The 56,260-nt window shown below is 56.5% G+C and carries 57 protein-coding genes (2 of these 57 running past the window's edge); 19 read left to right on the top strand and 38 right to left on the bottom strand.

The genetic code is table 11. The annotated features are described in order from the left end of the window. The 3 genes from acs to actP all read left to right on the top strand — a co-directional run. A protein-coding gene (gene acs, locus FOY96_RS01580) for an acetate--CoA ligase (RefSeq protein ID WP_048976116.1) crosses the window boundary here: on the top strand, positions 1-1,671 show its 3' portion. The gene continues 288 nt to the left of window position 1, outside the view; 1,671 of the gene's 1,959 nt are visible here — the last part of the coding sequence; its start codon lies off the left edge, out of view; the stop codon is at positions 1,669-1,671. A gap of 135 nt (positions 1,672-1,806) precedes the next feature. Further along, a complete protein-coding gene (locus tag FOY96_RS01575; protein WP_023310065.1) occupies positions 1,807-2,121 on the top strand; it encodes a DUF485 domain-containing protein in 315 nt (104 codons plus the stop codon). Then, a complete protein-coding gene (gene actP / locus FOY96_RS01570; RefSeq protein WP_033144419.1) occupies positions 2,118-3,767 on the top strand; it encodes a cation/acetate symporter ActP in 1,650 nt (549 codons plus the stop codon). Before FOY96_RS01575 ends, actP begins: the two co-directional genes overlap by 4 nt. Positions 3,768-3,799: 32 nt before the next feature. Here the strand turns inward: actP and FOY96_RS01565 are convergent, their stop codons facing one another. Continuing rightward, the gene (locus tag FOY96_RS01565; RefSeq protein ID WP_023310063.1) at positions 3,800-4,489 is read right to left on the bottom strand and encodes an LrgB family protein; all 690 of its coding nucleotides are present in this window, start codon (positions 4,487-4,489) and stop codon (positions 3,800-3,802) included. Continuing rightward, entirely contained in the window at positions 4,482-4,892 is a 411-nt protein-coding gene (locus tag FOY96_RS01560; protein ID WP_021242769.1) for a CidA/LrgA family protein, read from the bottom strand. Before FOY96_RS01560 ends, FOY96_RS01565 begins: the two co-directional genes overlap by 8 nt. 102 nt (positions 4,893-4,994) lie before the next feature. On the opposite strand from FOY96_RS01560, the gene FOY96_RS01555 reads away from it, so the two are divergent. Continuing rightward, positions 4,995-5,882, top strand: coding sequence for a LysR family transcriptional regulator (locus tag FOY96_RS01555; protein ID WP_023310061.1), 888 nt, complete (start codon positions 4,995-4,997; stop codon positions 5,880-5,882). 508 nt (positions 5,883-6,390) lie between these two features. Here the strand turns inward: FOY96_RS01555 and FOY96_RS01550 are convergent. The 4 genes from FOY96_RS01550 to soxR form a co-directional block, all read right to left on the bottom strand. Further along, the gene (locus FOY96_RS01550; protein WP_033144417.1) at positions 6,391-8,037 is read right to left on the bottom strand and encodes a Na+/H+ antiporter; all 1,647 of its coding nucleotides are present in this window, start codon (positions 8,035-8,037) and stop codon (positions 6,391-6,393) included. Positions 8,038-8,187: 150 nt separating this feature from the next. Further along, positions 8,188-9,537 (bottom strand): guanine/hypoxanthine transporter GhxP, encoded by a 1,350-nt coding sequence (gene ghxP, locus FOY96_RS01545; protein WP_023310059.1) that lies wholly within the window; start codon positions 9,535-9,537, stop codon positions 8,188-8,190. Between the two features lie 294 nt (positions 9,538-9,831). Further along, positions 9,832-10,503: a glutathione S-transferase family protein gene (locus FOY96_RS01540; protein WP_047646882.1), complete on the bottom strand. Its 672-nt coding sequence runs from the start codon at positions 10,501-10,503 to the stop codon at positions 9,832-9,834. A 368-nt stretch (positions 10,504-10,871) separates the two neighbouring features. Next, positions 10,872-11,330: a redox-sensitive transcriptional activator SoxR gene (gene soxR, locus FOY96_RS01535; RefSeq protein WP_023331806.1), complete on the bottom strand. Its 459-nt coding sequence runs from the start codon at positions 11,328-11,330 to the stop codon at positions 10,872-10,874. Between the two features lie 98 nt (positions 11,331-11,428). Between soxR and soxS the strand changes: the two genes are divergently transcribed. Further along, positions 11,429-11,755: a superoxide response transcriptional regulator SoxS gene (soxS, locus tag FOY96_RS01530; RefSeq protein WP_013095071.1), complete on the top strand. Its 327-nt coding sequence runs from the start codon at positions 11,429-11,431 to the stop codon at positions 11,753-11,755. A 6-nt stretch (positions 11,756-11,761) separates the two neighbouring features. Here soxS and FOY96_RS01525 read toward each other — a convergent pair whose 3' ends face one another. Then, entirely contained in the window at positions 11,762-13,327 is a 1,566-nt protein-coding gene (locus FOY96_RS01525) for an EAL domain-containing protein (protein WP_143346405.1), read from the bottom strand. Positions 13,328-13,972: 645 nt separating this feature from the next. On the opposite strand from FOY96_RS01525, the gene FOY96_RS01520 reads away from it, so the two are divergent. Continuing rightward, positions 13,973-14,254 (top strand): YjcB family protein, encoded by a 282-nt coding sequence (locus FOY96_RS01520; protein WP_008503385.1) that lies wholly within the window; start codon positions 13,973-13,975, stop codon positions 14,252-14,254. A gap of 62 nt (positions 14,255-14,316) precedes the next feature. On the opposite strand, the gene ssb1 is transcribed toward FOY96_RS01520, so the two are convergent. Beyond that, entirely contained in the window at positions 14,317-14,847 is a 531-nt protein-coding gene (gene ssb1 / locus FOY96_RS01515; protein ID WP_029740211.1) for a single-stranded DNA-binding protein SSB1, read from the bottom strand. Positions 14,848-15,097: 250 nt separating this feature from the next. On the opposite strand from ssb1, the gene uvrA reads away from it, so the two are divergent. After that, positions 15,098-17,920, top strand: a complete 2,823-nt coding sequence (gene uvrA / locus FOY96_RS01510) for an excinuclease ABC subunit UvrA (protein WP_042718374.1) — start codon at positions 15,098-15,100, stop codon at positions 17,918-17,920. Positions 17,921-17,923: 3 nt separating this feature from the next. Here the strand turns inward: uvrA and FOY96_RS01505 are convergent, their stop codons facing one another. From FOY96_RS01505 to tyrB, 4 genes are all read right to left on the bottom strand, one after another. Further along, a complete protein-coding gene (locus tag FOY96_RS01505) occupies positions 17,924-18,277 on the bottom strand; it encodes an MmcQ/YjbR family DNA-binding protein (RefSeq protein WP_023310053.1) in 354 nt (117 codons plus the stop codon). A 2-nt stretch (positions 18,278-18,279) separates the two neighbouring features. Continuing rightward, complete coding sequence (locus FOY96_RS01500) at positions 18,280-18,696, bottom strand: secondary thiamine-phosphate synthase enzyme YjbQ (RefSeq protein WP_143346404.1); 417 nt, start codon at positions 18,694-18,696, stop codon at positions 18,280-18,282. A gap of 113 nt (positions 18,697-18,809) precedes the next feature. Beyond that, the gene (aphA, locus tag FOY96_RS01495; RefSeq protein ID WP_032662578.1) at positions 18,810-19,523 is read right to left on the bottom strand and encodes an acid phosphatase AphA; all 714 of its coding nucleotides are present in this window, start codon (positions 19,521-19,523) and stop codon (positions 18,810-18,812) included. A 217-nt stretch (positions 19,524-19,740) separates the two neighbouring features. Continuing rightward, positions 19,741-20,934: an aromatic amino acid transaminase gene (gene tyrB, locus FOY96_RS01490; protein ID WP_143346403.1), complete on the bottom strand. Its 1,194-nt coding sequence runs from the start codon at positions 20,932-20,934 to the stop codon at positions 19,741-19,743. Between the two features lie 206 nt (positions 20,935-21,140). Between tyrB and FOY96_RS01485 the strand changes: the two genes are divergently transcribed. The 6 genes from FOY96_RS01485 (at position 21,141) to FOY96_RS01460 (ending at position 24,090) form a co-directional block, all read left to right on the top strand. Further along, on the top strand, positions 21,141-21,698 hold the full coding sequence (locus FOY96_RS01485; protein WP_023334176.1) for a DUF2589 domain-containing protein: 558 nt from the start codon (positions 21,141-21,143) through the stop codon (positions 21,696-21,698). 75 nt (positions 21,699-21,773) lie between these two features. Next, on the top strand, positions 21,774-22,376 hold the full coding sequence (locus tag FOY96_RS01480) for a DUF2589 domain-containing protein (protein WP_143346402.1): 603 nt from the start codon (positions 21,774-21,776) through the stop codon (positions 22,374-22,376). Next, positions 22,376-22,825: a lysozyme gene (locus FOY96_RS01475; protein ID WP_048976345.1), complete on the top strand. Its 450-nt coding sequence runs from the start codon at positions 22,376-22,378 to the stop codon at positions 22,823-22,825. Before FOY96_RS01480 ends, FOY96_RS01475 begins: the two co-directional genes overlap by 1 nt. Before the next feature lie 18 nt (positions 22,826-22,843). Continuing rightward, positions 22,844-23,326 carry a ribonuclease domain-containing protein gene (locus FOY96_RS01470; RefSeq protein ID WP_094935055.1) on the top strand — a complete coding sequence of 161 codons (483 nt, stop codon included), beginning with the start codon at positions 22,844-22,846 and terminating at the stop codon, positions 23,324-23,326. 65 nt (positions 23,327-23,391) lie between these two features. Beyond that, complete coding sequence (locus FOY96_RS01465) at positions 23,392-23,799, top strand: hypothetical protein (RefSeq protein ID WP_033144411.1); 408 nt, start codon at positions 23,392-23,394, stop codon at positions 23,797-23,799. Further along, entirely contained in the window at positions 23,800-24,090 is a 291-nt protein-coding gene (locus FOY96_RS01460) for a hypothetical protein (protein ID WP_032662594.1), read from the top strand. A gap of 85 nt (positions 24,091-24,175) precedes the next feature. Here the strand turns inward: FOY96_RS01460 and FOY96_RS01455 are convergent, their stop codons facing one another. Continuing rightward, the gene (locus FOY96_RS01455) at positions 24,176-24,769 is read right to left on the bottom strand and encodes a response regulator transcription factor (protein WP_223862650.1); all 594 of its coding nucleotides are present in this window, start codon (positions 24,767-24,769) and stop codon (positions 24,176-24,178) included. A 317-nt stretch (positions 24,770-25,086) separates the two neighbouring features. On the opposite strand from FOY96_RS01455, the gene FOY96_RS01450 reads away from it, so the two are divergent. Beyond that, entirely contained in the window at positions 25,087-26,217 is a 1,131-nt protein-coding gene (locus FOY96_RS01450) for an ENY2 family protein (protein ID WP_032662597.1), read from the top strand. Between the two features lie 51 nt (positions 26,218-26,268). Here the strand turns inward: FOY96_RS01450 and alr are convergent, their stop codons facing one another. Further along, the gene (alr, locus tag FOY96_RS01445; protein WP_143346401.1) at positions 26,269-27,348 is read right to left on the bottom strand and encodes an alanine racemase; all 1,080 of its coding nucleotides are present in this window, start codon (positions 27,346-27,348) and stop codon (positions 26,269-26,271) included. 16 nt (positions 27,349-27,364) lie between these two features. Continuing rightward, positions 27,365-28,777, bottom strand: a complete 1,413-nt coding sequence (gene dnaB / locus FOY96_RS01440) for a replicative DNA helicase (protein WP_143346400.1) — start codon at positions 28,775-28,777, stop codon at positions 27,365-27,367. A 66-nt stretch (positions 28,778-28,843) separates the two neighbouring features. Here dnaB and FOY96_RS01435 point away from each other — a divergent pair, with 66 nt between their 5' ends. Then, entirely contained in the window at positions 28,844-29,827 is a 984-nt protein-coding gene (locus tag FOY96_RS01435; protein WP_039264131.1) for a quinone oxidoreductase, read from the top strand. Between the two features lie 184 nt (positions 29,828-30,011). Here FOY96_RS01435 and pspG read toward each other — a convergent pair whose 3' ends face one another. The 4 genes from pspG to FOY96_RS01415 all read right to left on the bottom strand — a co-directional run bounded on the left by pspG (position 30,012) and on the right by FOY96_RS01415 (position 33,440). Beyond that, the gene (pspG, locus tag FOY96_RS01430; protein WP_023310044.1) at positions 30,012-30,254 is read right to left on the bottom strand and encodes an envelope stress response protein PspG; all 243 of its coding nucleotides are present in this window, start codon (positions 30,252-30,254) and stop codon (positions 30,012-30,014) included. Between the two features lie 136 nt (positions 30,255-30,390). Further along, positions 30,391-31,386, bottom strand: coding sequence for a tRNA dihydrouridine(20/20a) synthase DusA (dusA, locus tag FOY96_RS01425; protein WP_045355242.1), 996 nt, complete (start codon positions 31,384-31,386; stop codon positions 30,391-30,393). An 82-nt stretch (positions 31,387-31,468) separates the two neighbouring features. Then, entirely contained in the window at positions 31,469-32,779 is a 1,311-nt protein-coding gene (locus tag FOY96_RS01420) for a conjugal transfer protein TraF (protein ID WP_033144404.1), read from the bottom strand. Positions 32,780-32,951: 172 nt separating this feature from the next. Further along, positions 32,952-33,440, bottom strand: coding sequence for a cupin domain-containing protein (locus FOY96_RS01415; protein ID WP_023310041.1), 489 nt, complete (start codon positions 33,438-33,440; stop codon positions 32,952-32,954). A 114-nt stretch (positions 33,441-33,554) separates the two neighbouring features. Here FOY96_RS01415 and zur point away from each other — a divergent pair, with 114 nt between their 5' ends. Beyond that, the gene (gene zur, locus FOY96_RS01410) at positions 33,555-34,067 is read left to right on the top strand and encodes a zinc uptake transcriptional repressor Zur (protein WP_143346399.1); all 513 of its coding nucleotides are present in this window, start codon (positions 33,555-33,557) and stop codon (positions 34,065-34,067) included. A gap of 72 nt (positions 34,068-34,139) precedes the next feature. Here zur and FOY96_RS01405 read toward each other — a convergent pair whose 3' ends face one another. The 4 genes from FOY96_RS01405 to FOY96_RS01390 form a co-directional block, all read right to left on the bottom strand. Continuing rightward, positions 34,140-34,349, bottom strand: coding sequence for a CsbD family protein (locus tag FOY96_RS01405; RefSeq protein ID WP_014830284.1), 210 nt, complete (start codon positions 34,347-34,349; stop codon positions 34,140-34,142). A gap of 120 nt (positions 34,350-34,469) precedes the next feature. Continuing rightward, on the bottom strand, positions 34,470-35,807 hold the full coding sequence (gene dinF / locus FOY96_RS01400; protein WP_143346398.1) for an MATE family efflux transporter DinF: 1,338 nt from the start codon (positions 35,805-35,807) through the stop codon (positions 34,470-34,472). Between the two features lie 63 nt (positions 35,808-35,870). Then, positions 35,871-36,479, bottom strand: coding sequence for a transcriptional repressor LexA (gene lexA / locus FOY96_RS01395; protein ID WP_023310039.1), 609 nt, complete (start codon positions 36,477-36,479; stop codon positions 35,871-35,873). 108 nt (positions 36,480-36,587) lie between these two features. After that, positions 36,588-36,956, bottom strand: a complete 369-nt coding sequence (locus FOY96_RS01390) for a diacylglycerol kinase (RefSeq protein WP_048980859.1) — start codon at positions 36,954-36,956, stop codon at positions 36,588-36,590. Positions 36,957-37,110: 154 nt separating this feature from the next. Between FOY96_RS01390 and plsB the strand changes: the two genes are divergently transcribed. Then, complete coding sequence (gene plsB / locus FOY96_RS01385) at positions 37,111-39,531, top strand: glycerol-3-phosphate 1-O-acyltransferase PlsB (protein ID WP_143346397.1); 2,421 nt, start codon at positions 37,111-37,113, stop codon at positions 39,529-39,531. A 119-nt stretch (positions 39,532-39,650) separates the two neighbouring features. Here plsB and gntU read toward each other — a convergent pair whose 3' ends face one another. The 5 genes from gntU to FOY96_RS01360 form a co-directional block, all read right to left on the bottom strand. Then, positions 39,651-40,991: a gluconate transporter gene (gntU, locus tag FOY96_RS01380; RefSeq protein WP_023310036.1), complete on the bottom strand. Its 1,341-nt coding sequence runs from the start codon at positions 40,989-40,991 to the stop codon at positions 39,651-39,653. A gap of 3 nt (positions 40,992-40,994) precedes the next feature. After that, entirely contained in the window at positions 40,995-41,522 is a 528-nt protein-coding gene (gene gntK / locus FOY96_RS01375) for a gluconokinase (protein WP_008503362.1), read from the bottom strand. Between the two features lie 126 nt (positions 41,523-41,648). Next, on the bottom strand, positions 41,649-42,644 hold the full coding sequence (gene gntR, locus FOY96_RS01370) for a gluconate operon transcriptional repressor GntR (protein ID WP_021242747.1): 996 nt from the start codon (positions 42,642-42,644) through the stop codon (positions 41,649-41,651). A 101-nt stretch (positions 42,645-42,745) separates the two neighbouring features. Next, positions 42,746-43,441: a pirin family protein gene (locus FOY96_RS01365; protein WP_003861565.1), complete on the bottom strand. Its 696-nt coding sequence runs from the start codon at positions 43,439-43,441 to the stop codon at positions 42,746-42,748. A 122-nt stretch (positions 43,442-43,563) separates the two neighbouring features. Beyond that, entirely contained in the window at positions 43,564-44,601 is a 1,038-nt protein-coding gene (locus FOY96_RS01360) for an oxidoreductase (RefSeq protein WP_143346396.1), read from the bottom strand. A 256-nt stretch (positions 44,602-44,857) separates the two neighbouring features. Here FOY96_RS01360 and yhhY point away from each other — a divergent pair, with 256 nt between their 5' ends. Further along, entirely contained in the window at positions 44,858-45,346 is a 489-nt protein-coding gene (gene yhhY / locus FOY96_RS01355; RefSeq protein WP_045143059.1) for an N-acetyltransferase, read from the top strand. Positions 45,347-45,452: 106 nt separating this feature from the next. On the opposite strand, the gene ggt is transcribed toward yhhY, so the two are convergent. Then, complete coding sequence (gene ggt, locus FOY96_RS01350) at positions 45,453-47,198, bottom strand: gamma-glutamyltransferase (RefSeq protein ID WP_172620499.1); 1,746 nt, start codon at positions 47,196-47,198, stop codon at positions 45,453-45,455. A gap of 123 nt (positions 47,199-47,321) precedes the next feature. Here ggt and FOY96_RS01345 point away from each other — a divergent pair, with 123 nt between their 5' ends. Beyond that, entirely contained in the window at positions 47,322-47,699 is a 378-nt protein-coding gene (locus tag FOY96_RS01345) for a DUF2756 family protein (protein WP_045888353.1), read from the top strand. Here FOY96_RS01345 and ugpQ read toward each other — a convergent pair. The 9 genes from ugpQ to livH form a co-directional block, all read right to left on the bottom strand. After that, positions 47,683-48,429, bottom strand: a complete 747-nt coding sequence (gene ugpQ / locus FOY96_RS01340) for a glycerophosphodiester phosphodiesterase (protein ID WP_143346395.1) — start codon at positions 48,427-48,429, stop codon at positions 47,683-47,685. The genes FOY96_RS01345 and ugpQ overlap by 17 nt on opposite strands. After that, positions 48,426-49,496: a sn-glycerol-3-phosphate import ATP-binding protein UgpC gene (locus FOY96_RS01335; protein ID WP_029742187.1), complete on the bottom strand. Its 1,071-nt coding sequence runs from the start codon at positions 49,494-49,496 to the stop codon at positions 48,426-48,428. Before FOY96_RS01335 ends, ugpQ begins: the two co-directional genes overlap by 4 nt. A gap of 1 nt (position 49,497) precedes the next feature. Beyond that, a complete protein-coding gene (ugpE, locus tag FOY96_RS01330; RefSeq protein WP_028015153.1) occupies positions 49,498-50,343 on the bottom strand; it encodes a sn-glycerol-3-phosphate ABC transporter permease UgpE in 846 nt (281 codons plus the stop codon). Then, positions 50,340-51,227, bottom strand: coding sequence for a sn-glycerol-3-phosphate ABC transporter permease UgpA (gene ugpA / locus FOY96_RS01325; protein ID WP_033144396.1), 888 nt, complete (start codon positions 51,225-51,227; stop codon positions 50,340-50,342). Before ugpA ends, ugpE begins: the two co-directional genes overlap by 4 nt. A gap of 125 nt (positions 51,228-51,352) precedes the next feature. Then, positions 51,353-52,669: a sn-glycerol-3-phosphate ABC transporter substrate-binding protein UgpB gene (gene ugpB / locus FOY96_RS01320; protein WP_143346394.1), complete on the bottom strand. Its 1,317-nt coding sequence runs from the start codon at positions 52,667-52,669 to the stop codon at positions 51,353-51,355. A gap of 444 nt (positions 52,670-53,113) precedes the next feature. Further along, the gene (gene livF / locus FOY96_RS01315; protein WP_008500102.1) at positions 53,114-53,827 is read right to left on the bottom strand and encodes a high-affinity branched-chain amino acid ABC transporter ATP-binding protein LivF; all 714 of its coding nucleotides are present in this window, start codon (positions 53,825-53,827) and stop codon (positions 53,114-53,116) included. Between the two features lies 1 nt (position 53,828). Next, positions 53,829-54,596: a high-affinity branched-chain amino acid ABC transporter ATP-binding protein LivG gene (gene livG, locus FOY96_RS01310; RefSeq protein ID WP_023310024.1), complete on the bottom strand. Its 768-nt coding sequence runs from the start codon at positions 54,594-54,596 to the stop codon at positions 53,829-53,831. Beyond that, positions 54,593-55,870 carry a branched chain amino acid ABC transporter permease LivM gene (livM, locus tag FOY96_RS01305; protein ID WP_023310023.1) on the bottom strand — a complete coding sequence of 426 codons (1,278 nt, stop codon included), beginning with the start codon at positions 55,868-55,870 and terminating at the stop codon, positions 54,593-54,595. The genes livG and livM overlap by 4 nt, the downstream gene beginning before the upstream one ends. Then, on the bottom strand, positions 55,867-56,260 hold the final stretch of the coding sequence (livH, locus tag FOY96_RS01300) for a high-affinity branched-chain amino acid ABC transporter permease LivH (RefSeq protein WP_008500099.1). The gene runs 533 nt beyond the window's last position; the window shows 394 of its 927 coding nt (coding positions 534-927); its start codon lies beyond the right edge, outside the window — the gene reads right to left on this strand; the stop codon is at positions 55,867-55,869. Before livH ends, livM begins: the two co-directional genes overlap by 4 nt.

Here is a 56,260-nt window from a genome sequence, read left to right as displayed (position 1 = left end):
TGGGAAGGCGATGATGCCTCGCAAAGCAAACACATTACCTACAAAGAGCTGCACCGCGACGTGTGCCGCTTCGCCAACGTCCTGCTGGAAAAGGGCATTAAAAAAGGCGATGTAGTCGCTATTTATATGCCGATGGTGCCGGAAGCTGCGGTGGCCATGCTGGCCTGCGCGCGTATCGGCGCGATCCACTCGGTCATTTTCGGCGGGTTCTCGCCAGAGGCGGTTGCGGGCCGTATTGTCGATTCCAGTTCAAAACTGGTGATCACCGCCGATGAAGGCGTGCGCGCCGGACGCGGTATCCCACTGAAGAAAAACGTCGACGAAGCGCTGAAAAACCCGAACGTCAAAACGGTCAGTAACGTCATCGTCCTTAAGCGTACCGGCGGCAAAATCGACTGGACCGAGGGGCGCGACCTGTGGTGGAGCGACCTGATTGAGAACGCGAGCGACCAGCATCAGCCGGAAGAGATGAACGCAGAAGATCCGCTGTTCATTCTTTACACCTCCGGCTCCACCGGTAAGCCGAAAGGCGTGCTGCACACCACCGGCGGCTATCTGGTCTATGCGGCCACCACCTTCAAATACGTCTTCGACTACCATCCGGGCGACATCTACTGGTGTACCGCCGACGTGGGCTGGGTTACCGGACACAGCTACCTGCTGTACGGCCCGCTGGCCTGTGGCGCAACAACGCTGATGTTTGAGGGCGTACCAAACTGGCCGACCCCGGCGCGTATGTGTCAGGTGGTCGACAAACACCAGGTCAACATTCTCTACACCGCGCCAACGGCGATCCGCGCACTGATGGCGGAAGGCGATAAAGCCATCGAAGGCACTGACCGCTCTTCATTGCGCATCCTCGGTTCCGTGGGTGAGCCAATCAACCCGGAAGCCTGGGAGTGGTACTGGAAGAAAATCGGCAACGAGAAATGCCCGGTGATGGACACCTGGTGGCAGACCGAAACCGGCGGCTTCATGATCACTCCGATGCCGGGCGCCACGCAGCTGAAGGCCGGTTCCGCAACCCGTCCGTTCTTCGGCGTGCAGCCTGCGCTGGTGGATAACGAAGGCAACCCGCTGGAAGGCGCCACCGAAGGCAACCTGGTGATCACAGATTCCTGGCCGGGTCAGGCGCGTACCCTGTTCGGCGATCACGATCGCTTCGAGCAGACCTACTTCTCGACCTTTAAAAACATGTACTTCAGCGGCGACGGCGCGCGTCGTGACGAAGATGGCTATTACTGGATAACCGGGCGCGTGGACGACGTGCTGAACGTCTCCGGCCACCGTCTGGGCACTGCTGAGATTGAATCGGCGCTGGTCTCGCATCCGAAGATTGCCGAAGCGGCGGTTGTGGGCATTCCGCACAACATCAAAGGCCAGGCGATTTACGCCTATGTCACTCTGAACCACGGCGAAGAGCCGTCGCCTGAGCTCTACGCTGAGGTGCGCAACTGGGTGCGTAAAGAGATTGGCCCGCTGGCGACGCCGGACGTGCTGCACTGGACCGACTCGCTGCCGAAAACCCGTTCCGGCAAAATTATGCGTCGTATCTTGCGCAAAATCGCGGCTGGAGACACCAGCAACCTCGGTGATACCTCAACGCTCGCGGATCCTGGCGTGGTGGAAAAACTGCTCGAAGAGAAGCAGGCCATCGCGATGCCTTCCTAGTGTTTTCTCCCTCTCCCTGTGGGAGAGGGCTGGGGTGAGGGCATCAGACCGCACCTTCCTCCCCTCACCCTAACCCTCTCCCCAAAAGGGAGAGGGGACTAAAAACAAACCTACCTTACCTTTGGAGACTCTGTGATGAATAACGATATTTGTCAGCAGATAGAGAATAGTGCGCACTACAGGGAGCTCGTCGATAAGCGGCAACGGTTTGCCTTCATCCTTTCCATCATCATGCTGGTTATCTACGTCGGCTTTATTCTGCTGATCGCCTTTGCCCCGCACTGGCTGGGCACCCCGCTGCACGAGGGGACCAGCGTGACGCGCGGTATTCCGATTGGCATTGGCGTGATTGTGATTTCATTCCTGCTGACCGGCGTCTACGTCTGGCGCGCGAACGGTGAATTCGATCGACTTAATAAAGCGGTACTGCAAGAGGTGAAAGCATCATGAAGAGAGTTCTGACGGCGCTCGCCGCCACGCTTCCCTTTGCCGCCCACGCGGCGGATGCCATTACCGGCGAGGTCCAGCGCCAGCCAACCAACTGGCAGGCCATTGTGATGTTCCTGATTTTCGTCCTGCTGACGCTGTACATCACCTACTGGGCGTCGAAACGCGTGCGCTCCCGTAACGATTACTACACCGCTGGCGGCAACATTACCGGCTTCCAGAACGGGCTGGCGATTGCGGGTGACTTTATGTCCGCCGCCTCGTTCCTCGGGATCTCCGCGCTGGTGTATACCTCCGGCTATGACGGCCTGATTTATTCCCTCGGCTTCCTCGTCGGCTGGCCGATCATCCTGTTCCTGATTGCCGAACGCCTGCGTAACCTGGGCCGCTATACCTTCGCTGACGTGGCCTCCTATCGCCTGAAGCAGGGGCCGATTCGCACCCTCTCCGCCTGCGGTTCGCTGGTGGTGGTGGCGCTGTACCTGATTGCGCAGATGGTCGGCGCGGGTAAATTGATCGAACTGCTGTTCGGCCTGAACTACCACGTCGCGGTGGTGCTGGTTGGCGTGCTGATGGTGATGTACGTGCTGTTCGGCGGCATGCTGGCAACCACCTGGGTGCAGATCATCAAAGCCGTCCTGCTGCTGTTCGGCGCCAGCTTTATGGCCTTTATGGTGATGAAGCACGTCGGGTTCAGCTTCAATAACCTGTTCACCGAAGCGATGGCGGTCCACCCGAAAGGGGAAGCGATCATGAGCCCGGGCGGGCTGGTGAAAGACCCGATATCCGCGCTCTCGCTTGGTCTTGGCCTGATGTTCGGTACCGCTGGCCTGCCGCATATCCTGATGCGTTTCTTTACCGTGAGCGACGCGCGTGAAGCGCGCAAGAGCGTCTTCTACGCCACCGGTTTCATGGGTTACTTCTATATCCTCACCTTTATCATCGGCTTTGGCGCGATCATGCTGGTGGGGGCGAACCCGGCGTTTAAAGACGCGGCGGGCGCGCTGATTGGCGGTAACAACATGGCGGCGGTGCATCTGGCGGACGCGGTGGGCGGTAACCTGTTCCTCGGCTTTATCTCCGCTGTGGCCTTCGCCACCATTCTTGCGGTGGTTGCAGGACTGACGCTCGCCGGCGCGTCTGCGGTGTCGCATGACCTCTACGCCAACGTTATCCGCAAAGGTGCGAGCGAGCGCGACGAGCTGAAGGTCTCGAAAATCACCGTGCTGGTGCTGGGCGTGGTCGCGATTCTGTTAGGCATTCTGTTCGAGAAGCAGAACATCGCGTTTATGGTGGGGCTTGCCTTCTCGATTGCGGCAAGCTGTAACTTCCCGATCATCCTGCTCTCCATGTACTGGTCGAAGCTGACCACGCGCGGCGCGATGATTGGCGGCTGGCTGGGGCTGCTTACGGCGGTGATCCTGATGATTCTGGGCCCGACCATCTGGGTGCAGATCCTCGGTCACGCAAGCGCTATCTTCCCGTATGAATACCCGGCGCTGTTCTCGATCGCCGTGGCGTTTATCGGCATCTGGTTCTTCTCGGCCACCGACAATTCGCCGGAGGGTAACCTGGAGCGTGAGAAATTCCGCGCCCAGTTCATCCGCTCACAAACCGGCCTGGGCGTTGAGCAGGGCCGCGCGCACTAAGCCTTTCTCCCCGGTCATTCTGGCCGGGGAGTTTAAAACATCACCCACGCCACCAGCGGCGCAATCAGCACCATCACTACGCCTGAGAGCATCATTACCAGGCTTGCGACAACGCCCTCCTGCTGCCCCAGCTCATACGAACGTGCCGTGCCAGCCCCGTGCGATGCCGCGCCAAACCCCGCGCCTTTCGCCATCCCTTCCCGGATCGACAAGCGCAGGAACAACATATCGCCGACCGCCATACCGAACACACCCGTCACGACAACAAACAGCGCCACCAGGTCCGGCTGCCCGCCGAGCGGTTTAGCGGCCGCCAGCGCAAACGGCGTGGTCACCGAACGCACCGCCAGGCTGCGCTGAATTTCATCGGGCAGCGTAAACAGCCGCGCCAGCCAGACGGAGCTACACACCGCGACCACCGTGGCGGTGATCACGCCCGCGCTGAGCGACATCCAGTGGCGTTTGATAATCGCCAGGTTGTCGTAAACGGGGACGGCAAAAGCGATGGTCGCCGGGCCGAGCAGCCACAGCAGCCAGTGGGATTCGCCAATGTAGTTCTGCCAGGAGATGTGGCCGAAGACCAGCATCAGCACCAGCAGGATCGGCGTGAAGACCAGCGGCATCAGCGGCAGGGCATGAAAGCGGCGATACAGCCGCTTGTTGGCAAAGTAGATCGCCAGCGTCGCAATCAGGCACAAGACGCTGATCTGAAAATTAGTCATGTTTGTGCCTGCTGATTTCAAAGCGATACACTTTATCCACCACCCAGGCGGTTGCCCCCAGCACCATCAGCGTACTCAGCGCGATAACCGCAAAGATTCGCCAGCCGTCCACCATCAGCAGCTGCGCATAGTTCACCACCGCCACCACCGCCGGAACAAAGAACAGCAGCATCTCCGCCAGCAGCCAGCGCGCCCCGGCGCGTACCCAGTTAAGGGGGATCACGCGGCACAGAATAAGCGTCAGCATCAGCAGCATCCCGACAAGATTGGCGGGCAGCGGCAGATGCAGCCAGCCGACAAGATATTCCGCGAAAACAAACAGTCCCGCGTAGAGCAGTACCTGCACCGGGACCTGGAGTCGTTGCACAACGGCAGGCGTAACACGGCTTAACGCCACGGCCATGGGGGTTTTCCTCAAAAATGAGACGAGGCGCCAGTATAGAGAGCGCACGGTATGGACTGAAATGAATTAAAATCATCAAAGGTATAGTTTCGAGGAATAATCATGGACATAAGAACGCTGCGCTATTTTGTCGAAGTGGTTCGTCAGCAAAGTTTTACCCGCGCAGCGGAGAAGTTGTTTGTTACCCAGCCCACCATCAGCAAAATGCTGAAAAACCTCGAAGATGAACTGAACTGTACCCTGCTGATCCGCGACGGGCGCAAGCTGTTGCTGACCGACACCGGACGCGTAGTATTCGAACGCGGTCTGGCGATTCTGGCGGAGTTTCGCCAGCTGGAAGCAGAGCTGGGCGATATCAATCATCTGAAGAAAGGAGTGCTTCGCCTCGGCATTCCGCCCATGGTGGGGATGATGATGGCCGGGCCGATTAGCCTGTTTCGCCAGCGTTATCCCGGCGTTGAGCTGAAGATTTCGGAGTTTGGTGGGTTAACCGTCCAGCAGGCCGTCACCAACGGCGAGCTCGACGTGGCAATGACCGCCCTCCCCGTTGAGGAAGAGAGCGGTCTGGCGACGCTTCCGCTCTTTAGCCACCCGCTGTGCGTGCTGGTTCCCCGCTCCGGCGACTGGCTGAAGTTAGACTCGGTGAGACCTGAACTGCTCGGCGAGCACCCTCTGCTGATCTACAACGAAGACTTCGCCCTCAGCCGCCAGCTGATGACGCTGTTTAACCAGCATAACGTCAAGCCGCGCATAGCGGTGCGCAGCGGACAGTGGGATTTCCTGGCGGCGATGGTACAGGCCGGCGTGGGGATTGCCATTCTGCCGCAGCCAATTTGCGAGCGGCTGGATAAAAACACGCTGCGCTGGATCCCGCTGGAGAGCGACCTGCACTGGCAGCTGGGGATGATCTGGCGCGAAGGGGTGTATTTATCGCAGAGCGCGCAGGCGTGGCTGCAGTGTTGTGAGGGGTTTTGGGTGCCCTCACCCTAACCCTCTCCCACAAGGCTGAGGAATCCCCAGTAATTTTTCACCTGAAGCGATGAAAACTTCTTCTGCAAAATTAATGACTTAAAGCGACACCCTGGTCCGGCTGTAAATCGCCGAAGCGTTTCCGTAAGGCCGGGGCGAGGCGCAGGGATGCGCCGAGAGGGCGTGGCCTGCAGGGATGCAGGCTCATGCCCGACCCGATAGCCTGAAGGAATAAGCTGAGGGCACCGCGAAGCGGCGATTTACCGCCGGGAGCCCGGGTCGCCAGGGTGGTGGCGATTGAGCCACCCTGGCACGTTCACCGGTCATGTCGTTACAGAGTAGCAAGGAACATAAAGTGAACGGAATGACCTCCACAGCCGTATGTTCCCCCTCACCCCAGCCCTCTCCCTCAAGGGAGAGGGGGTCGTCCGTGCAGGCATTATTTTGTGGGAAACCCGCAGCCCACAAGGAGAGGGAACCGATCGAGCACGCAGGCCCGATAAGCGCAGCGCCACCGGGCAAAAGCGCGCTATTGATTCTCTATCAACAGCGCTTCCAGCAGGTCCAGATCGTGCAGCAGCTTTTGCAGCGTTTCGTTGCTGATCTGGCGCGTGGCGCGCAGATGGTACAGCTCGGCGCGCTCTGAGCGCAGCGCCGCCAGGCGGAACCGGCGCTCCAGGTTTTCCTCCTGCAGCGAGCTTTCCACATCGTTACGCCCGTCCGCGCGGCGGCGCAGGTTACCAATCACGCGGGAACTGACCTCCGTCAGCAGCTGATTATCGATGTTCTCTTCCGCATCCGCGGCCAGACGCTCTTCCATCTTCTGAATCGCGACAATTGCTACTTCGGCGGTGGCCGCCCGGGCAATACGCTCCTCTTTATGCTGCTGAGTCGAATCACCGGCATCAATATGCTGGAGTAAAATCGGCAGCATAATCACGCCGACAAACAGGGAGAACAGAATCACGCCCGCCGCCAGGAAGACCAGCTCGTAGCGCGCCGGGAAGACGTCGCCCGTGGGCAGCAGCAGCGGAATGGAGAGCACACCGGCAAGGGTGATCGCCCCGCGTACGCCCGCAAAAGAGGCGATCAGCAGCTCACGCGTTGTCCACGAGCCGAACTCCATCGGCTTTTTCTTCAGGAAACGTACGCTGAAGTTTTTCATCGTCCACAGCCAGCCGAAACGCACCAGCATCAGCGCCATGTAGATCAGCACGATGTCGGTAAACAGCATCCAGACCTCAACGTTCGGATCGGCCTCCGCCGCCACCAGCGAGGATTCCATAATGCCCGGCAGCTGCAGGCCCAACAGCAGGAACACCATGCCGTTAAAGACAAATTCCAGCATGGCCCAGGTGCTGTTTGCACGCAGGCGCATGGCCAGCGGCGCGCGGCGCATTACGCCGGAACGGGTAATGGTCATCCCCGCCGCAACCGCTGCCAGAATGCCCGACACGCCGATATGTTCGGCAATCAGATAAGAGGCAAACGGCAGCAGGAACAGCAGTACGATCTGCGTTGCGGGTTCATCGCCGCCCCAGCGGCTGAGGAAGCGCAATGAGCGGCCGTACAGCCAGCTCACCACGAAGCCTGCGAGAATACCGCCAATCGCCACCTTGAAGAATTCCAGGGTTGCGCCGCCGATGGTAAAGACCATCGTGCCCATCGCAACGGCCACGGCAAACTTCAGGGCGACCAGGCCGGAGGCGTCGTTCATCAGCGCCTCACCCTGTAAAATCCCCATGATTTTCTTCGGAATACGGCCTTCACCCACAATGCCGGACAGCGCCACGGCATCGGTTGGCGACAGCACGGCGGCCAGCGCAAAAGCCGGTATTAATGGAATACCCGGTACCGCCCAGTAGATCAGAAAACCAATCCCGACGACGGTGACCACCACCAGCGCCAGCGCCAGGCCGAAGATCTCGCGCCCGTGCTCAAGGAATTCGCGGGTGGGCGTTTTCCAGCCATCGGCAAACAGCAGCGGCGGGATAAACAGCACGAGGAACAGTTCGGGGTCAAATTCCACGTGCAGGCCAAACGTCGGCCACGCCAGCAGCGCGCCGATGGCAATTTGCATTAATGGCAGGGGGACCTGAAAGGGCAGTACGCGTGTAACCACCCCGGATAGCGAGACCACAAGGGTCATGATGAGTATTGTGAAGAAGATTTCCATGCGTTCCCTGTTTGCTGTGTTGCTTATGTACTCCGGAAGGCGTCGTGCCTTTTATTCTATCTTCTCCAGAGTAACGCAAAAGGCAACAGGATGAGTCCTGAAAATAAAAACGGGCGGCCTGAGCCACCCGTTTTCGCATCAATGGACAACTTAGATTGCCCAGCCGCCCGCGTAGAACGCTACCAGCGCAACGGCGATAATCACGGTGCCGACGTTCAGCTTGCGCCATTCACCGGAGACCAGACGACCAATCACCAGCGACGCGAAGCCGATCATAATGCCGGTCACGATGTTACAGGTCAGGACGATAAAGACCGCGGTAATCAGGCCAGACATCGCGTCCACGAAGTCCGCAAAGTCGATTTTCGCCACGTTGCTCAGCATCAGCAGGCCAACGTACATCAGCGCTGGCGCGGTCGCATACGCCGGAACCAGATAGGAGAGCGGAGAGAGGAACAGGATCAGCATGAACAGCACGCCGACGGTGATCGCCGTCAGGCCGGTTTTACCGCCTGCCGCCGTACCCGCTGCGGATTCGATGTACACCGCCGCAGGCGCCGCGCCCACCAGGCCGGAGAAGACGCTGCTCAGGGAGTCAGTGGTCAGCGCTTTGCCGCCATCAATAATCTGACCGTCTTTATCCAGCAGGTTCGCCTGACCGGCCACCGCACGAATGGTACCGGTCGCGTCAAACACGGCGGTCATGACCAGCGCCAGCACGCTTGGCAGGATCACCGGGTTCAGCGCGCCAACGATATCCAGGCTGCCAATCAGAGAGTTGCCTTTGTCATCGCTCAGCGACGGCATGGCGAAGATACCGGAGAAGTGTACGGTTGGATCGAAAATCAGGCCGACAATAGAAACGCCGATAATAGTCAGCAGAATGCCGCCAGGCACCTTCAGTTTTTCCAGACCGATAATCACCGCCAGACCGATCAGCGACATGATCACCGGGAAGCTGGCGAAGTGGCCCAGCGCTACAGGCAGACCGTCCAGCGGGTTCTTAATGACCAGACCGACACCGTTGGCGGCGATCAGCAACAGGAACAGGCCGATACCGATGCCGGTACCGTGCGCCACGCCCTGCGGCAGGTTGCGCAAAATCCAGCTACGGATGCCGGTCGCTGAAATCACGGTAAACAGCACACCCATCAGGAACACGGCACCCAGCGCAACCGGTACGCTGATGTGCTGACCCAGCACCAGGCTGAACGCGGTAAACGCGGTCAGAGAGATGGCGCAACCAATCGCCAGCGGCAGGTTCGCCCACAGACCCATCACGATGGAGCCCACGCCGGCCACAAGACAGGTCGCCACAAAGACAGCCGCTGGCGGGAAGCCTGCTTTGCCCAGCATGCCCGGCACAACGATGACGGAATAAACCATCGCCAGAAACGTTGTCAAACCGGCAACAATTTCCTGGCGCACGGTGCTGCCGCGGGCCGAAATTTTAAACATGGCGTCAAGTGAACCGCCAGTACGCGCAGATGGCGTAGACATAGAAAACATCCCCTGAGAGTTTTTTAGGAAGTCCGTAAGCGAGGTGGAGACGCCACTGCCAGCTGAACGTCAAATCCTTGTGTTGCGTTTGTGACGAAAGGGCGTCACAAAAAAAGCAAACGTTTAGCTCCGCGCTTACAAACGGGTGGTCAAATTAAGGCAAACGATTATCTAGCGTAATCCCCGCCCTTTTCAACTGAACTTTCTCGTTTTTCACTAAAATTCACTTATGACGCTGAAGAAATAAACAGAGGATGCGCAAACGTTATCGTCTATGCGCAATTTGTTTACATTTCAGTCCTCACCGGGAATAGATAACGGTCCCCCCTGTTCCAGGGTTCTTTGCCAGCCAGGGCTGTTCTCAACTTTTGTTTTCCATGCCTGAATATGCGGCAGATTAGCGATACCGCCGCGCGCCAGCAGCGCAAAGATCGGGAAGCTCATCTGGATATCGGCCATGCTGAGCGAATCCCCGGCAAACCAGCTGTTTTCGGCAAGATGTGACTCAATAAAGCGCGCATGGGTTTCCAGCTGACGGTTGAGATACGCTTTCTGCACCCCCTGCCCCAGCGCTTTGCCCAGGGTTCTGATACCAAACGGCACCGGCGGCTTGCCGAGGCTGTTGAAGACCAGCTTCATTAGCAGCAGCGGCATCAGGGATCCTTCGGCGTAATGCAGCCAGAAGCGGTATTGCACCTTATGCGCCGGATCTAAAGGCTTAAGGCGTGACTCGGCATCGTACGTCTCCTGCAGGTACTCCAGGATGGCGCCCGACTCTGCAAGGATCAGTCCGTTATCTTCGATAACCGGCGATTTGCCCAACGGATGCACCTTTTTAAGAGCCTCCGGTGCCAGCATGTTCTTTTCGCGCTGGTAGTGAACGATCTCATAAGGCAGGCCGAGTTCTTCCAGCGCCCAGATCGCGCGGTGCGAGCGCGACTGGTTAAGGTGGTGTACCGTGAGCATGGTTTTCTCCTGTTATTCATACTTTTTAACTATAGAAAATTGAACAACACCGCGAAAAAAATTCGTCGAAAAAACGGTCGATGAGGCTGGCGAAAAAACGGGTCTTGCATAGAATTAAAGTGTCAGCACAATCCGGAACCTCCCCAACCAGCTCGACACTGAGGGGTGCTGATGTCGGGGGAAACCCTCCCGTGAACCAGCGGGATAGAGTGAAAGACAAAGACCGGGAAAAACTAAAGCGCCCTTATGTGGCGCTTTAGTTCTTTATAATGCTTTTGCCGGGTGGCGCTTCGCTTACCCGGCCTACGTTCCCGGTTTTGTAGGCCGGGTAAGGCGCAGCCGCCACCCGGCAAACCGGCCGCACAATCTCAATCCTCTTCCAGCAACCGCGCCCCCGTCCCCTGCTCGCCCAGCCTGTCGCCGGGGTTACGCAACGGACAATCGCTACGCGACAGGCAGCCGCAGCCGATGCAGCCATCCAGCTCGTCACGCAGCGCGACCAGCGTATGAATACGCCTGTCCAGCTCTTCACGCCACTGGGACGACAGCTCTTTCCACTCTTTCGGGCTAAGCGTATGCCCTTCCGGCAGCACGCCAAACGCCTCGCCGATCGTGGCCAGGGGAATTCCGATTCGTTGCGCAATTTTGATAATCGCCACGTAGCGGAGCACGTCTCGGGTATAGCGGCGCTGGTTGCCGCCGTTGCGGATGCTTTTAATTAACCCTTTGCTTTCATAGAAGTGGAGCGCCGATACCGCAACGCCGCTTCGCTTCGCCACTTCGCCGGGGGTTAACAGCGCTTTAATGCGCGGCAATCTCTTTTCCATAAAACCTCTTTACCTCAAGTTAACTTGAGGAATTATACTCGCCCGCAGAGAAAACGACGAATTAACCGAGATAGTTGTATCTACAGAGGGGCAACCTTATGTCGCATCAGCAGATTATTCAGACGCTTATTGAATGGATTGATGAACATATCGACCAACCGTTGAACATTGATGTGGTCGCTAAAAAGTCGGGCTATTCGAAATGGTATTTACAGAGAATGTTCCGCACGGTCATGCATCAGACGCTGGGCGAGTACATTCGCCAGCGCAGACTGCTGCTGGCGGCGCAGGCGCTACGCTCAACGCAGCGGCCCATTTTTGATATCGCGATGGATCTGGGCTATGTGTCGCAACAAACCTTTTCCCGCGTGTTTCGCCGCGAGTTTGACCGCACGCCGAGCGACTATCGCCACCAGTTGAATTAATCACCCTCAGTGCAAAGGCTGCTGCTGCCAGGTCATAAATTCCTGGGGCGGCATCGCTTTCGCGAAGTGCCATCCCTGACAAAACTGGACGCCGCGCTTCAACAGCCAGCTTACCTGCTCTGCCGTCTCTACCCCTTCCGCAATGGTTTTCAGCCGCAGGCTTTGCGCCATCTCGATAATATGCTCGGCGATCAGGTGGCTGGTACTGTTGGTCGTTAAGGTATCGATAAACGATTTATCGATTTTCAGAATATCCACGTTCAGCGAGTAGAGGTTGTGCAGGTTCGAGTAGCCGGTACCGAAATCATCGATCGCGACTTCATAACCCGCCTGACGGAAAGCCTGAATCACCGGGGTGGTTTTTGGCACATCGATAAAACCGCGTTCCGTCACTTCTATTTTGATTTGCTGCGCACGGACGGCATAGTGGCGGGCCTTGTCGGAAATCATGGCGATCAGCCGCGAGGAGTGGAAATCCGTGGCCGACAGGTTAATCGAAATATAGAGATGCGGATGCTCGGCCAGGAAATGGCCCAGATCGTTGAACACCTCCTCAACGACATAGTCCGTAATCCGCTCGCTCATTCCCTCATTTTCCGCCAGCGGGATAAACTCAGCCGGGCTCATCACCTGCCCGTTAAAGCCAGGCCAGCGCAACAGCGCCTCCGCGCCCACACACTGATTATTCTTAATATCAATAATCGGCTGATAGTGGACGCAAAGCTGTCGTTTGTTCAGCGCGCGGTGCAGTAAGCGCCCCGGCGAATTAAGCTCACGATGGGTACGCGACCATACCAGCAAAATAATAATGCTGCAGATCATGCCCAGCGGCAGCGTCAACGTCGCCTGGTGATAAAGCGTTTCATAAAAGCGTTTATTTGATGTCGAGACAATGGCCGCAATCGGTCTTTTGGGAGATGTTACGATCGTATAAAAGCGGTTATCTTTTTGAAATACCGATTCCTTATCCCGAATCATCGAATTTAATAAAGAAACATTGGCTTTCTGGCTGACGGAAAAGAAAGCATTGGTTACTGTGTCGTACACACCCCAGGAGAGAGAATGATCCGCGGACATGACTTCGCTGTATGAAAGCGGATTGACGACCACCACATAATTTCCGCGCTGCATATATGTCATTTTATAGCCAGTATAAAATGGGGTATCGCGATAATAATAGATAGCGACGTCAGGTTTGCGCGTGTAATTAGCGACAGGAATGGCGTAGGGGTGATCCGGTGTAAAAACGGTCGAACAAAGAAAATTCTGACCTTCAGCGTAAATTAAATCGGCGACAAACAGGCGGCCACGAACAACGTTCAGCATATATTGACGGTGTTCCGGCGTGCAAAGCTCGCCCTGATATTTTACCGCCTCGTCCCTGGCCAGCTCAACCTGTTGAATAACCAGCTCTGTTTTGTCTAAAGCCAGTTCAGCAAATGTGCGTAGCTGGGCGCTTGTTTCAGACACGGCACGCAGTTGGGCAAACCATAGCGCAAGCATCACCGGCAGCATAACTACCATGATGATCCCTACCACCCTGAGCATTTTGCGCCGCGCGCTACGATTCATTTCCCGCCCTATATCCCTGCATGTTGTACGCCTGTAGTACTTAAGGCCGGATGCTTTGTTAAACAGGTGATTACGTTGCATGAATCATGCGAAGTTAGCAACTGACTTTTAGTATTAAAAATCTTAAATTTCGTTATGCCGATAATATTTTCCCGTAAGTTAAACTGTAAGTATTCGTTCCGTTTCAATTAAGGAAAATAATTATCCAGCTCGTCAGGCAGACGGGAAGATAACACAACAGACAATCGTTGATTAAGCCAAACGTCTGACAGCATGAAAAAAGTACAATTTCATCATGACGTTTTATGCTATTTGCTCTGAGCCATTGTGTTCGTTGATTTATAAATAGTCAGCCTACACCACAATATTTTGAGTATTGGCGGAGAATAACGCCCCTCTTATAAAAACCGAATTTGCGCTATCCCCACTTGCCCGAAGGGCATTTTCGGCACGCTGTGACTCCGCCTCCTCGTGCGCCGAAGGCAGGACCAGCCCGCGCAATCGCCTTTTCTGAGGAATAAAATCCTCTTTTTTGATCGTTCAGATACTGGCGAATAAATCAACAAATGTGATATAGTTCACACATATTTTGTAACGAGAAACACCGTTTCATTCAGTTCGTCTGTTTTATAGAGGATGGGTTTTATGGCAACCATTACTACCAGCATGGTTCTCCTGCGCTGGCCTTTGTTGAGTGCGGTACTGATGTTTTTAGCCAGCACGCTGAACATTCAGTTTCGTAAATCTGACTATGCGGGTCTTGCTGTCATCAGCACCCTGCTGGGGCTGGGTGCGGCCTGCTGGTTTGCAACGGGCCTGCTTGGCATCACCCTGCTGGATATCGCCGCCGTCTGGGAAAATATTAAAGTGGTGATGGTTGAGGCGATGAGCCACACGCCGCCAGACTGGCCGATGGTGATTACCTGATCCCTGACGGAATAAAAAAACCCAGACGCTAGTCTGGGTTTTTTGTTTTCAGCACGCGGAAATCAGAACGGAATGTCGTCGTCGAAATCCATTGGCGGTTCGTTAGACGGCGCCGGAGCAGACTGCTGCTGCGGACGAGACTGTGCGCCGCCGCTGAACTGGTTGCCGCCCTGCGGCTGCTGAGGCTGACCCCAACCGCCCTGCTGCTGGCTCTGACCGCCACCTGCCGGTGCACCACCGCCCTGACGGCCACCCAGCATCTGCATGGTACCGCCCACGTTGACCACGACTTCTGTGGTGTACTTCTCAGCGCCGGCCTGATCGGTCCATTTGCGGGTACGCAGCTGGCCTTCGATATAGACCTGAGAACCTTTACGCAGATACTCACCGGCCACTTCGGCCAGTTTGCCAAACAGCACTACGCGGTGCCATTCGGTCTGCTCTTTCATCTCACCGGTCGCTTTATCACGCCAGGATTCGGAAGTAGCCAGCGTAATGTTGGCAACTGCGCCACCACTCGGCATGTAGCGTACTTCCGGGTCCTGGCCCAGATTACCGACGAGAATCACCTTGTTTACGCCTCTGCTGGCCATGTTCGTGTCTCCTGAATACGTTTCTTAATAGTGTAAACGCGCGAGTGTACCATTTCCATGCTGCACTTTGATAGTTGCGTAGCACGTTCCAGAGTTCTCTCGCAACTCCACATTGTTACACAGCCAATCAGAAAATGCATTCCAATACTGTATATTCAAACAGGTCAAATTGTGTCATAATTAGCCGTTTCTGACAGCCGTTTGTCCTTCAAACAAATCAGGCAATCCGTGTTCCAACCGGGAAAGGTGAATGGATAAGATCGAAGTTCGGGGCGCCCGCACCCACAATCTCAAGAATATCAACCTCATAATCCCTCGCGACAAACTCATTGTCGTGACCGGGCTTTCGGGGTCTGGCAAATCCTCACTGGCTTTCGACACTTTGTATGCCGAAGGACAGCGTCGTTACGTTGAATCGCTCTCTGCGTACGCGCGTCAGTTCCTGTCGCTGATGGAAAAACCGGATGTCGACCACATTGAAGGGTTGTCCCCTGCTATCTCTATCGAGCAGAAGTCCACCTCGCATAACCCGCGTTCAACGGTCGGTACCATTACCGAAATTCATGACTACCTGCGTCTGCTGTATGCTCGCGTGGGCGAGCCGCGCTGCCCGGACCACGACGTCCCGCTGGCGGCCCAGACCGTAAGCCAGATGGTGGATAACGTGCTGTCGCAGCCGGAAGGCAAACGCCTGATGCTGCTGGCGCCGATCATTAAAGAGCGAAAAGGCGAACACACCAAAACGCTGGAAAACCTGGCAAGCCAGGGCTATATCCGCGCCCGTATCGACGGCGAGGTGTGTGACCTGTCCGACCCGCCAAAGCTGGAGCTGCAGAAGAAGCACACCATCGAAGTGGTGATTGACCGCTTTAAGGTGCGCGACGATCTCGCCACGCGTCTGGCGGAATCTTTTGAAACGGCGCTGGAACTCTCTGGCGGCACGGCCGTGGTCTCCGATATGGACGACCCAAAAGCGGAAGAGCTGCTCTTCTCCGCCAACTTCGCCTGCCCGATTTGCGGCTACAGCATGCGCGAGCTCGAGCCGCGCCTGTTCTCATTCAACAACCCGGCGGGCGCGTGCCCGACGTGTGACGGCCTGGGTGTTCAACAATATTTCGACCCGGACCGCGTGATCCAGAACCCGGAGCTGTCGCTGGCGGGCGGGGCCATTCGCGGCTGGGACAAGCGTAACTTCTACTACTTCCAGATGCTGAAATCGCTGGCAGAGCACTACAAGTTTGACGTCGAAGCACCGTGGGCGAGCCTGAGCCCGAACGTGCACAAAGTGATCCTGTTCGGTTCCGGCAAAGAGAACATCGAGTTCAAGTATATGAACGATCGCGGCGATACCTCCGTGCGCCGCCACCCGTTCGAAGGGGTGCTGCACAACATGGAGCGCCGCTACAAAGAGACCGAATCCAGCGCGGTGCGCGAGGAGCTGGCGAAGTTCATCAGCAACCGCTCCTGCGCCACCTGTGAAGGAACGCGTCTGCGTCGCGAAGCGCGCCACGTGTTTGTGGAAAACACCGCGCTGCCGACCATCTCAGACATGAGCATCGGCCATGCGATGGACTTCTTCAACAATCTGAAGCTCTCCGGCCAGCGCGCGAAAATCGCCGAAAAAGTGCTGAAAGAGATTGGCGATCGCCTGAAATTCCTGGTGAACGTCGGCCTGAACTACCTGACGCTTTCCCGCTCGGCAGAAACGCTCTCCGGCGGTGAAGCCCAGCGTATCCGTCTGGCGAGCCAGATTGGCGCGGGCTTAGTCGGCGTGATGTACGTGCTGGATGAGCCGTCCATCGGCCTGCACCAGCGCGACAACGAGCGCCTGCTCGGGACGCTGGTTCACCTGCGCAACCTCGGCAACACGGTAATTGTGGTCGAGCACGATGAAGATGCGATCCGCGCGGCCGACCACGTCATCGACATTGGCCCAGGCGCTGGCGTGCACGGCGGCCAGGTGGTCGCGGAGGGAACGCTGAAGGACATCATGGCGGTACCCGAATCGCTGACCGGCCAGTACATGAGCGGCAAGCGTAAGATTGAGGTGCCAAAACAGCGCGTAGCGGCAGATCCGGAAAAAGTGCTGAAGCTGACCGGCGCGCGCGGCAACAACCTGAAAGACGTCACCCTGACGCTGCCGGTTGGCCTGTTTACCTGCATCACCGGCGTGTCCGGTTCCGGCAAATCGACGCTGATCAACGATACGCTGTTCCCGATTGCGCAGACGGCGCTGAACGGCGCGACGCTGGCCGAGCCTGCACCGTACCGCGACATCCAGGGTCTGGAGCATTTTGATAAAGTTATCGACATCGACCAGAGCCCGATTGGCCGTACCCCGCGCTCTAACCCGGCAACCTATACCGGCGTCTTCACGCCCGTACGTGAACTCTTTGCCGGTGTGCCGGAAGCGCGTTCACGCGGCTATACGCCAGGACGCTTCAGCTTTAACGTGCGCGGCGGTCGCTGCGAAGCGTGCCAGGGCGACGGCGTGATCAAGGTTGAGATGCACTTCCTGCCGGATATCTACGTGCCGTGCGACCAGTGCAAAGGCAAACGCTATAACCGCGAAACGCTGGAGATTAAGTACAAAGGCAAGACCATCCACGAAGTGCTGGACATGACCATCGAAGAGGCGCGCGAGTTCTTTGACGCTGTGCCCGCGCTGGCGCGTAAGCTGCAAACGCTGATGGACGTCGGCCTGACCTACATTCGTCTTGGGCAGTCCGCCACCACGCTGTCCGGCGGTGAAGCGCAGCGCGTGAAGCTGGCGCGTGAGCTGTCAAAACGCGGCACCGGTCAGACGCTTTACATTCTGGATGAGCCGACCACCGGCCTGCACTTTGCCGACATCCAGCAGCTGCTCGAGGTTCTGCATCAGCTCAGAGACCAGGGCAACACCATCGTGGTCATCGAACATAACCTGGACGTGATTAAAACCGCGGACTGGATTGTCGATCTCGGCCCGGAAGGCGGCAGCGGCGGCGGTGAAATTCTCGTCTCCGGTACGCCAGAGACCGTTGCAGAGTGCGAAGCCTCGCACACCGCGCGCTTCCTTAAACCGTTGCTGTAATTGTCACACGGAGAGTTGCTGTCGGGTGGTTTCCGGCAGCAGCTCAACCGCCTGCTGATAGGACGCGTCCACCAGGTAGTAAATCTGCGATCCAGGAATCGACCCATCCAGATAGACGGTGCTCCAGTGCGCCTTATTAAGGTGCTTGCTCGGCCTCACGTCATCATGCTGCTGGCGTAGCAAATCCGCCAGTTCAGGGCTGGTTTTCAGCGACGCCGCCGGACGGCCTTCCACCTCTTTCACCATCGCAAACAGGACATCTCCCACCTTAATCTGCGTGGCTTTCCAGTCGCTATGAACGCTCTGCTCCGCGCCGGGCTTGCTCATGCAGTACTGAAGTATCTCCGAAATTGTCATCTTTATTCCCCTTGTAGCGTGGCGATAATTTTACGCGAACCACCGTGAATGCGATGCTCTCCCAGCCAGATCCCCTGCCACGTTCCCAACAGCAGCCGCCCGTTGTGAACCGGCAGCATCAACGACACGCCCAGCAGGGAAGATTTAATATGGGAAGGCATATCGTCCGCCCCCTCATAGTCATGCTCGTAAGGCGCGTTGTCCGGGACGCTCTTCAGAAAATGGTGCTCCATGTCGGACCGGACGGTAGGATCGCAATTTTCATTAAGCGTGAGAGAGGCTGACGTGTGCTGAAGCAGCAGATGCAGCAAACCCGTTTTCACCCGCGACAGATCGCGGAGTTTCCCGATGACTTCATCCGTCACCAGGTGAAATCCGCGTGGTTTAGCGCTTAAGGTCAGGGTCTGTTGATACCACATGTGCTGCTCCGTGATGAAAGATGAATCTTTCTAAGTGTGCAGCAAGAAGACGAAAGGTAAAACCCGCAGCAGCGAGATTTGATTAAAAAAGAGTCAAACCCGCTGCCGGGTACTTAATACTCCGAGTTGACGATCACCTCTTCGCCAAACTTTCCGGCCATCGGCAGCGGTCGATAGGTCGAGTTAGAGGCACGCAATACCCTGATCCCTCTGGCTCCCACGTCATGCGCGGCGGTGATGTCGTTATCCGAATCGCCGTAGAATACCTTGATATTTTTCTTTTCCAGCCACTGGGTTTTGGTGTTTTGCCCTTCTTTGTCACCGGCAAAAATGACCGGATTCATGCTGGTCGCCGGGATCTGGAAATCATCCTGCAGCGTTTTAGAGACGGTTTCGGTTTTGGTCTGACTGCGGCCGGTAACAAAGTAGATGCTGTCACCGCGCTTCACGTGCATGGCAATAAGCGCACGGGCAACCTCTTTCGGGATGCTGAATTCGTCCCAGCCGTTATTCATTTTTTCCCAGAATTCCGGGTTCTTCAGATACGCTTCGCTGTCGGGTGAATACGTTTTCTTCCCGCGCCAGAAGCCAGGGCTTGAGAACAGTACGGTATCGTCAATGTCAAAACCCACGGCCATTGGCGCGCGGCCGATCAGGCTGTTTTCGATTTGAGCCACGGAAACCCAGTGAATGGGCGCCTGCTCGGCGAGAATGGCGGCGGTGGTGCCGGTGTAAAGCGGCGTCGGGGCAGAAGCTCGCGCGACGACGGCGCTGTTAAGCGAGAACAATAAGCAGGCGGCGCTGAGCGCCAGTGTGATCTTGCGCATATTTTCCCCTGAATATTCAGTTTGTTATCGTTTTAATTTGAGCGGATGGTCAAAAAACTATCCGACCATAACCCCAGCGGGAGATGAAGGGAAGGAGTTTTTGCTTATGAAGCGGAATAAAAAGAAGACGATCACAGAATGCCGGGCAACGTTTTTGTGCGGCCTGATACCCTCACCCCAGCCCTCTCCCACGGGGAGAGGGTCGGTTGGTAAGTGCTTACATTACAGCAGCAAACGCCTGCGCCACGCGATGAACGTTGCTGGCATTCAGGCCCGCCACGCACATACGGCCGCTGGCGATCAGGTAGACGCCGAACTCTTCCCGCAGACGATCGACCTGCGCCGCGCTCAGACCGGTATAGCTGAACATCCCGCGCTGCTTGAGCAGATAGTCGAAGTTATGTCCCGGCACGGCCTCTTTCAGCACGTAAACCAGCTCCTGACGCATGGCCAGGATGCGCTTACGCATCGCTTCCACTTCGGCAAGCCAGGACGCTTTCAGCAGTTCGTCACCGAGAACCGTCGCCACCACCTGCGCACCAAAGTTTGGCGGGCTGGAGTAAATGCGGCGCACCGTCGCCTTCAGCTGGCCCAGGACGCGACCCGCCGCTTCGGCGTCTTCACAGACCACGGACAGACCGCCAACGCGTTCACCGTAAAGGGAGAAGATTTTAGAGAAGGAGTTGCTGACCAGAGCAGGCAGCCCGGCGCTGGCCACGGCGCGGATGGCGTAAGCATCTTCTTCCATGCCCGCGCCAAAGCCCTGGTAGGCGATGTCGAGGAACGGAATCAGGTCGCGGGCCTTCAGTACCTCAATCACCGCATCCCACTGGGCGTTGGTGAGATCCGCCCCGGTCGGGTTATGGCAGCATGGGTGCAGCAGCACAATGCTGCGCGCCGGTAGGGTGTTCAGTTTTTCCAGCAGAGCTTCAACGCGCACGCCGTTCGTTTCGCTGTCGAACCACGGATAGGTCGCCACGTTGAAACCTGCGCCCTCGAAGATCGCAACGTGGTTTTCCCACGTCGGGTCACTGACCCATACGCCTGAATCCGGGAAGTATTTTTTCAGGAAGTCTGCACCCACTTTCAGCGCACCCGAGCCGCCCAGCGTCTGGATGGTCGCCACGCGTTTTTGCGCGAGCACCGCGTGATCGGCACCGAATAACAGCGGAGCGATGGTGTTGCGGTAGGCGTTTAACCCTTCCATCGGCAGATAAAGAGAAGCACCGTGTGGAACAGCGTTCAGACGCGCTTCGGCTTCGGCAACGGCTTTTAATTGAGGAATGATGCCATCCTCGTTGTAATACAGACCGATGCTGAGGTTCACTTTGTCGCTGCGAGGATCTTCTTTGAAACGCTCCATTAAGGAGAGGATAGGGTCGCCGGCATAGGCGTCAACTTTCTGAAACACGCGATGGTTCTCCGGAATTCGATGAGGCAGGGATTTCAACAATAAACCGGAACATCACTCAACACCACCCCTTAAGATTATCCTGCGATCGGCATAGGTTTTTTGCGTCCTCTCGCCATGACATTTACCCAATATTTTCCCCTTCTCGCTTTCCGTAATGTGGCTCCTGCGCAACCGCGCATTCACTGATTCAAGGAGTTCACATCATGGATTCACAATTTATTGGTTCAGTTATTAACGCCCTGCCGCTGGAACATATGATCGGCGGTCCGCTGCAGGCGATGATCAAAGCACAGGTCCAGGCGAGCAAGGCCTATACCGACTTCCTGCTCTCCGTCTGTATTAAAGACGGCAAAGCTGTCGCGATCGAGTTCGATTACGACGAAACCGTGGTAGACGAACAGGGGGTCAATAAAGGCAGCGTGACCCGTAAGATGAGTATTCCGCTCCTGGCGGCGGTCACCCACCCCATCATCTGTATCGAGGACGGTACCATCGACTTTGAGCTGGAAGTGAGCCAGAGCGAAGCCAGTTCCAGCAGCACCGAAGCGGAGGCCTCCGTGGAAGCGTCCGTCGGCTGGGGCGTTTTCAAAGCGAAAATGACCGGCAAGGTCTCCCATAAATCGGAGCAGACCCGTTCGACCGATACACGCGCGAAATATTCCATTCATACCCAGATTAAACGCCAGGAGCCACCTGAAGCTCTGCAGCGCGTGATTGATTACCTGACCAACGCCAAAACCAAGCCTGTCGCCGCGCAATAATCTTCCACGCCGCGACATACGTGCGATTCCGTAACGCAGGGGCTACCCGGGTAGCCCTTTTTCCAGGAGCGAAATATGTCTTTTAAAAAATGGCTGCGCGGCGGCAAGGATGAGGAGCCGGAAAACAGGGCGGGCAAAGAGGATGAAGGCACGCCGCCGGTACAGGAAAACACGCTTCCATCGCCTCCAGCCGATATTCCCGGCGTGCCGATCTCGCTTGAAGATATCACGCGTGGGATGCAGTACGCGGCCACTGCGGCCAACGAACTGATTGCTCAGCAGTATATGAAGGCGCTGGATCCCTTTTTCGAACCCGCAGAAGACGGTTCGTTAATTCCACGCACGGTACAGCTGGCGCTGGATGAAAAGCACTACTTTGACCTGCCCTTAGTCGCGCTTTCGACACCGCGCGGGCTGATGCTGGAAAAGATGAAGGTCAACCTGACGATCCGTACGGAAGGCATGCAGGCGCCTTCCCGCCAGTCCGGTGAAAACGAATTTGGCCGCTTTCACGTCAGCCTTTCGCCTTCCAGCGATAACAAAGGCGGGCGTGACAGCCGCCACGTCGATGTAGAGATGCAATTTACCGCACTTGAGCCACCGGAAAGCGTCATGCGTTTGATTGACGAATACACCAACAAGGTGATTCCCCGCCCGAAAGCAGAGGAGACTCCGTAATGCAAAAACAACCAGAACGTACAGGTGACAGGGGCATTCAGCTTATTTGCCAGTTTGAAGGGCTGAGGCTGGAGCGTTATCGCGATGCCGTAGGTTTATGGACCATCGGCTACGGCCATTTGATCCTCAAAGAGGAGATGGAAAAGCTCACCAAAATTACCACCGGTGAAGCCAAAGATCTGCTGCGCAAAGATCTGAAACGCACCGAGGACGGCGTGAAAAAACTGCTGAACAACGCTTCGACGCAGAACCAATTCGACGCGCTGGTTTCGTTCGCCTTCAACCTTGGCGTGGGCAATTTAAAGAAATCCACGCTGCTCAAAAAATTCAACGCAGGCGATATCCAGGGCGCCGCACTGCAGTTCAAAAGCTGGAATAAGGCAGGCGGTAAGGTTTTGACCGGGCTTACCCGACGCCGCGAGGCGGAAATGAAGCTATTTCTTAGTTAATTCAACAGGAAAATTACAATGAAACCACTTTACATAGTGAAAATGGCCGTACTGTCTGTTTCGTTATTCAACGTGTTACAGGCAACCGCCGCCATGCCAACCTGCGAAGAGGAAATAAAGGAAGCCAACACCTTTTTATCTTCTCAGGGTATGGTGCCCGTCAATAACGTGACCGATCTGGCGACAACGCTTCGTCATATAAAAAATTTTGGGCGCCTGCCCGACCGCTATATTACCTCGGATGAGGCCAAACGCCTCGGCTGGTCGGGAAGTGAAAGCGAATCGCTTTGGGGTCTTAAACCCACCAATCAAAAATGGATCGGTGGCGATAAATACAGCGATCGCGCTCTTCCTTCCAGTCAGCCCTGGCTTAGCGCGGATATCGATGTCGTGAAGGGGTATCGCTCTCCCAAGCGTTTGATTTACAGCCTGTCAGGGCAACAGCGCTTTATTACGACCGATAAGTATCAGCATATTGTTGAGCTGGATCCCTGCCAATAATAAGCGCCCGTTACGATAATAAATCCCCTTTTCCGAGGGGATTTATCCTTGCAGAGGATGAACGTATGTCTGACATCTATCTCCCGACCCTCATCAGTGAAGCCTTGCTGGCTTTTTCAGGTTTATTTGGCGGCGTCAGTATCTCGTTTTTCTGGCAACCGCAGCGATTGCACCAGCACAGCCGATTTATGGCAGGCATTATTTTTGGTGGAATCAGCATGGGCGCGGCCGTCGCATTAGGTGGATTAGCAGCCCGCTGGTTAAAGATAGACCTTAATCAGGCCGATATCACGCTTGGTTTAGGGTATATCCTCGGGGCAATGAGTAATGGCCTGATCGTCTGGCTGGCAAACTTTTTTCGCCGGCATGAACAGCGCGATATTTTTGATGTTGCAAGCGTCATCAAAAGTAAAGTCAGACATGAATCACTTTCTCCGCCTGATTTAACCCACAACAAACCCGATGGAGAATAAATGCTTAACATAATGAATGGCTGGGTGCTTCCCTTTATTATCTTCGTCGACCTGATAACATCGCTGCTGATTTTGTTTGCCGCCTATAGCCGAAGAGTCCATGCCCTGCCGGTAATGTGTAAAATTGGCTTAGCCGCCCTCGCCTTTGGTTTTTTTGGTGAGAGCAGCTTAAACATGAAATTTATTCTTACCGGTGCTGATATACTGAGTGACAGCTTTCCATTTTGGCTATTGCAGGACTTCGGAACGCTGGTGGTGGTGATATATTATTTCAAATCTCAGTACCGTTAAAAAAACAAAGCGCAACAGAGGTCTGTCTGTTGCGCTTTTCTTTTAACGCATTTTGACTGCAGCCCTTCGCTTTGCTGAAAATCGGCTAATTAGACATATATTTAAAATAGAGCATTGCGGCCTGCGTTCGATTGTTGACCTGTAGTCGGTGAAAGATGGATTCCAGATGCACTTTGACCGTACCTGCGCTGATATTCAATTGCCGGCTGATCTGCTTATTTGTTCCTCCATTCGCCAGCAGCTTAAGAACTTCCTTCTGCCGACGACTCAGGGAATAGATTGGCAAACCGCCAGTGGGTTGTTCTCGCTGGACCACGGCTTGCTCCGGAAAACAGACCACCCCCGAGGAAACCATGCAAAGTATCTGGCTGATTTTCTCCGCGGGGAGATCCTTGGTAAAAATGCCCTTAATGCTTTGGCGGATGTAGAAGTTGAATATCTTATCCGTCGTTTTTCGTAACATCACCACGATCGGTAGCTCAGGCCAGTTTGTCATCAAATTAGTGATAAAATCACGGCACTTCATTTCACCATCCAGCAAAATAATGCTGACCGGCATAGAGGTTAAAATTGCGTGTGCATCTTCAAAGTTGTTCGCTGCAAAAACAGTGCATTCCGGCATGACGCGTTCCAGCTCTGTTTTCATACCGTGAATGAAGATCGGTAATTCATCGATCATTAATATATTCATCGTAGCATAACCCCGTGTGAAATCTATTTTCTTAGGTTATTCAACCAACTTATTCCGAAATTAAGTATGCGTGCTATTACAAAACTGTAAAAACAGCATTCGGCATAAGGCAAATGTCATATATCCAAAGCAAAAAGTTAAGCAGTACTAAACATTAAACATAGCCATGTTTAATTAAGAACGATCTTATCGTTATTAAAAACAGCCTGGGCTCAATAGCATATTCCCAGAAATATTGCTGGCACTTATTATTTTACTGCACGCGTGCCATCCACCTACATATTAATATTTCAATGAGGTCATTTATGACAATACTAACAGTGTATTTCTGTGGTACTGGATCTAATAAATTTGATGAGTCTCATGCTAATTACTGGAACGGCGAGCTCATCTCTTCTCTGGCAGCCAATAACAAGGGTAAAGAGTTCGCCGAATGGGTCATTCTTGATGGCCCGGGGAGCGGCAATCTACAAAGCGATGAGCTTTGGGTCAAAAGCGGAGAATATTCTCAGCTTCGCGCCCAGCTTCTGGGCAGCGGCTGGAATGAGAATGTTCAGCATGCGATCAATATTATCAAAGGACACGTTGACTGGCAGCGTGAGAAGCTCACAAAAGAAAACTATGAGCAGCTTAAAAAGGCGGGTGTACCGATTCAGGACGTTGAGGTTACCGGCTCATTTTGGTGGCGCAAATATGACTATGGCGATCGTAAAGTGACCCAGCAGGCGCTGCAGCAGCAAATCATCAAAACCTTCCGCCAGGGTCAGATCCTGCCCACTCAGGTGAACCTTGTTGGGTGGAGCCGGGGCGGAATTAGCTGCCATATGCTTGCCAATGCAATGCTTGCCGATCCCCTTTTAACGACGATTCCGGTGAATATTTTTGCGGTCGATCCGGTTCCGGGTATGGGTAATTTCCAGGCGGACAAAGTCACTCTGGGCAGCAACGTGAAGGAGTATGTGGCTTTCTATGCCAGACATGAGCGATCAAAAGGTTTCTCGTGCGTCATTCCACAGACCGATAGCGCGACAAAAGTCCATATTTATCCCATGTCTGGTCGCCACGCTACGCTGGTAGGGAATGCTTCGGCCAATGGGAATAGCGGGGAAAAAGTGGTCCATGAGCCCGGCACGATCGTGCGTCATTTCGCCGAAGTTTGCCTGCAAAGATGGGGCGTCACGCTGGATAAAAAGCTCAATCTGGATGGAGTGCAGCTGCTGGAATTGCATCAGGCCATTCAGCGTAACGCTCCGCTATTCGCCGAAATGCAGAAAACGGTGTACACCATTTCGGAAAACGATGGGGGGGAGCGTTATGTCTCGTTGGGCAGCACCGGAAAACGGTTCTCGTCCATCCAGGGTTCGCGCTTCAGTCCGGAGTCAGGGCTCGCGTCGGATTATTTGACTAATCAGGCGATCTATAACGTGTTGAAATAAGCGTTACGCGTCCAACGGCAGCTAATGCCGTTGGACGACTATCTGCGAGTCTCAGTCGATGTACTTCATCGCAACCCTTGACGTCAGGCGCGTGATAAGTTCGTAAGCACTCACTTTCGTAATTTCAGCAATGCGTTCGACGGGCAAACCTTCACCCCACATCACGACATCGTCGCCGGGCTTATCCTGGGCTTCAGGCCCCAGATCGACACAAATCATGTCCATCGCCACGCGGCCGACGATCTTCACCTCGCGACCGTTGACCAGAACCGGCGTACCCGACGGCGCGGCGCGCGGATAGCCGTCACCATAGCCCATCGCCACCACTCCGAGACGGGTATCACGCTCGCTGGTCCAGGTACCGCCGTAGCCCACCGGCTCGCCCGCTTTATGGTCACGCACGGCAATCAGGTTAGAGACCAGCGACATGACCGGCTGGAAGCCAAAGTCCGGCCCCCAGGGTTTGTTCTCCAGCGGCGACACGCCGTAGAGAATGATGCCCGGTCGCGCCCAGTCGAAGTGCGACTGCGGCCACAGCAGAATACCGCCGGATGCCGCAATCGAGCGCATCCCCGGCTTGCCTTCGCAGAAGGTGTTAAAGATATCCAGCTGGCGCTCGGTCGCACCGCACTCGGGCTCATCGGCGCGGGCGAAGTGGCTGACGATATTCACCGGCTGGCGCACGTTTTTGCACCGGCATAAGCGCTGATAAAACGCTTCCGCGCTTTCCGGACGCACGCCCAGACGGTGCATGCCCGTGTCGAGCTTCATCCAGGCGGTCACCGGCTCGCTCAGCTCGGCGGTTTCCAGTGCGGCGAGCTGTTCTTCGTTATGTACCGCCGTGTGCAGATGCTGGTCAGCGATGGTCGGTAAATCTGTGGCTTCGAAAAAGCCTTCGAGGAGCAGAATGGGTTGGGTAATGCCGCCCGCGCGCAGGCGGAGGGCTTCTTCAAGACGGGCGACGCCAAAGGCGTCGGCATCGGGGAGCGTTCGCGCGGTCTCAAGAAGACCGTGTCCGTAAGCGTTCGCTTTCACGACTGCAACGAGCTTGCTGGCAGGCGCCAGTTCACGCAGACGTTGCAGGTTGTGTCGCAGAGCGCGGCGGTTAATAACAACAGTTGCCGCTTGCATTTGAATTCCTTAGAAATTACTCATCATCATATTGAGGACCGGCATAGTTGTCGAAACGCGACCACTGTCCGTTAAAGGTCAGACGCACCGTCCCGATTGGGCCGTTACGTTGTTTACCAATAATAATTTCGGCGATCCCTTTCAGGTCGCTGTTCTCGTGATAAACCTCATCACGGTAGATAAACATGATTAAGTCGGCATCCTGCTCGATGGAGCCGGACTCACGCAGGTCAGAGTTGACCGGGCGCTTGTCGGCACGTTGTTCCAGAGAGCGGTTCAGCTGCGACAGCGCGACGACCGGTACGTGCAGCTCTTTGGCTAACGCCTTGAGCGAGCGGGAAATCTCCGCAATTTCAAGCGTACGGTTGTCGGAAAGCGACGGGACGCGCATCAGCTGAAGGTAGTCGATCATGATGAGGCCGATGCCGCCGTGTTCACGGGCGATACGGCGCGCGCGGGAGCGCACTTCCGTCGGCGTCAGGCCGGAGGAGTCATCGATATAGATGTTACGTTTTTCCAGCAGAATGCCCATGGTGCCGGAAATGCGCGCCCAGTCTTCATCATCGAGCTGGCCGGTACGAATTCGGGTCTGATCCACGCGCGACAGCGACGCCAGAGAACGCATCATAATCTGCTCGGAGGGCATCTCAAGGCTGAAGATCAATACCGGCTTATCCTGCAACATCGCCGCGTTTTCGACGAGGTTCATCGCAAAGGTAGTTTTACCCATCGACGGACGCGCGGCGACGATAATCAAATCCGACGGCTGCAGACCAGCGGTTTTCTTGTTCAAATCGTCATAGCCGGTGTTTACCCCGGTCACACCGTCGTGCGGCTGCTGGAACAGCTGTTCGATACGGGCAACGGTGGCGTCGAGGACATCGGCGATGTTTTTTGGACCTTCGTCTTTATTGGCGCGGCTTTCGGCGATTTTAAAGACGCGGGATTCAGCCAGATCGAGCAGGTCTTCGCTGGTACGCCCCTGTGGATCAAAACCGGCTTCGGCGATCTCATTCGCCACCGAAATCATCTCGCGGACGACGGCACGTTCGCGCACGATATTGGCATACGCGCTGATGTTCGCCGCACTAGGCGTGTTTTTTGACAGTTCCGCCAGATAGGCAAACCCGCCGCAGCTGTCGAGCTGACCAAGGCGCTCCAGCGATTCCGCGAGCGTGATCAGATCGATTGGGCTGCCCGACTCCTGCAGACGCGCCATTTCGGTAAAGATGTGGCGGTGCGGGCGGGTGTAGAAATCTTCCGCCACGACGCGCTCGGCGACGTCGTCCCAGCGCTCGTTATCCAGCATTAAACCGCCCAACACCGACTGTTCCGCTTCAATCGAGTGCGGCGGGACCTTTAACCCTGCGACCTGGAAATCACGCTCGCGAGGTTCAGTCTGTTTGTTGAAGGGTTTGTTTCCTGCCATAGTGAATGGAGTTACCGAGATAAAGAGTGGGTCGAAAGATTACCATATTTTTCTTACGGAGGGAGCATGGCAACGCGCATTGAATTCCAGAAACACGGTGGGCCAGACGTACTGAAAGCGGTGGAGTTCACCCCTGCCGCGCCTGGCGAAAACGAAGTGCAGGTTGAAAACAAAGCCATAGGCATAAACTACATCGACACTTATATTCGCGGCGGTCTCTACCCGCCGCCGTCAATGCCGAGCGGCCTGGGCACCGAGGCGGCCGGGGTCGTCGTCAAAGTGGGCAGCGCGGTTAAGCATATTAAAGAGGGCGACCGCGTGGTGTACGCGCAGTCTGCGCTGGGCGCTTACAGCTCCGTCCACAACGTTCCGGCGGATAAAGCCGCCCTGCTGCCTAACGCTATCTCCTTCGAGCAGGCGGCGGCCTCGTTCCTGAAAGGTCTGACGGTTTACTACCTGCTGCGCAAAACCTATGAAATTAAGCCCGACGAGCAGTTCCTGTTCCATGCCGCAGCGGGTGGCGTCGGGCTCATCGCCTGTCAGTGGGCAAAGGCGCTGGGCGCGAAGCTGATCGGCACCGTCGGAAATGCACAAAAAGCGCAGCGCGCGCTGCAGGCGGGCGCCTGGCAGGTGATTAACTATCGTGAAGAGAGCATTGTTGAGCGGCTGAAGGAGATCACCAGCGGCAAAAAAGTGCGCGTGGTGTATGACTCGGTGGGGAAAGACACGTGGGAAGCGTCGCTGGACTGTCTGCAGCGCCGTGGTCTGATGGTCAGCTTCGGCAATGCGTCTGGCGCGGTCACCGGCGTTAATCTCGGTATTCTGAATCAGAAAGGTTCGCTGTATGTGACTCGCCCTTCCCTGCAAGGATACATCACCAACCGGGAAGAACTTGAGGAAGCCAGCAACGAGCTGTTCTCGCTGATCGCCAGCGGCGTCATCAAAGTGGATGTGGCAGATGCGCAGAAATTCGCGCTGACCGATGCGCAGCGCGCGCATGAGGTGCTGGAAAGCCGGGCGACGCAGGGGTCGAGCTTGTTGATTCCCTGAGCCCCAAAAAGAAATTGGGCTTCCCGTGGGAAGCCCTTTCTTTTTTTAGTTCGGCTGTATGTAGGGTACAGCTCGATGAATTCTTTAACGGCAGCCATAGTGACAGATTCGATAACTAAATCCTATTCTGTTCTAAGCCATGCCGCCGGAAAAGTTACAAGTATGTGACGAACCCCTCAATACCTTAGTAACGGAAGCGGTTATTGCGCTGATAACTGGGCACTTTTGGCGCTTTAATCGCCCGAATCACCCACACGACCGCAATGGCCAGCAGTAGCCACGGCAACAGTTTGATCGTCAGCGCAAACAGTCCGCCAATAAACATGACCACCGTCGCCACCACGATAGCCGCCAGAATGCCGAGCAGCGAAACGCCTGTCGCTAACAGCATGACAAAAAAGCCAATCACAAAAAGTAGTTCCAGCATGGTGATCTCCCACGAGTTCCCGAGTAATGAAGTAAGCATTACAAGAATCATGCCAGTATTAACCTGTTGTTATTAAAGCAAAACGCCCCGCGAGCGTTCGCAGGGCGTGGTGAATTTGACGAACTTTTAGCGAAAGTTATCGCTTGTCTGCCACCAGTCGCAGCGCATGTTCCAGCACCTCAATATCGGCTCCGGCTTTATGCGCATTCTCGCTCAGGTAGCGGCGCCACTGACGCGCGCCCGGAATCCCCTGGAACAGGCCAAGCATATGGCGGGTGATATGGCCGAGATACGTGCCATTACTCAACTCGCGCTCAATGTAAGGGTACATCGCACGCACGACGGCAACCGGATCGGTGTCCGCGCCTTCGATACCAAAGATTTCGCGATCGACCGTCGCCAGAATGCCCGGGTTCTGATACGCCTCGCGGCCGACCATCACGCCATCCATATGCGCCAGATGCGCTTTGGCCTCTTCCAGCGACTTGATGCCGCCGTTGATGGACATCGTCAGGTGCGGAAAGTCACGCTTCAGTTGATACACGCGCGGATAGTCCAGCGGCGGGATCTCGCGGTTCTCTTTCGGGCTGAGGCCGGAGAGCCAGGCTTTTCGCGCGTGGATGATGAACATCTCACACTCGCCTTTCCCGGATACCGTGTTGATGAAGTCGCACAGGAATTCGTAGCTGTCCTGGTCGTCAATGCCGATACGGGTTTTGACCGTGACCGGAATGGAGACCACATCGCGCATCGCCTTGATACAGTCCGCTACCAGCTGTGCATTCCCCATCAGACAGGCGCCAAACATGCCGTTCTGCACGCGGTCGGACGGGCAGCCAACGTTCAGGTTGATCTCGTCGTAGCCGCGTTCTTCCGCCAGCTTCGCGCACTGCGCCAGCGCGGCCGGATCGCTGCCGCCCAGCTGCAGGGCAACCGGATGCTCTTCTTCGCTATAGGCCAGATAGTCGCCCTTCCCGTGAATGATTGCGCCCGTGGTCACCATTTCGGTGTACAGCAGCGTATGGCGGGAGAGCTGGCGCAGGAAGTAGCGGCAGTGTCTGTCCGTCCAGTCGAGCATCGGCGCAATGGAGAAACGGTGTGCAGGGAAAGCGGTCTGTAATTCTGACGACATGGCGAAGTTTTAAGCATCTGGTGGAAAAGGGGCGCTACTATAGCACAAAGAAAAGCCGGAGGCGCAGCGCCTCCGGTGGACTTTAGAACGTCATGCTCAGCTGAGCCCCGGCACCCCAGGTTTCGTCCTCACCGTACAGGCCCATCAGGTCAACATGAACGGTGCTGAACGGTGCGAAACCGACACCGCCGGTAAAGACATTGCTGTCGTTACCCTTCACGTCCGCGCGATAACCCGCACGCACCGCCAGCCAGCTGAGCGGCGTAACCTCGGCACCGACGCCAACGTACTGCGACGTATCTTCGCTCTTGAAGCCTTTGGTTTCCGTCAGATCGCCATCGGCGGTCAGCGTCACCAGGTCGTTATGCCAGGCGGCGCCGGCGGTCACCAGCGGACGGATCTGGTAGGTGTCTTTGTAGCTCACCACTTCTCCCGTCCGGCCATTGCGGATACGGATATCTTTGGTGTCGATATCGCGCGACATCAGGTTTTGACCGCTCACGCCAACCGTCCAGTGTTCGCCGAAATCAGCCGCAATACCGGCATCGACGTTAAAGCCCGTGTCGTCCGTGCGGTAGCGGCTGTCGTTCCACTTGTTACTGTCGTAATCGTAGATTGACGTGGTGTAGTTATAGACCCAGGTTTTTTGCAGTTTTGGCGTCACGCCCACGGAAACCGGGACGCCGCCGAGGTCAAACTGACGGGCAACGGCAACACCATAGTCGGACACAATCGCTGCCCGGCCAGACGCCGTTGAGTTGAGATTTTTAGTGATCTGATCCGTGCCGTTCAGCGCAGCGTCCAGGGCAACACCGGCAGCCACCACTTTGCTTTGTTGAATACCGCGCAGATAATCAATATCTTGCTGATCGATAGACGAGCTCACCCGGCCATGGGCATAGCCTTTCGCCATAAAGGCCACGGAAAGCACATCGTTAGGAATACTCACGGCAAGCCCTGCACCTGCCGTCGCGCGTGCGGTTTTACCCTTGAGATAGTCCAGCTCATCGGCCAGATCTTTGGCCGCGCCCTGGAATTGATTAATGGAACCTAACGGATTGGTGATGATCTCCCTTGGCGTGAGGTCATCAACCACATCCTTATAGTGATTGATTTTGTCGTTGATGGTATCAATCTCGTCCTGAAGATTGTCCTCATCCGTTACCTGTACGCCAACGGACGGCAAAATGACCGTCACATCATCGTCCGGTTTTGCCTTTGCCAGCAACGCGGGGTTGATTAACGCCCCGCTACCATAGCTCCCGGAGGCAACGCCAGTGCCACCCATTGCGTCGCTACGTGATTCTGTCCAGGTATTAGCTGCTCCCGCCTGATTTGCCATAAACAAGGAAACAGCGATACTAACCACCGAAAATTTAAAATTTTTTTTCACAGTATGCCCGTTATAGTCTGTTATGAAATAACCCCTGTCTGTTATCACCCAAACAGGAACGAACTATTGCTGTGAATAAGTAGTAAAAGACCCGCTATTTCTATCCCTAAGTAAAACTCCCTTACGGCCTGTTATATTTTGTGACGGCCCTCAATATTTATAGAAGAGGAAATTATTTTTTCCCAGGTTTTCCATCATGCGGTCCAAAAAACTGGGGCGGGTGGTCTACCCAGCGATCCTCACGCGTGGCGGCATACACAGGGTTGAGCGGGTAGTAGATGCGGTTGTGCTTCTTATTGGCCTCGCCAACGACCAGTAACCGCACCTCTTCGTCCGTGTTGTTGATAAAGGTGTGGCAAATACCGGTTCCGGCAGGAAACCCCACGCTGTCGCCCGGTTCAAGTTTCCATAAATAGCCATTGATCCACGCTTCTGGATGACCTTCGAGCACATAAACGAACTCTTCTTCATCGCTTTCCGCGTGCGGATAGGACGTCCTGCGCCCGGGCGGTAAACGCTCGTGATGGATACCAATGCGCCCGAGCCCAAGCTTGCGAGCCAACGGGGCGCCGATAGAAAAACGCTCATCGCTATCTGGATAGGTCGAATCATCCGCGCCTTCAACGTCGCGCCAGTGTCGAATACAGTCAGGTTTTTTCATTGTTTATTTCCCGGTTTGCAATGGGTCAGGTATAGCACAGACTGGCGGATCTCGGCGTTTTTACCAGAACATGATAAAGTGGGGGTTTCCGTCCTATAACATCCGGGGTGCTAAATGGATAAGTCCACAAAAGAGCTGTTAGCGCAGGCCGAAAAGCTGTGTTCGCAACGCAATGTGCGCCTGACTCCGCAGCGCCTTGAAGTCTTACGTCTGATGAGCCTGCAGCAGGGTGCCATCAGCGCTTACGATCTGCTGGACCTGCTCCGCGAAAGCGAGCCGCAGGCGAAACCACCAACCGTGTATCGCGCCCTTGATTTCCTGCTGGAACAAGGATTCGTGCATAAAGTTGAGTCCACCAACAGCTACGTGTTGTGCCATCTGTTCGATCAGCCCACCCATACATCGGCGATGTTTATCTGCGACCGCTGCGGCGTGGTGAAAGAAGAGGCTGCGGAAGGCGTGGAAGATATTATGCATACGCTGGCGGCGAAAATGGGTTTTGCCCTGCGTCATAACGTGATTGAAGCGCACGGACTGTGCTCTGCCTGCGTGGAAGTGGAAGCCTGCCGCCATCAGGACGCATGTCAGCACGACCACTCTATTCTTGTGAAGAAAAAACCGCGTTAGCAGTAGTAAAAGCAAAGGCGGCTCATGGCCGCCCTCAGGGTGTACTTCCTTGTACTTGCGGGTATAGCCCGGTTACCAGCGGTAGTCGTTGCGTTTTTCCCAGTCGCCCACTTCTTTTTCCGCCTGGTCTTTTGCGTAGCCGTAACGCTCCTGGATTTTACCGACAAGCTGATCGCGTTTACCTTCAATGACGGTCATATCGTCATCGGTCAGCTTACCCCACTGTTCTTTCGCTTTACCTTTGAACTGCTTCCAGTTGCCGCCGATTTCGTCTTTATTCATCATCGTGTCCTCTTAGTTAAGCGTCGGGTCGTAACGTCCGTTACGTTCTTTTCTGCTGGACGTGATAATTATTGTAGTTAAGGATTCGGCAGTTGATTTGATATTCGGAATCTTTAACCGTCACGATATATCGTGACGTGAAGGGAACCAGGTATCGTTTTGCCAGTGGCGGTGCCAGATAAAAGCCAGCGATATCCCTCGCAGCGAGAGGAAAACGGCCAGGGCCAGCCACAAACCGTGATTACCCAGCCAGGGAAGCGTCAGCAGCGTCAGACCAAACCCGGCCGCCGCGACCGCCATGCTGTTACGCATTTCCGCTCCGCGCGTCGCACCAATAAACATGCCGTCCAGCAGATAACACCAGACGCCGACCACCGGTAAGATGACTTGCCAGATGAGATAGTGACTCGCCAGCTCGCGCAGCGCAGGAAGAGACGTAAGCAACGCGACAATTTGCTCACCAAAGCAGGCGTAAACCAGGCCAAACGCCAGCGCCACCAGCCCAGACTGGCGGCAGGCTGCCCGCCAGACGTCCCTAAGCTGCTCGCTTTCGCGCGCCCCGTACGCCTGCCCGGAATGCGCTTCTACCGCATAGGCAAATCCGTCCAGCGCGTAGGCGGTAAAGGTCAGCAGCGTCATCAATACCGCGTTGACCGCGACGATTTCTGGCCCCAGTCGGGCCCCGAAAACCGTCAGCGCGCCGAAGCAGAGCTGAAGCAGCAGCGAGCGCAGCATGATGTCACGATTGAGCGCCAGCAGCCTACGGATATTGCCGCGCCATGCGGTTTTGAGCAGCGCCAGGGAGATCCCGCGCATCGCCAGCACGCGCCAGACCATCCACAGACCGATAATAAAGGTTCCGTATTCGGCAATCGCCGTCGCCAGCGCCGCGCCCTGCACGTTCATATGCAGGCCCATTACCAGCCAGACATCCAGCACAATGTTGAGAAGGTTGCCTGCCACCAGCAAAATCACCGGTGCACGGGCGTACTGCACGCCCAGTAGCCACCCCAGCAGAACCAGGTTTGCCAGCGAGGCGGGCGCGCTGAGCCAGCGAATTTCAAGGAAACGACGCGCCTGAGCCAGTACCGCCTCGCTGCCGCCGACAACATGGAGCGCAAGGTCGATCAGGGGCGTACGTAATAAAACGATTAACACTCCCGCGCCAAGCGCAAGGATCAGCGGCTGGACCAGCGCGCGCGCCAGACGCAGCGGATCTTTTGCACCATAAGCCTGTGCCGTGAGCCCGGTGGTGCTCATGCGCAAAAAGAGCAGCAGCATAAACAGGAAGCTGGTTGCCGTCGCGCCAATCGCCACGCCGCCAAGATAAACAGGCGAATCAAGATGACCAATAACGGCAGTATCGACCAGCCCCAGCAAGGGCACGGTGATATTGGAGAAAATCATCGGCAGAGCGAGACGCCACAATGCCTTATCTGATTCCGTCAGCAGTGACATGAAAAATACCGGGAGTGGAGAATGAAGCAGGCTACAGCGGCGCCATAGCCTGTCAGGAAGAGATTATAGCCATTCACCGTTGCGAATGACCCCAACCGCCAGTCCTTCGATAGAGAAGTTGTGTTCGCGGAGATCGACCACAATCGGGGAGAACTCATTGTTTTCAGGCAGCAACTGAACGGTGTTACCCTGTTTTTTCAGACGCTTGACGGTAACTTCATCATCAATGCGCGCGACAACCACCTGACCGTTACGCACATCCTGCGTTTTGTGCACCGCAAGCAGATCGCCGTCAAGAATACCGATGTCTTTCATCGACATACCGCTAACGCGCAGCAGGAAATCTGCGCTCGGTTTGAACATGCCAGGATCAACCTGGTAGTGGCCTTCAATATGCTGCTGTGCCAGTAAAGGCTCACCGGCGGCAACACGGCCTATCAGCGGAATGCCCGTCTCTTCTTCCACCAGCAGGCGGATACCACGTGACGCGCCTGAAACAATCTCAATCACGCCTTTACGCGCCAGCGCTTTCAGGTGTTCTTCGGCAGCATTCGGAGAACGGAAGCCCAGACGCTGCGCGATTTCCGCACGCGTGGGTGGCATACCCGTCTGGCCGATATGATCCCGGATGAGATCAAACACCTCTTGCTGCCTGGTCGTTAACGCTTTCATTCCGCCCCCTGGGTGTATATACAGTTATGCTGTGAGTATATACAGTCAAAGGCGATTTTGGAACCAAAAACTGCACAAAAAACCAGGGACTTAATTATTCCTCGAGGCTCATCGGAAATGTGACCAAAGCAGCGTGACCCAGGTGATAACGGCAGTGATAATCGCCAGCAACACGGCAGCAGAGCCCATGTCTTTTGCGCGGCCAGAAAGCTCGTGGAAATCTGAACCAATGCGATCAACAACGGCTTCAATAGCGCTATTAAGAATTTCCACTATCATCACCAGAAGCACGGAACCGATTAGAAGTACGCGGGTAATAGCATCAACATCAAGGAAAGAGGCGATGATCACCGCGATGATAGCGGCGACGCCCTCCTGGCGAAAGGCGGCTTCGTTGATCCACGCGGCACGGAAACCTTTCCATGAATAGCCGGCGGCTTTGATGATACGCGTTAACCCAGTGGTATTATTGGCCATTAAAAGAACCTTTTATGAAAAAAAGCGTCAGTAACAGGAACTGTAGCGCGTTTCGCTACAGCCTGAAGTATGACGGGTAACAACAGAAATTTTGCGCGCTTTCTGTTATCCTTGCGCCGCAATTGCATTATTAACCAGAGGCTTTACATCGTTTATGTCCGGCTGGCCACGAATTTACTACAAATTACTTAATTTACCATTAAGCATCCTGGTAAAAAGCAAGTCTATCCCAGCAGAACCCGCGCTGGAATTGGGGCTCGATACGTCGCGTCCTATTATGTACGTTTTGCCTTATAACTCGAAGGCAGACTTACTGACGCTTCGCGCCCAGTGTCTGGCGCATGACTTACCGGACCCGCTTGAACCGCTTGAAGTTGACGGTACGCTGCTGCCGCGCTACGTGTTCATTCACGGTGGACCGCGCGTGTTTACCTACTACACGCCAAAAGAAGAGTCCATCAAGCTGTTCCACGACTATCTTGACCTGCACCGCAGCAACCCCGATCTGGATGTGCAGATGGTGCCGGTATCGGTGATGTTTGGTCGTCGTCCGGGCCGTGAAAAAGGTGAAGAGAATCCGCCGCTGCGCATGCTTAACGGCATCCAGAAGTTCTTCGCGGTCTCCTGGCTGGGACGCGACAGCTTTGTGCGTTTCTCCCCTTCCGTTTCGCTGCGTCGTATGGCGGACGAGCACGGTACCGACAAGATCATCGCGCAAAAACTGGCGCGCGTGGCGCGTATGCACTTCGCCCGCCAGCGACTCGCTGCCGTAGGGCCGCGTCTCCCGGCGCGTCAGGATCTGTTCAACAAGCTGCTGGCCTCCAAAGCGATTGCCCGCGCCGTTGAAGACGAAGCGCGCAGCAAGAAAATATCGCATGAGAAAGCCCAGCAGAACGCCATTGCGCTGATGGAAGAGATTGCAGCGAACTTCTCTTACGAGATGATTCGCCTGTCCGATCGTATTCTCGGCTTTACCTGGAACCGCCTGTATCAGGGCATCAACGTTCATAATGCTGAACGTGTGCGTCAGCTGGCGCACGATGGCCATGAGATTGTCTATGTTCCCTGCCACCGCAGCCACATGGACTACCTGCTTCTTTCCTACGTGCTCTATCACCAGGGGCTGGTACCGCCGCACATTGCTGCCGGTATCAACCTGAATTTCTGGCCAGCAGGTCCGATTTTCCGCCGCCTGGGCGCGTTCTTTATCCGTCGCACCTTCAAGGGCAACAAGCTCTACTCCACCGTGTTCCGCGAATATCTGGGCGAGCTGTTCAGCCGCGGCTATTCCGTGGAGTACTTCGTGGAGGGCGGTCGTTCCCGTACCGGACGTCTGCTCGATCCGAAGACCGGCACGCTGTCGATGACCATTCAGGCGATGCTGCGCGGAGGAACCCGTCCAATCACGCTGGTGCCAATCTACATTGGCTATGAGCACGTGATGGAAGTGGGCACGTACGCCAAAGAGCTGCGCGGTGCGACCAAAGAGAAAGAGAGCCTGCCGCAGATGCTGCGCGGCTTGAGCAAGCTACGCAATCTCGGTCAGGGCTACGTGAACTTCGGCGAACCCATGCCGCTGATGACGTATCTGAACCATCACGTTCCCGAGTGGCGCGAGTCCATCGATCCTATCGAAGCGATTCGTCCGGCCTGGCTGACGCCAACGGTCAACGGCATCGCGTCCGAGCTGATGGTGCGCATTAACAACGCCGGTGCGGCTAACGCCATGAACCTGTGCTGTACGGCGCTTCTGGCTTCGCGTCAGCGCTCGCTGACCCGCGAACAGCTCACGGAGCAGCTGGATTGCTATCTGGACATGATGCGCAACGTGCCGTATTCCGTTGATTCAACCGTGCCTTCTGCTACCGCCAGTGAGCTTATCGATCACGCGCTGCAGATGAACAAGTTTGAAGTCGAAAAGGACACGATCGGCGACATCATCATTCTGCCGCGCGAGCAGGCAGTGCTGATGACCTACTACCGCAACAACATCACCCATATGCTGATGCTGCCGTCACTCATGGCGGCTATCATCACCCAGCATCGCCGTATTTCGCGTCAGGAGCTATTGCGTCACGTTGAGACGCTCTATCCGATGCTGAAAGCGGAGCTGTTCCTGCGCTGGAGCAAAGACGAGCTGGCGGGCGAACTGGACAAACTGACGGAAGAGCTGCGTCGTCAGGGGCTGATCACCGTCTCAAACGACGAGCTGCACATCAATCCGTCGCGTTCCCGAACTCTGCAACTGCTTGCGGCCGGTGCGCGCGAAACGCTGCAGCGCTACGCCATTACGTTCTGGCTGCTGAGTGCGAACCCGTCTATCAACCGCGGCACGCTGGAGAAAGAGAGCCGGACGCTGGCACAGCGCCTGTCCGTTCTGCACGGCATTAACGCCCCGGAGTTCTTCGACAAAGCGGTCTTCAGCTCTCTGGTCCTGACGCTGCGTGACGAAGGCTACATCAGCGATACGGGCGATGCCGAGCCGGAAGAGACGCTGAAGGTGTACCAGATGCTGGCCGAACTCATTACGTCGGATGTGCGTTTGACGATCGAGAGCTCGACGCAGGGCGAGTGATGTGAAAAAGCCAGGTTGGTGGTTTCACCTGACCCGGCCTGGCGTTCTGCATAATATAAAGGCCCGGTAAGCGTTAACGCTACCGGGCCTTATTTTTGAGCCTTGTTAAATCACCGCATTCAGCTCAGCAGTGTGAAAGCAATCATCCCGACAATGGCGCCCGTTGTGCCAAGGATGGTTTCCATCAGCGTCCAGGTTTTCAGGGTTTGCGCTTCGGTGGCGCCGGTAAATTTACCGAACAGCCAGAAGCCCGCGTCGTTAACGTGAGAGACCACAATCGAACCGCCCGCGATACAGATAGACAGCGCGGCCATCTGCGCACCGGAGTAGTTCAGCTGTTCAATCACCGGCATCACCAGACCCACGGCGGTTAAGCACGCCACGGTTGCGGAACCCTGGATGATGCGCACCGCCGCGGCCAGCACGAAGCAGGTGACCGCAATCGGCAGGCCCATCCCGGTCAGCGCTTCGCCCAGAGCCGGGCCCACGCCGGAATCCACCAGCACCTGCTTGAACACGCCGCCAGCGCCGATCACCAGCAGGATAATACCCGCAGGCTGCAGCGCGGCACCGCAGATCTCCATCACCCGGTCTTTCGGCATTCCCTGACGCATCGCCAGGCCGTAAATCGCCACCAGACAGGCCACCAGGATCGCCGTGAACGGATGACCGATGAACTCGAACCATTCGTAGGCGCTGGAACCCACCGGCACAAAGCGCGCGGCGATGGTTTTCAGACCCACGAGAACCAGCGGGAGCAGGATCAGCGACAGGCTGAAGCCGAAGGACGGCATTTTGCCCTCGCCCAGGTGCGGCTCGGTGACGTCATCCGGAATGTGTAGCTCAACGTAACGGCTGATGAAGTTGCCCCACAGCGGACCGGCAATAATCATCCCCGGGATTGCCGCGCACAGGCCAATCAGGATCATCCAGCCAAAGTCAGCGTGCATCTGAGACGCCAGCAGCATCGGCGCAGGCCCAGGCAGCAGGAACGCTGCGGCCGCCGCCACGCCCGCAAACAGCGGAATAACCAGCTTCACGAGGTTAGTGCCGGTATGGCGCGCCATGGAGAACGCGACGCTTATCAGCAGCACTACGGCCACTTCGAAGAACAGCGGCAGCGCGCAAATCAGGCCAGCCAGACCAATCGCGTAGTGCGCGCGGCTGTGGCCGAAGGATTTCAGCATCTTGACGGCAATCTGGTCGACCGCGCCCGTCTCGTGCAAAATCTTGCCAAACATCGCGCCAAGGGCGACCACAATCGCCAGGAAGCCCAGCGTGCCGCCCATCCCTTTTTCCATCGTCGCGGCGATCTTGTCGAGCGGCATACCGGAAAAGAGACCTGCACCTATAGAAACCACCATCAAAGCGACAAAAGCGTGCATACGCGCCTTCATCACTAAAAACAGCAGCAGCAACACGGAACCCACTGCTGTCAAAACTAGCGTTAATGTACTCAAAACTTACTGCCTTTTATTAATGACCTCGATGGTGCTGGCAACAACACCTTCCAGTGACTGATCGATATCAACCACTAAGACATCTTTCTCATCTTCACCCGGCTCCTGCAGCGCTTCGAACTGCGTCACCAGCATCTGGGTTTTGAAGAAGTGACCTTTACGCGCCTTCAGACGGCTTTCAATCACCTCGAAATCCCCTTTCAGGTAGATGAAAGAGAGGTTCGGGTTACCGTCGCGCAGCAGGTCGCGGTAGGTTTTTTTCAGCGCAGAGCAGACAATCAGGGAGACTTTGTTGGTGCGCTGCATGGCGAACGCGGCGTCATTCAGCGCCTGCAACCACGGTTTGCGGTCGTCGTCGTTCAGCGGCTCGCCGGAGGCCATTTTCATGATGTTGCTGCGCGGATGGAGGAAGTCGCCATCAAGGAACGCAGCCTGGAGTTGATGCGCCACTTCGCTGGCTACGGCTGATTTCCCGCTACCGGAAACGCCCATCAGGACGTAGACGTGGTGATCGTGATTAGTCGTGCTCAAAGGGTGTCCCTCAGTCAATTGTTACGGGTAACAGTTATCGGTAACATTGTCCTGCCGGGGCAAAAGAGAAGCAATATCCAAACGTGCGCGAAGTGAATAAGTGTGAGCTACTTCAAATTTGTCAGTTCAAATAGATCCACCCGGTGACAAGGTGAAACCTAAATCTAACATTTTTGGGGTAACCGTCTCGCCACGAATGCGCGCCAGCAGGCGTTCTGCGCCAATGCGGCCCATACGTTCACGCGGGGTCAGGACGCTCGCCAGACGCGGCTCCATCACCTGGCCAATGTCGTGGCCGTGGAAACCGGCAATCGCCATATCATCCGGGATCTTGAGCCCCAGACGCTGACACTCAAACGCCGCGCCGACCGCAAGGTCATCGTTGGTACAGAAAATACCGTCCAGTTGCGGATACTCGCGTCGTGCCTGGCGCATCAGCTCAATACCCGACGTATAGGAAGAGGACTGCTCCACCATCACGCTGTACGGGGTTAGGTTCGCGTCGAGCATCGCCTGCTCGTATCCCTTCTGTTTGATGATAGTACGTTCATCAAGACGCGCACCCAGATAGGCGATATGACGATGCCCACGGGCAATGATGGCCGCCGTCATCTGGCGCGCCGCTTCGAAGTTATCGAACCCCACGGCGATATCGAGGCACGGCGACTGGCTGTCCATCAGCTCCACCACCGGGATACCGGCCACTTCAATCATTTTGAGCGTGCGGGCAGTGTGGGTACGTTCGGTTAAAATCAGGCCGTCGATGTTCCAGGAAAGCATCGATTCAAGACGTTCCTCTTCCAGTTCCGGCTTGTACCCGTAGTGGGCGAGCATGGTCTGATAGCCAAAAGCATCGGTGACGCTTTCAATGCCGCGCAAAACTTCGGCGAAAACCTGGTTGGTCAGGGAAGGAAGCAGGACGCCCACCGCACGGCTGGTCGCATTGGAGAGAATATCGGGTGCGCGGTTGGGGATATAACCCAGTTCATCAAGGGCCGCGGCAATCTTGCCACGCAACGCCACGGAAACCTGTTCCGGGTTACGTAAAAAACGGCTGACCGTCATTTTGGTCACACCGACGCGATCGGCGACATCCTGAAGTACGGGGCGTTTCTTTTTCATCGTCCTGAGAAATCTTGAAGTGAGAGATTTGCTCAGTTTATCACGGACAAAGCCCATCCTTCCCCTGTCAAAGGGAAGGATGGGCATTTATTTATGATTTATTACACCGGCGGCAGGTCAAACAGCAGAATTTCACTTTCGCTGTCGGCATGCACGGAGAGCGCCTGCTCATCCCAGACGGCGAGGCCATCGGCGGTTGTCGCTTTGGTGCCGTTGATGGACACTTCTCCTTTCACCACCTGGATCCAGACGCGGCGGTTGGCGGCAATCTGGTGCACAGACTGTTCGTCTTTCGCCAGCGCCCAGCGGTACAGTTCCATATCCTGATGCACCTTCAGAGAACCTTCACGCGCATCCGGGGACAGCACCAGCTGTTTGCCCTGTTTCGCGTCGAAGCGGCGCTGCTCGTAGCGCGGCGTGATGCCGGTCTCTTCTGGAATGATCCAGATTTGATACAGGTGCAGTTTTTCCGTTTTGCTCGGGTTGTACTCGGAGTGACGCACCCCGGTACCCGCGCTCATAATCTGGAACTCGCCCGCCGGAACCTGCTCTTTGTTGCCCATGCTGTCCTGGTGTTCCACCGCCCCTTCCAGCACATAGGTCAGGATTTCCATGTCTTTGTGCGGGTGGGTACCGAAGCCCTGGCCTGCATCAATCACGTCGTCGTTAATCACGCGCAGTGCGGAGAAGCCCATGAAGTTCGGGTCGTAGTAGTCGGCAAACGAGAATGAATGCCATGAGTCCAGCCAGCCATGATTCGCGTGACCACGTTCGTTTGCTTTGCGTAAGTAGATCATTGTTTCACCCTCAGTTCGTTTCGATGGAGTAAGTGTGGACGCAAACCGCCTGGGATCATAGAGGGTGAAAATTGACTCCTCTGTTCAAAAATTATGAACAAGCGCAGAGGAGCCGTTTTTGCTTATTTCGCGAGGGTTACCGTGGCAGGAGAAGCCTGCTCAAAGGCCCGCTCGAGGATTTCCAGGTTGGTCAGAACGTCAGATTCCTTGACGTAATTCGGCGCGCTAGTTGTGAGAGTTTCATACAGCGCATCGTAGACGCGGCCATAGTCGCCAATTTCCGGTTTCAGCTCTTCCCTGACCGTTACGCCCTCATCGTTCACATACTCCAGCACGCCCACGGAATTATCCGCCGCAAAGCCCGGTTCACCCGGCATGATGTTGGCCTTCAGGCTGGTCTCCTGTTGGTCGATGCCGTACTTAATGAACGATCCTTTGGTGCCGTGAACGATAAATTTCGGATAGTCGATTTTCACCAGATGGCTGGTTTTGACGATGGCCTTCAGGTCGCCGTAGAACAGCTGCGCTTCAAAGGTGTCGTCCGGGTTGGCTTTGTTACGCAGGCTGCGGATGTCATACGTCACGTGGTCCGGTCGGCCAAACAGAGAGATGATCTGGTCCATCGTATGCACGCCCAGACCATAGAACGAGCCGTCCTGCGGCAGGCCGGGTTGGGTTTCCGCCACCGGACGGTAGTAATCGAAGTGGCTTTCGATTTCCACAATGTCGCCCAGCTTGCCGCTTTCAATCGCCTTTTTCGCCGTCAGGAAGCAGCTGTCAAAGCGACGGTTTTGATACGGCGTAACGGTCAGGCCTTTACTTTTCGCCAGCGCGAACAGCGCTTTTGCTTCGGCGATGGTCGGGGTGAACGGCTTTTCCACCAGCACGTTTTTACCCGCTTCCAGCGCGCGTTTCGCATAGTCAAAATGGCTGTCGGCGTGGGTGCAGACAACAACCAGTTTGACCTGCGGATCGTTAAGTACTTCATCAAGATCGCTGGTGAAATGGATATGAGAATACTGCGGGGATTGCTCTTCCGGCTTCGCGCGGCGGCGGAAGATGTGCGCGACGTGCCAGCTGTCTTTACGGTTGAGAACATACGGCAGGTGGTAGCGGGTCGTACTTTTACCAAATCCAATAAATGCGCAATGTAGTGTCATGGCTCAGTCCTTTTGGAAGGTTACTGAGTCTAACCATAACAAAAAAAAAGCCAGCTAAAAGCTGGCTAAAGTAATACTGGAAGCAATGTGAGCAATGTCGTGCTTTCAGGTTCCCGTAGCGGTCTTCCTGAATGCAGAGCAATAATAATCATTCTCATTCGCACTTGTCCAATACTTTTTGCAAAAAATAGCGGTTGACTCAAATTTTAAAGTCATTGATGTTGAAAGGGACGTTTAACTGACTGAGGAATAAGGAATGAGTGAGATAGTGATACGCCATGCGGAACCGAAAGATTATGACGCCATTCGTCAGATCCACGCCCAGCCGGAGGTGTACCACAACACACTACAGGTTCCTCATCCCTCTGAGCAAATGTGGCAAGAACGGCTATCCGACCAGCCCGGAATCAAGCAGCTCGTCGCCTGCATAGACGGTCATGTTGCCGGCCATCTGTGCATCGTCGTCGCGCAACGCCCGCGCCGCAGCCATGTGGCTGATTTTGGGATTTGTGTCGGCGCGCAGTGGCAAAACCGGGGCGTTGCCAGCGCTCTGATGCGCACCATGATTGATATGTGCGATAACTGGCTGCGCGTTGACCGCATTGAGCTGACGGTATTTGTCGATAACGAACCGGCGATTGCGGTGTACAAAAAACACGGGTTCGAAATTGAAGGCACCGGCAAACGCTATGCCCTGCGCAACGGCGAGTATGTGGACGCGTATTATATGGCGCGAATGAAGTGACACACTTCCCTCACCCCGGCCCTCTCCCCACAGGGGCGAGGGAGAAAAGACCGCACCGTGCAATCCCCTCTCCCCTGCGGGGAGAGGGTTAGGGTGAGGGGAATCGTTAATACCCCGCCGACAAATCATCTACCGAACGCGGGTCCGACGCGCCAAACAGCGCCCCGTCCGGCCCCACCATAATGCTCTGGGTGCTGCCCATCGCCTCTTTCACCGCCACTTTTTGCCCGCGCTGTTCAAGCAGCTTGAGCGTATCCGGGCTAAAGCCCTTCTCGACGCGCAGCTCGTCCGGCAGCCACTGGTGATGGAAACGCGGTGCGTTGGTCGCTTCGGCGACGTTCATCCCAAAGTCGATGCTGTTCACCACCATCTGCAGCACGGTAGTGATAATACGGCTCCCGCCAGGGCTGCCGGTCACCAGCCAGATTTTCCCGTCTTTCACGACAATGGTGGGCGACATAGAAGACAGCGGACGTTTCTTAGGCCCTACTGCATTCGCATCGCCGCCCACCAGCCCGTAGACGTTCGGCACGCCCGGTTTGGCAGAGAAGTCATCCATCTCGTTGTTCAGCAGAATACCGCTGTTGCCCGCCACAATCCCGGTGCCGAAGGTGGTGTTGAGCGTGTACGTCACCGCCACCGCGTTACCGTCTTTATCCACCACCGAGAAGTGGGTGGTCTGGTTGCTTTCATACGGCGCCAGCTTGCCGGGGCGGATCTCGCTCGACGGTTTAGCCTTGTTGATGTCGATCTGATCGGCAATGGATTTAGCATACGCCTTGTTGGTCAGCGCCTGCCACGGCACCTTCACGAAGTCCGGATCGCCGAGATATTCCGACCGGTCGGCGTAGGCGCGTTTTTCCGCTTCCGCCATCACCTGCATGGCGTCCGCGCTGCCGAAGCCGAACTTATGCATATCGAAGTTTTCGAGAATATTGAGGATCTGCACGATGTGGATCCCACCGGAAGACGGCGGCGGCATGGAGAAGACCTCGTATCCGCGATAGGTACCGCTAATCGGCTCGCGCTCCACCGCCTTGTATTCCGCAAGATCCGCTTTGGTGATGAGCCCGCCGTTCTTTTGCATCTCTTCCGCAATCTGGTCGGCAATTGCCCCTTTGTAGAAGGCGTCCGGACCGTGCTCCGCAATCAGCTCCAGGCTTTTGGCGAGGTTCTTCTGCACCAGCCTATCGCCCTTCTTCAGGGGCTCACCGTCTTTCCAGAAGATGGCCTTGCTGTTTTCGTGATTCGGAATGACTTCGCTGCCATAGGTCTTGAGATCGTCCGCCAGCGCATCGTTTACCACAAAGCCGTCGCGCGCCAGCTTGATGGCAGGCTGCACCACCTTGTTCAGCGGCATCGTGCCGTATTTTTCCAGCGCCAGCGAGAAGCCCGCAACGGTGCCCGGCGTGCCGGTGGCGAGGTGCGAAGTCAGGGATTTTTTGCTGTCAGGGTTACCCTGATCGTCGAGGAACATATCGCGGGACGCCTGAGAAGGCGCCATTTCGCGGAAATCGATGGCGGTGGTTTTGCCGTCTTTGGTACGCAGCATCATAAAGCCGCCGCCGCCCAGGTTCCCCGCCTGCGGATGCGTCACCGCCAGCGCATAGCCGACGGCGACCGCTGCATCCACCGCGTTACCGCCCTGCCTGAGAATATCGACGCCCACTTTGGTTGCCAGCGCATCCACCGACGCCACCATGCCATGGGTTGCCCGCACGGGATGAAAAACATCTTCCTCCACGCCGTAAGAGACCGGAGGCGCCGCTGGCGGGTTGGCCGCCACGCTAAATGTACCGCCTGCCATCAGCGCGGCGATGGCGACCCAGCGCAAAAACGTTGGTTTCATCATTATTGTTCTCCAGGTGAAGGGATCCATATTCCCCGCTTAAGCCTGGTTCACAACTCCTAAAAAATCATCGTCATGGTGAAATCGGGGTAAACTTAAGAAAGACCTCAAAAGGAGGAAATGACAATGAAACGCTTATGGATCCTTACGGCGCTGATCCCGTTTGCCGCGCTCGCACAGCCACTCAACACCCTGAACAACCCGAACCAGCAGGGTTACGTTATCCCGAGCCAGCAGCGTATGCAGACGGAGATGATGAGCCAGCAACAGCAGCAGAAAGGAATGCTTAATCAGCAGCTTAAAACGCAGACCCAGATGCAGCAGCAAAGCCTGCAAAATCAGATGAACGCCAACACCCAGCGCGTGCAGCAGGGGCAGGTGCGCGAGCAGCCGCTGCCGAATAAAAACGGCGGGATGTTAGGAGGAATGACGTCGTCAGGCAGCGGACAGCAGCACATGCTGCCGCCGCAGTCGAATGGCAGTATGCTTAATCCGCAGAACTAAAGTCCGGGCCGATCAGGTCGATTGCATCGGTACAGATGCTGTCCACGCCCCAGCGCAGCAGTTCGGCTGCGCGCTGGGGTTTGTTAACCGTGTAGACCAGAATATGCAGGCCTGCGTCCTTCAGCATCTTCACCCGCGCCTCATCCAGCAGCCTGTGGTTGAGATGGATAGAAACGCACGCTAAGCGTGTCATCAGCTCGCGCCAGTCCTCGCGCCACTCGTCAAGCAGCAGCCCGCGCGGCAGTTCCGGTACGGCCGCCTGTGCGGCCTCCAGCGCATCGATTTCAAATGATGACAGCAGCGGCGCAGTCATCCCTTCCCACAGTTCGCGCGCGGCCAGGGCAATGACTTTGCCCGTCAGCGGCCCGGTGCCGGTGGTCGGTTTGATTTCGATATTGGCCATCATGCCGTGCTGGCGACAGCGATCGGCCACTTCCGCCAGCAGCGGCAGCGGTTCGCCTTTGAATTCGCCGCTGTACCAGCTTCCGGCGTCCACTTTCAGCAGATCGCGCCACGGCAGCTCGCCCGCCACGCCCCAGCCGTTGCTGGTGCGTTCGAGGTTATCGTCATGCAGCAGGAAAATTTCGCCGTCTTTCGACAGCTTGGCGTCGAACTCGATCATCGTGTGACCGTAGCGCGCGCCAACGTCAATCGCCGCCAGGGTGTTCTCCGGCGCCAGCTTACCGCCGCCACGGTGGGCGACGACGTGGGGATAAGGCCAGTTGCTCATACTCGTTGTCCTGTTTCACCGTCAAACAGGTGCAGATGGTTTTCCGGCAGGTGCAGCCACAGCGTGCTGCCTGCTTTCGGGCGCTCCTGATGTGCCAGGCGCACCACCATTTTTTGTTCGCCCCAGCGCCCGTGCGCCAGGTTATCTGCACCCAACATCTCCAGCGTGTCCATCACCAGCGGCACGCCGCCGTCCGCCTGAGAGGTTAAAACGATATGCTCGGGGCGGATACCGAGCGTCATCTTACGCCCGGCGTAGCCACGATAGTACCAGTTGATCGGCAACGCCATCCCGCTTTCCAGTTCAAAATGCGTGCCCGCGCTGCTGATACGCCCTTCCAGCAGGTTCATTGCCGGGCTGCCGATAAAGCTCGCCACAAAGCGGGTGGCCGGTTTCTCGTACACTTCCACCGGAGTGCCAATCTGTTCGGCGATGCCTTTGTTCATCACCATCACGCGCTGGGCGAGGGTCATGGCTTCGACCTGATCGTGGGTCACATACAGGGAGGTGGTTTTCAAACGACGGTGCAGCTGCTGCAGCTCAAGGCGCATCTGCACGCGCAGCTTGGCGTCGAGGTTAGAGAGCGGCTCGTCGAACAGGAATACCGCCGGATCGCGCACGATGGCGCGCCCCATCGCCACGCGCTGGCGCTGGCCGCCGGAGAGCTCGCGCGGTCGGCGCTTCAGCAGGCCGTCCAGCTCAAGAATGCGCGCCGCCTCTTTCACCCGCTCGTCGATATGGCCTTTGCCCATGCCGCGGATTTTCAGCCCCCAGGCCATGTTCTCTTCCACGCTCATGTGCGGATAGAGAGCGTAGTTCTGGAACACCATCGCGATGCCTCTGTCTTTCGGCTCCATCTCGGTGACGCGCTGACGGTCAATCCAGATATCCCCGGAGGTCACGCGCTCCAGCCCCGCCACCATGCGCAGCAGGGTGGATTTGCCGCAGCCGGACGGGCCGACCATCACGATGAATTCTCCGTCCGCCACGTCGAGCGTCAGCGGCTGGATCACCTGGGTTTTGCCGTCCCAGCTTTTGGTTACTGCCTGAAGTTTTAAACCTGCCATCTTATTTCTCGCTATCGACCAGGCCGCGGACAAACGCGCGCTGCATGGCTAAAACAATGACTACGGGTGGGATAAGGGTGAGCAGCATCGCCGCCATCACCTGGTTCCAGAGGGTGGTGCCTTCGCCGGTGGCGATCATGCCTTTGATGCCCGCCACGGCGGTACCGAGGTTAACGTCCTGAATAATCAGCAGCGGCCACAGGTACTGGTTCCAGCCGTAGATAAAGGTGATCACAAACAGCGCTGCAAGGTTGGTTTTCGACAGCGGCAGCACGATGTCCCTGAAGAAGCGCATCGGCGACGCGCCGTCGATGCGCGCCGCTTCAATCAGCTCGTCCGGCAGGGTCATAAAGAACTGGCGGAACAGGAAGGTGGCGGTCGCCGAGGCCATCAGCGGCAGGGTTAAGCCCGCGTAGCTGTCGAGCATCTTCAGGTTGGCAATCACTTCTACCGTCGGGAAGATACGCACCTCTACCGGCAGCATCAGGGTGATAAAAATCATCCAGAAGAAGAGGTTACGCAGCGGAAAGCGGAACCAGACGATGGCGAAGGCCGAAAGCATCGACACCGTAATTTTGCCGACCGTAATGCCAAACGCCATGATGAAGCTGTTGAGCATCATCAGCCAGAACGGCGCGCTGTTGGCGCCCACGCCCTGAGTCCAGATGGTCTTCATGTTCTCGAACAGATGCCCGCCGGGGATCAGCGTCATCGGCGTGTCGAACACCGCTTTGGTGTCCAGCGTGGCGGCGACAAACGCCACGTACAGCGGGAAGAGGATGACGATGATCCCTAAAATCAGCATGGTATGGCTGAAAATCGTCAGCCCGCGACGGTTCTCAATCATTGGTAGCGCACCTTACTTTCGACATAGCGGAACTGCACCACCGTGAGGATGATGACGAGGAACATCAGCACGACCGACTGCGCGGCAGAGGCGGAGAGATCCAGACCGGCGAAGCCTTCGCGATAGATCTTATAGATAAGCGTCGTGGTCGCCTGCACCGGGCCGCCTGCGGTCGCCGCGTCGATCACCGGGAAGGTGTCGAAGAAGGCGTACACGAGGTTAACCACCAGCAGGAAGAAACTCACCGGGGCGATCAGCGGCAGCGACAGCCTGAAGAAGCGACGAATGGGCCCTGCGCCGTCAATCGCCGCGGCTTCCACCAGCGAGCGCGGAATGGACTGCAGCGCGGCAAAGAAGAACAGGAAGTTGTAGCTGATCTGCTTCCACACCGAGGCGAACACCACCAGGAACATGGCCTGACCGCTGTTCTGGGCGTGGTTCCAGTCGTAGCCGAACTCGGCCAGGAAGTGGGTAATCAACCCGCGACCGGGGTTAAACAGGAAGATCCACAGTACGGCGGCGACGGCGGGAGCCACGGCGTAAGGCAGCAGCATCAGGGTTTGATAAATACGGCTGCCGCGCACCACGTAGTCCACCAGCGCGGCGAAAAACAGCGAGGCAACCAGACCGCTGACGGTCACCAGCGCGCTGAACTTCATCGTCGTCCAGAAGGAGTCCAGGTAGTAGCTGTCGTGGAACAGTGCGGTAAAGTTGTCCAGGCCAACAAACTGGCTGGAAAGCCCGAACGGGTCGACGCTTTGTACCGAGTACCACAGCGCTTCGCCCGCAGGCCAGATAAAGAAGATAACGGTGATGACCAGCTGCGGCGCGACCAGAAGATAGGGCAGCCAGCGGGAACGAAACACCGGACGGGATGATGACATAGGTTTGCTCTGTAGGTATTCCCCCTCACCCCGGCCCTCTCCCCAAAGGGGCGAGGGAGAAAAGACGGCTCCGCGCAGTCCCCTCTCCCCTATGGGAGAGGGTTAGGGTGAGGGGCAGGTTTGAATTACGATTTGGTCGACTGCTCAAAGCGGCGCAGCAGCTGATTCCCGCGCTCTACCGCAGAGTCCAGCGCCTGCTGTGGCGTTTTCTTACCGGTCCACACGCTTTCCAGCTCTTCATCCACGATGGTGCGGATCTGCGGCATGTTGCCCAGACGCAGGCCTTTGGTGAACGGCAACGGCGGCTTGTTCAGCATCTGACGCGTCGCGATGTCCGCGCCCGGGTTCTTGCTGTAGAAGCCCTGCTCGCGGGTCAGGTCGTACGCGGCTTTGGTGATCGGCAGGTACCCGGTCTTCTGGTGCCATTCTGCGGCGTTTTCAGGCTTCGCCAGGAAGTCGAGGAATTCGGCTACGCCTTTGTAGGTGCCCTTGTCTTTACCCTGCATCACCCACAGGCTCGCCCCGCCGATGATGGCGTTCTGCGGCGCGCCCTTCACGTCAGCGTCGTACGGCATCATGCCCACGCCGTAGTTGAATTTGGCGTAGTGGCGGATATCCGCCAGCGAACCGGAAGAGGCGGTGGTAATGGCACAGTCGCCGTTGTAGAACTTCTCGGTGGATTCGTCTTTACGTCCGAAGTAGCTGAAGTCGCCCTTCTTGTTCAGATCGGCAAGCAGCGCGATGTGCTTCACCTGCTCCGGCTTGTTGAACTCCAGTACCGCGTCGGTGCCGTCGAAGCCGTTGTTTTTGGTCGCCACCGGCAGGCCGTGCCAGGCGCTGAAGTTTTCAATCTGGATCCAGCCCTGCCAGCCGCTGGCGTAGCCGCACTTCATCCCCGCCGCTTTCAGCTTCGCGGTGTACTCCGCCAGGTCCTGCCAGGTTTTTGGCGGCTGCTCCGGGTCTAAACCGGCTTTTTTGAAGGCGTCTTTGTTGTAGTACAGCACCGGCGTGGAGCTGTTAAACGGCTGAGACAGCAGGTGGCCGGTTTTGGAATCGGTGTAGTAACCCGCTACGGTCTGCACGAACTGCGACTCATCGAAGTTGATGCCCGCTTCTTTGAACACTTCATAGACCGGCTTGATGGCTTTGGAGGCCATCATGGTGGCGGTACCCACTTCATAAACCTGCAACAGCGCAGGTGCGTTACCGGTACGGAAGGCGGCGATGCCCGCGCTCAGGCTCTGCTCGTAGTTGCCTTTGTACACCGGCACAATTTTGTAATCCGGATGGGTGTCGTTGAAACGCTGCGCCAGGGAGTCAACTTCTTTACCCAACTCCCCTTCCATGGAATGCCAGAACGGAATGGTGGTCACAGCCATTGCGTTCGTCGCAAAAGCCAGACCCAGTGCCAGACCCAAAGCTGTGTGTCGTAACGATGTCATTGTCATCTCTCTTATTGTGCCGGATGCGCGATATCACGCGTTTTATGCTCGCGAGGTAACATGACATGCTCGAATTACAGAAAAATAACTGTTTGTTTACAGATAAGTGACAGCCAGGCGTCAGGGGGATGATGGTTGTGTGAAAGGGGCTGGGGGGTGGTTTAGGTGCTGTCTGGTGCCCTCACCCCGCCCCTCTCCCACGGGGAGAGGGAGAAAACACTAAAAAAGGCAACTTGCGTTGCCTTTTTGCTTTTACCTCGTGCGGTCTGGTGCCCTCACCCCACCCCTCTCCCACGGGGAGAGGGAGAAAACATTAAAAAAGGCAACTTGCGTTGCCTTTTTGCTTTTACCTCGTGCGGTCTGGTGCCCTCACCCCAACCCTCTCCCACAGGGAGAGGGAGAAGACACTAAAAAAGGCAACTTGCGTTGCCTTTTTGCTTTTACCTATCCGCCCAGATACGCGCTCCGCACCGCTTCGTTCGCCAGCAGCGCGTCGCCGGTATCCTCCAGCACCACGCGGCCGTTCTCCAGCACGTAGCCACGATCGGCGAGCTTCAGCGCCTGGTTGGCGTTCTGCTCGACGAGGAAGATGGTCATCCCCTCTTTGCGCAGCTGCTCGATGGTGTCGAAAATCTGCTGGATGATGATCGGCGCCAGACCGAGCGACGGTTCGTCCAGCAGCAGCAGGCGCGGCTGGCTCATCAGCGCGCGGCCAATCGCCAGCATCTGCTGTTCACCGCCGGACATGGTGCCCGCACGCTGGATGCGGCGCTCCCACAGGCGCGGGAAGAGTTCATATACCCACTTGATGCGGGTCTGGTATTCATCGCGGTGAGCGAAGAACCCGCCCATCGCCAGGTTCTCCTCCACCGTCATGCGGGAGAAGACGCGGCGCCCTTCCGGAACAATCGCCACCGCCTCGCGCATGATTCTGGCGGTCTGCCAGTCGGTAATGTCTTTACCATCGAACACAATCCGCCCGCTGGTGGCGCGCGGGTCGCCGCACAGGGTGCCGAGCAGCGTGGTTTTGCCCGCGCCGTTGGCGCCAATCAGGGTCACGATTTCACCCTGATTGATATGCAGGCTGACGTCGTGCAGCGCCTGGATCTTGCCGTAGTGCGCGTTGACCTTGTCGAACGTTAACATCGCTTTTTCCATCTTATGCCTCACCAAGGTATGCGCGGATCACGTCCGGGTTGTTGCGGATCTCTTCCGGCGTGCCGTTTGCCAGCGGCGTGCCCTGGTTTACCACGTAGATACGGTCCGAAATGCCCATCACCAGCTTCATGTCGTGCTCAATCAGCAGGATGGTGGTGTCGTGACTGTCGCGCAGCTCGGCAATCAGCTCGTCCAGCTCTTTGGTCTCTTTCGGGTTGAGCCCTGCCGCCGGTTCGTCGAGCATCAGGATTTCCGGCTGCGTCACCATGCAGCGCACGATCTCCAGGCGACGCTGGTCACCGTAGGCCAGGTTGCTCGCCTGACGGTTGGCGTGCTGCAGCAGGCCAATTCGGTCGAGCCAGGTGGCGGCGCGGTCAAGCGCTTCATCCTGCGCGCGGCGGAAGGCCGGGGTTTTAAGCAGGCCGGAGAACAGCCCGGTTTTCAGCTGCTGATGCTGCGCCACCAGCAGGTTCTCAATCACCGTCATCTCGCGGAACAGACGCACGTGCTGGAAGGTACGCACCACGCCCATGCGGGCGATCTGCTGGCCCGGCAGCCCTTCCAGGTGCTGATCGCGCAGCATGATGGTGCCGCCCGTTGGCTTGTAGAAACCGGTCAGACAGTTAAAGACCGTGGTTTTCCCTGCGCCGTTCGGACCAATCAGGGAGACAATCTCTTTCTTGTGCAAATCCAGATTCACGTTGTTGACCGCCAGCAGGCCGCCAAAACGCATCATCAGACCGTTAACGGATAATAATGGCTGACTCATGCCTGCTCTCCTTTCGCTTGCCCGTTCTTCAGCTTCAGCTGTGGACGGGTCATCGGCAGCAGACCCTGCGGACGCCAGATCATCATCAGCACCATCAAACCACCCAGCATCAGCATGCTGTATTCGTTAAAGTCGCGCATCAGCTCGCGCGAGACCACCAGCAGGATGGCCGCGAGGATAACGGCGAACTGCGAGCCCATCCCGCCGAGCACCACAATCGCCAGCACAAAGGCGGATTCGGCGAAGGTGAACGATTCCGGGCTAACGAAGCCCTGACGCGCGGCAAACAGCGTTCCGGCGAAACCGGCAAACGCGGCGCTGATGGTGAACGCGGTCAGCTTGATGCGGGTCGGGTTCAGGCCCAGGGAGCGGCAGGCAATCTCATCTTCACGCAGCGCTTCCCACGCGCGGCCCAGCGGCATGCGCAGCAGGCGGTTGATCACGAACAGGGTAATCACCACCAGCAGCAGCGCCACCAGATAGAGCCAGATCACGCGGTCGGACGGGTCATACTTCACGCCGAAGAAGTTGCTGAAGGTATCCCAGCCGCCTTCGCGGGCGGTACGGCTGAACTCCAGCCCGAAGAAGGTCGGTTTCGGGATCTGGCTGATGCCGTTCGGGCCACCGGTCACTTCGGTGTTATTGAGCAGCAGGATACGGACGATTTCACCGAAGCCTAAGGTCACAATCGCCAGGTAGTCGCCACGCAGGCGCAGTACCGGGAAGCCAAGCAGGAAGCCTGCAGCGGCAGAGACCAGCCCTGCCAGCGGCAGGCAGGTCCAGAAGCCGAGACCGTAATAGTGGTTCAGCAGCGCGAAGGTATAGGCGCCGATGGCGTAGAAGCCGCCGTAGCCCAGCACCAGCAGGCCCGAGAGCCCCACGACCACGTTCAGACCGAGACCGAGAATCACGTAGATCATGGTCAGAGTGGCGATATCCACGGTGCCACGCGACACCACGAACGGCCACGCTACGGCGGCCACCAGCAGCGCCACGAGGAACAGCTTCTGCTTAACAGTAGAACCGTCGATTGCCGGCAGGACGAATTTCGGACCGGAGACGTTTTTCAGCGTCTTCTGGAACAGCGGACGCAGCAGCTGGAACAGGAACACTACGGCCGTGCCGATAAATACCCACTGCCAGCGGATGTCAGCTGCGGTATCGACAACCAGTTTGGTGCCATTCAGCTCAAGCTGGACGCCCATAAAGACGCTGGCCAGCACGAAGAACATGGCGGCAGAGAGCAGCGCCATTGCAAAATGCATCGGTTTCATACTTTCTCTACCTCCGGACGGCCCAGAATACCGGTAGGCATCACCAGCAGAACCAGAATCAGCAGGGCAAACGACACCACGTCTTTATACTCCGTGCTCAGGTACGCCGAGGAGAGCGCTTCGGCCACGCCCAGGATCAGGCCGCCGATCATCGCGCCCGGAATACTGCCGATACCGCCCAGAACCGCCGCGGTGAAGGCTTTCATCCCGGCCATGAAGCCGATGTATGGGTTGATCACGCCGTAGAACTGGCCGAGCAGGACGCCCGCCACCGCCGCCATCGCGGCGCCAATCACGAAGGTCAGGGCAATCACGCGGTCGGTGTTGATGCCGAGCAGGCTCGCCATCTTCAGGTCTTCCGCGCAGGCGCGGCAGGCGCGTCCCATACGC

It is taken from the genome of Enterobacter asburiae (genome assembly GCF_007035645.1).
In the GTDB taxonomy this organism is placed as follows: domain Bacteria; phylum Pseudomonadota; class Gammaproteobacteria; order Enterobacterales; family Enterobacteriaceae; genus Enterobacter; species Enterobacter asburiae_B.
This window is presented reverse-complemented; position numbering and strand designations above follow the sequence as displayed.

Bases quoted from the DNA above. Each gene is read 5' to 3' on its own strand.
- FOY96_RS01575 (WP_023310065.1), top strand. From the start codon at position 1,807: ATGAATAACGATATTTGTCAGCAGATAGAGAATAGTGCGCACTACAGG.
- actP (WP_033144419.1), top strand. From the start codon at position 2,118: ATGAAGAGAGTTCTGACGGCGCTCGCCGCCACGCTTCCCTTTGCCGCC.
- FOY96_RS01565 (WP_023310063.1), bottom strand. From the start codon at position 4,489: ATGACTAATTTTCAGATCAGCGTCTTGTGCCTGATTGCGACGCTGGCG.
- FOY96_RS01560 (WP_021242769.1), bottom strand. From the start codon at position 4,892: ATGGCCGTGGCGTTAAGCCGTGTTACGCCTGCCGTTGTGCAACGACTC.
- FOY96_RS01555 (WP_023310061.1), top strand. From the start codon at position 4,995: ATGGACATAAGAACGCTGCGCTATTTTGTCGAAGTGGTTCGTCAGCAA.
- FOY96_RS01550 (WP_033144417.1), bottom strand. From the start codon at position 8,037: ATGGAAATCTTCTTCACAATACTCATCATGACCCTTGTGGTCTCGCTA.
- ghxP (WP_023310059.1), bottom strand. From the start codon at position 9,537: ATGTCTACGCCATCTGCGCGTACTGGCGGTTCACTTGACGCCATGTTT.
- FOY96_RS01540 (WP_047646882.1), bottom strand. From the start codon at position 10,503: ATGCTCACGGTACACCACCTTAACCAGTCGCGCTCGCACCGCGCGATC.
- soxR (WP_023331806.1), bottom strand. From the start codon at position 11,330: ATGGAAAAGAGATTGCCGCGCATTAAAGCGCTGTTAACCCCCGGCGAA.
- soxS (WP_013095071.1), top strand. From the start codon at position 11,429: ATGTCGCATCAGCAGATTATTCAGACGCTTATTGAATGGATTGATGAA.
- FOY96_RS01525 (WP_143346405.1), bottom strand. From the start codon at position 13,327: ATGAATCGTAGCGCGCGGCGCAAAATGCTCAGGGTGGTAGGGATCATC.
- FOY96_RS01520 (WP_008503385.1), top strand. From the start codon at position 13,973: ATGGCAACCATTACTACCAGCATGGTTCTCCTGCGCTGGCCTTTGTTG.
- ssb1 (WP_029740211.1), bottom strand. From the start codon at position 14,847: ATGGCCAGCAGAGGCGTAAACAAGGTGATTCTCGTCGGTAATCTGGGC.
- uvrA (WP_042718374.1), top strand. From the start codon at position 15,098: ATGGATAAGATCGAAGTTCGGGGCGCCCGCACCCACAATCTCAAGAAT.
- FOY96_RS01505 (WP_023310053.1), bottom strand. From the start codon at position 18,277: ATGACAATTTCGGAGATACTTCAGTACTGCATGAGCAAGCCCGGCGCG.
- FOY96_RS01500 (WP_143346404.1), bottom strand. From the start codon at position 18,696: ATGTGGTATCAACAGACCCTGACCTTAAGCGCTAAACCACGCGGATTT.
- aphA (WP_032662578.1), bottom strand. From the start codon at position 19,523: ATGCGCAAGATCACACTGGCGCTCAGCGCCGCCTGCTTATTGTTCTCG.
- FOY96_RS01485 (WP_023334176.1), top strand. From the start codon at position 21,141: ATGGATTCACAATTTATTGGTTCAGTTATTAACGCCCTGCCGCTGGAA.
- FOY96_RS01480 (WP_143346402.1), top strand. From the start codon at position 21,774: ATGTCTTTTAAAAAATGGCTGCGCGGCGGCAAGGATGAGGAGCCGGAA.
- FOY96_RS01475 (WP_048976345.1), top strand. From the start codon at position 22,376: ATGCAAAAACAACCAGAACGTACAGGTGACAGGGGCATTCAGCTTATT.
- FOY96_RS01470 (WP_094935055.1), top strand. From the start codon at position 22,844: ATGAAACCACTTTACATAGTGAAAATGGCCGTACTGTCTGTTTCGTTA.
- FOY96_RS01465 (WP_033144411.1), top strand. From the start codon at position 23,392: ATGTCTGACATCTATCTCCCGACCCTCATCAGTGAAGCCTTGCTGGCT.
- FOY96_RS01460 (WP_032662594.1), top strand. From the start codon at position 23,800: ATGCTTAACATAATGAATGGCTGGGTGCTTCCCTTTATTATCTTCGTC.
- FOY96_RS01455 (WP_223862650.1), bottom strand. From the start codon at position 24,769: ATGATCGATGAATTACCGATCTTCATTCACGGTATGAAAACAGAGCTG.
- FOY96_RS01450 (WP_032662597.1), top strand. From the start codon at position 25,087: ATGACAATACTAACAGTGTATTTCTGTGGTACTGGATCTAATAAATTT.
- alr (WP_143346401.1), bottom strand. From the start codon at position 27,348: ATGCAAGCGGCAACTGTTGTTATTAACCGCCGCGCTCTGCGACACAAC.
- dnaB (WP_143346400.1), bottom strand. From the start codon at position 28,777: ATGGCAGGAAACAAACCCTTCAACAAACAGACTGAACCTCGCGAGCGT.
- FOY96_RS01435 (WP_039264131.1), top strand. From the start codon at position 28,844: ATGGCAACGCGCATTGAATTCCAGAAACACGGTGGGCCAGACGTACTG.
- pspG (WP_023310044.1), bottom strand. From the start codon at position 30,254: ATGCTGGAACTACTTTTTGTGATTGGCTTTTTTGTCATGCTGTTAGCG.
- dusA (WP_045355242.1), bottom strand. From the start codon at position 31,386: ATGTCGTCAGAATTACAGACCGCTTTCCCTGCACACCGTTTCTCCATT.
- FOY96_RS01415 (WP_023310041.1), bottom strand. From the start codon at position 33,440: ATGAAAAAACCTGACTGTATTCGACACTGGCGCGACGTTGAAGGCGCG.
- zur (WP_143346399.1), top strand. From the start codon at position 33,555: ATGGATAAGTCCACAAAAGAGCTGTTAGCGCAGGCCGAAAAGCTGTGT.
- FOY96_RS01405 (WP_014830284.1), bottom strand. From the start codon at position 34,349: ATGAATAAAGACGAAATCGGCGGCAACTGGAAGCAGTTCAAAGGTAAA.
- dinF (WP_143346398.1), bottom strand. From the start codon at position 35,807: ATGTCACTGCTGACGGAATCAGATAAGGCATTGTGGCGTCTCGCTCTG.
- lexA (WP_023310039.1), bottom strand. From the start codon at position 36,479: ATGAAAGCGTTAACGACCAGGCAGCAAGAGGTGTTTGATCTCATCCGG.
- FOY96_RS01390 (WP_048980859.1), bottom strand. From the start codon at position 36,956: ATGGCCAATAATACCACTGGGTTAACGCGTATCATCAAAGCCGCCGGC.
- plsB (WP_143346397.1), top strand. From the start codon at position 37,111: ATGTCCGGCTGGCCACGAATTTACTACAAATTACTTAATTTACCATTA.
- gntR (WP_021242747.1), bottom strand. From the start codon at position 42,644: ATGAAAAAGAAACGCCCCGTACTTCAGGATGTCGCCGATCGCGTCGGT.
- FOY96_RS01365 (WP_003861565.1), bottom strand. From the start codon at position 43,441: ATGATCTACTTACGCAAAGCAAACGAACGTGGTCACGCGAATCATGGC.
- FOY96_RS01360 (WP_143346396.1), bottom strand. From the start codon at position 44,601: ATGACACTACATTGCGCATTTATTGGATTTGGTAAAAGTACGACCCGC.
- yhhY (WP_045143059.1), top strand. From the start codon at position 44,858: ATGAGTGAGATAGTGATACGCCATGCGGAACCGAAAGATTATGACGCC.
- ggt (WP_172620499.1), bottom strand. From the start codon at position 47,198: ATGATGAAACCAACGTTTTTGCGCTGGGTCGCCATCGCCGCGCTGATG.
- FOY96_RS01345 (WP_045888353.1), top strand. From the start codon at position 47,322: ATGAAACGCTTATGGATCCTTACGGCGCTGATCCCGTTTGCCGCGCTC.
- ugpQ (WP_143346395.1), bottom strand. From the start codon at position 48,429: ATGAGCAACTGGCCTTATCCCCACGTCGTCGCCCACCGTGGCGGCGGT.
- FOY96_RS01335 (WP_029742187.1), bottom strand. From the start codon at position 49,496: ATGGCAGGTTTAAAACTTCAGGCAGTAACCAAAAGCTGGGACGGCAAA.
- ugpE (WP_028015153.1), bottom strand. From the start codon at position 50,343: ATGATTGAGAACCGTCGCGGGCTGACGATTTTCAGCCATACCATGCTG.
- ugpA (WP_033144396.1), bottom strand. From the start codon at position 51,227: ATGTCATCATCCCGTCCGGTGTTTCGTTCCCGCTGGCTGCCCTATCTT.
- ugpB (WP_143346394.1), bottom strand. From the start codon at position 52,669: ATGACATCGTTACGACACACAGCTTTGGGTCTGGCACTGGGTCTGGCT.
- livF (WP_008500102.1), bottom strand. From the start codon at position 53,827: ATGGAAAAAGCGATGTTAACGTTCGACAAGGTCAACGCGCACTACGGC.
- livG (WP_023310024.1), bottom strand. From the start codon at position 54,596: ATGAGTCAGCCATTATTATCCGTTAACGGTCTGATGATGCGTTTTGGC.
- livM (WP_023310023.1), bottom strand. From the start codon at position 55,870: ATGAAACCGATGCATTTTGCAATGGCGCTGCTCTCTGCCGCCATGTTC.